The organism is Flavobacterium magnesitis, from assembly GCF_041729735.1.
GTDB lineage: Bacteria > Bacteroidota > Bacteroidia > Flavobacteriales > Flavobacteriaceae > Flavobacterium > Flavobacterium magnesitis.
In genome coordinates this window covers 230,687-288,357 of sequence record NZ_JBCFQK010000001.1, presented here as the reverse complement: position 1 = coordinate 288,357, position 57,671 = coordinate 230,687, and the positions used below count along the sequence as shown (strand labels likewise).

Genomic DNA, 57,671 nt, shown 5'->3' with positions numbered 1-57,671 from the left:
CCGCAAAGTTCGCAAAGTTTTATGCAAGGTTCACAAAGTTTGGACTTTTTATTTTTTGAGTTATTAGTGGTGAGTTTTGGCACGCAGATTTTAACGGGTTTGTAAACTAGCACAGAGAATGTAATGTTTTTAATAAGCTTGGCGAACTTTGCGTAAAACTTTGCTGCCTCTGCGGTAAAATGTTTATTCTAATTCTAATATTAAAGCCGATTTTCCTTCGATAAAAATGGTTTGCGATAAATCAAAAATCAAATCAGCTAAGACTTCTTTTCCTGTTTTATAATTCCCGATATTTTCTTTAAATCGTGCGGTATGGATTTCCTGATTTTCAGGATTGTTGTTAATCAAGATCATCACAGCTTGATTAGTATTGTATCTAAAATAAACGTAAACATTGTTTTCTGGAATATAATGTGTGGTTTTTCCAAAATGCACAGCTGCATTAGTTTTTCGCCAATGGAATAATTTTGAAGTAAAATCAAAATATACTTTTTGGCATTCAGAGCGAGTTTCGGGATTAAAAGCATTGTTTTCGTCGTCCTCCCAGCCGCCGGGAAAATCTTTTCTAATATCAGCATCGCCTAAATGTTGATCGCCAGCCATTCCAATTTCAGAACCATAATACAATTGAGGAATTCCACGTAAAGTGGCAAGCATACACATTGCCATTTTGTATTTTCGAATATCATTATTGTAAATATGATTGAGTCTTTTGGTATCGTGATTTTCGCCAAAAATCAATAGATTATTCACATTTGGAAATAAAAAATCTTTCGAAAGCAAGTCGTACACTTTTGTAATTCCCTGATCCCAGTTGTCATCGTCTTCGTTAAAAACAATTTGCAAGGCATCGGATAAAGCAAAATCCATTACGCTCGGTAAATTGGAATTAAAATCTTGGATTTTAGCAATTGGACTGTCTTTTTGCCAATACGAAAGTAGCCCTTGATTGCGCAAGGTAATTTCGCCAACGAGATTGAAATTTGGATATTCGTCTGTTATAGCTTTGGTCCATTTAGAAATGTATTCAGGTTCAGAATAGTTGTATGTGTCGACTCTAAAACCATCCAAATTAGCATATTCAATCCACCAAATGGCATTTTGACAAAGGTAGGTGAGAACTAAAGGATTGGCAATATTTAAGTCGGGCATCGTAGGTACAAACCAACCGTTAAGGCAAATGGTTCGATCAATTTTTGAAGCATTGATGTCGCTGATGGTACTTCTTTTATGATTGGTTTGGGTATAATTTTCAAATTGATGAATCCAGTCTTTTGTTGGTGAATCGTTAACCATCCAATGCGATAATCCCCAATGATTAGTGACATAATCCATGATTAATTTTAATTTACGGCGGTGTACTTCTTCTGATAATCGAACATAATCTTCATTTGTTCCAAAACGGGGATCAATTTTGTAAACATCGGATTGACCGTAACTATGATAAGAGAATTCGGCTTCGTTGTCTTCGCAAAGTGGTGTACTCCAAATAGCAGTAATTCCAAGCGATTGTATGTAATCCAGATTTTGGATAATGCCTTCAATATCGCCTCCGTGTCTTCCTCCAGGCAATTCCCGATTGTATTTTTCGGTGGTATTACTGTCGTTATCGTTGTTTTTATTTCCGTTGGCAAAACGATCCGGCATTAAAAGATAAATAGTGTCCGAGGAATCAAAACTTTTGCGAAGTGATGAATTTTTCCTTCGTTCTCTTAACTCATATTTTTGGATGAAAGTGGATTTGTCCTTGAGTCTGAATATAAAATCAATTTCGTTGGTACTTATCTTTTGGGTATTGATCGTTACAAAAATAAAATTGGGATTTTCGGTGCGTTTTACATTGGTAATAGCGCTACTATTGTTAATTGTAATTTGGCATTGACTAATGTTACTTCCGTAAAAAAGAATTTGAAGCTCGGGATTTTGCATTCCGGAAAACCAAAAAGGAGGTTCTATTCTTTGTATTAATGTATCAGTATTCATAAAATAGGAAATTAAAACAGTTGCATAAAAACAAAGCTTAGGGTTGAAAATTAATTTGCTATTTCATAATAAATTAAGCTATCGATAGTTGATTCTTAGTTGACGAATGTAGCAAAAATAAACTGATTTTAGGTCGAATTTGCCTTGAATGTTTCTTTTATAAAAAACGAAAAGCTGCTCTAATTATTGAGCAGCTTTGGGCTTTATAAAATTTTAAATAATTAAGTATTATATTTTACCATTTTTAATTTCTTCTACAATTTCTGGATTTAATAATGTACTGGTATCTCCAAAATTAGAATAATCTCCTTCGGCAATCTTGCGAAGAATGCGACGCATGATTTTTCCAGAACGGGTTTTTGGTAGCCCAGATACAAACTGAATCTTATCTAATTTAGCAATTGGGCCAATGTGTGCTGAAATGTGTTGGTTAATTTCTTTAGCTAGGTTTTCTTTATCTCGTTTTTCTCCTGCTTCTTTAAGGATTACAAAGCCATATAGCGCATTTCCTTTAATGTCATGAGGGAAGCCTACAATGGCACTTTCGGCAACTGCCAAATGCTCGTTGATCGCGTCTTCAATTGGCGCTGTTCCTAGATTGTGTCCCGATACAATAACCACATCATCCACACGACCCGTAATTCGGTAATAACCTACTTCGTCACGCAAAGCACCGTCTCCACTAAAGTATTTTCCTGGGAAAGCGGAGAAATAAGTGTCTTTATAACGTTGGTGATCACCCCAAATAGTTCTGGCAATTCCAGGCCAAGGATATTTGATACACAAACTTCCTACTACTTGATTGTCTTCAATTTCATTGCGTTTTTCATCCATCAAAACGGCTTGAATACCCGGAAGTGGTAAGGTCGCATACGTTGGTTTTGTTGGTGTGATAAAAGGAAGCGGTGAGATAAGAATTCCTCCTGTTTCGGTTTGCCACCAGGTATCTACAACTGGACAACGTTTTCCACCTACGTGATCGTTGTACCAGTGCCAAGCTTCTTCGTTAATAGGTTCTCCTACTGAACCAATTACTTTTAACGAGCTCAACGGATATTTTTGAACATAATCAATACTTTCTTTAGCCAAAGCTCTAATGGCTGTTGGAGCAGTATAGAATTGATTTACTTTATGTTTTTCTATAATTTCCCAAAAACGACTGAAATCAGGATAAGAAGGAACACCTTCAAAAATAACTGTGGTAGCACCATTCAATAACGGGCCGTATAAAATATAGGAATGTCCGGTAATCCAACCGATATCAGCAGTACACCAGAAAATATCATTTTCTTCGTAGTTAAAAACATTTTGGAAAGTGTAAGCCGTATAAACCATATAACCAGCTGTGGTGTGCACCATTCCTTTTGGCTTTCCTGTTGAACCCGAAGTGTAAAGGATAAACAAAGGATCTTCGGCATCCATAATTTCGGCAGCATTGTTATCTGAAGCTTTTTCTAAAAGCGGCGCTAACCATTGGTCACGACTTTCTTTCATTTGAACGTCAGTTTGGGTTCTTTGAACAACCAAAACGTTTTCAATGGATGGGCAGTTCACTAATGCTTCGTCAACAATTCCTTTGAGATCAATGGTTTTATTTCCACGATATCCGCCGTCAGAAGTAATGACCATTTTACATTCGCTATCGTTGATTCGGGTAGCTAGTGCTGATGCTGAAAATCCTGCAAAAACAACAGAGTGAATAGCTCCAATACGGGCGCAAGCAAGCGTTGTGATGGCTAGTTCCGGAATCATAGGCAAATAAATGCATACGCGATCTCCTTTTTGAATGCCCTGGCTCAATAAAACATTTGCCATTTTACTTACACGCTGGTGCAATTCATTGTAAGTAATGGATTGTGAAGCTTCATCAGGATTATTTGGTTCAAAAATAATGGCTGCTTTGTCTCCTTTTTTAGCAAGATGGCGATCAATACAGTTTTTAGTAATGTTCACTTTTGCATCTACAAACCATTTTATTTCAGCTTCTCCCATATTGAAATCCACCACTTTGTCCCATTCTTGGTACCAGGTAAAGTTTTCTGAGGCAATTTTGTCCCAAAATTTCTTTGGGTCTTTGATTGATTTTTTGTACTCTTTAAAGTATTCTTCGAAATTACTTATTTTATAACGACTCATGATTTTTGGTATATTTAGTTTTGTTAGTTTATTAATTCCTGTACTTTTTCAACTAGTTTTTTTACTGAAAAAGGTTTGGTTATGTACAAATTTGCACCTAGTGATAGTCCTTTTTCAATGTCAGTCTCTTTATTTTTTGCCGAAAGAAAAATGACTTTGCAATTCTCTAATCGGTCGTCTTTTTTTATTTGTTCCAATGTGCTGTAGCCGTCAACCATTGGCATCATGACATCGAGAATGATAATGTCAGGAAGTTGATTTTTTAAAATGTCCAAAGCTTCTTGTCCATCGCGCGCAATAAATACTTCAAAATTGTTTTTTTTGAAAGTGTATTCGAGCGACATTACAATATTAGGTTCGTCATCTACAATTAATATTCTTTTCATTTTTCGCTAGTATTGTAATTGGGCAATGTAAAAGTAATAGTTGTTCCATTACTATTTGAACTTTCTGCCCAGATTTTTCCTTTATGATGTTCAATTATTTTTTTACAAATGGCTAAACCTAAGCCACTTCCAATAGGTTTTTTAATATTTTGATTTCTAGATTGATAGAATTTGTCAAAGACAGCTTCTAAGTCTTCAGGTTTGATTTCTTTTCCGTTATTGTGAATGCTTATTGCAATAAATTCGCGGTCTTCGTTAATTTCTATACTAATTTTTCCATCAATGTCGGGACAAAATTTAATAGCATTCGAAAACAAATTATGAAGCACCTGAACAATTCGTTCTTCATCATAAAAAGCTTTGATTTCGCTTGATTTTTTTTCGAATTCAATACTTATATTTTTGTTTAGTATTAATTGTTGTAACGAATCCAATGTGTTGTTGATTGTCCTGGAAATGTTGTTTTTAGAAAGATAAATTTTTTGTTTTCCAGTTTCAAATTTTTCCAAATCTAATATTTTATCAATCAAACGGTTCAGTCTGTCTGATTCGGAAATGATATTTTGTAGAAATTTTTGACGTACTTCTGCAGGAATATCTTCGTCATCATGCAGGATTTCAGTTGCTGCTCTAATCGCTGTTATTGGCGTTCTTAATTCATGAGTTACGGTGTCTAGAAATTCATCTTTTTGAATGTCTTTATTTATGAGTTTCTGATTGGCAACTTGAAGTTGCTCGGATATTTTTTTTAATTCATTCGAACTTTCAGTCAGTTTTTTATTGATGACAATATTTTCTTTGGATTCTTCCAGAATACGTAATACTTCAGGCAGACTTATTTTGTCTTCTTTGGCCACACTTGCAATTACTATTTTGGCAGAAGCCGTACCAATATGCCCTGTTAATAAATTTTCTGCAAATTTTATAAAACGAGCATCGGCAATCTTGTTGTCTTTGTCAATATTGTATTTTAAATTAAAGATGGTCAGCGCACGTTTTGTTCTTTCGATACCAAGAAAACGTTCCAGAATTTTTTCGATATCCGAAATATTAGCAGTTCCTTTCCACACATACGCATTTTCATGATTGGTGATGTATTTGTCAATATCTACAAACATTTCGGCGTAATTTCGCTCTCTGTAATTTCCGCTAAAACTTACCGAAACCGCAAGATAACTGAGTAAATTAACTAATAAACTCCAAAAAACCGCTTGTGGAATAGGGTCTAAATAATCCAATCCAAATAGCTGAAAAGGTTTTAATAATGCTATTCCAAAAGGACCTTCTTGTACAAAGGTACTTGCTGAATTTGTTGTTCCAAGAGCATAAGGAATTAATAAGGTGTAAAAACAAATTAAAAATCCAAGAATAATTCCTGTTACAGCTCCTTTTTTAGAGCCTCTTCGCCAAAACATTCCGCCAAAAAAAGCAGGAGCTAATTGGGCTATAATAACAAAAGACACCAAACCGATAGAAACTAAAGTGTAATCTAAAACAAACACCCGATAGATAATATAAGCTAATATTATCAATGAAAAAATTCCTATTTTACGACTAAGAACAATTCTTTTAGTGTTTTTTTCTTGAGAAATATTTTCTAATGAACCTATAAAACCATAAGGAATTAAAAGGTTGTTACTGAGCATGGTTGCTAATGTTATTGAAGAAACAATAATCATAGAAATGGCTGCCGAAAACCCTCCCAGAAACACTAATACGGTTAAGAAATTATTGTTGAAATGCTGTGGAATTAGTAGTGAATAAGTATCAGAATTTAAACCTTGATTTCCAAAAAGAATGTTTCCTCCCCAGGCTATTGGAAAAACAAAAATATTGAAAAGCAATAAGTAGAGTGGGAGCAGCCAAATGGCGGTTCGGATGTGTTTTTCCTGATTGTTTTCGACAATAGCAGTGTGAAATTGCCTTGGCAGAATAAAAATGGCAAACATAGAAATTAGACATAGGAAAAACCAATTGAGTCCGTTAGTCAAATTACCAATCGTGTTTTTTTTATCGAAATTTTCTAAGACGGACGCTTTGTTGTAAATGTCATCAAAACCATCGAAAACAAAGTAGGTTACATAAACACCAATGATTAAAAAGAAGACTAATTTTAAGATGGATTCAATAGCAATGGCAGTTACAATTCCGCGTCTTTTTTCAGATGCATCTACATATTTATTTCCGTAGTAAGAAGCAAATAAGGCTAAGGCAATACAGATGTAAGTGGTATTGTCCATAAAAATATTAGAACTGGCTTCTGTTTTAGATACAATATGAAAAGTATCCGAAATGGCTTTTAGCTGTAAAGCAATGTAAGGCACAATCCCAAAAATAGAGATTAAGGTAACTAAGGCTCCTAATGAACGGCTGTTGCCGTAACGCAACGAAATAAAATCGGCAATGCTGGTTATTTTATTAACTCTCGAAATTCTAATGATTCTTTTAAGAATAATAATCCAAGTTGGAATGATAATTATTGGCCCTAAATAAATAGGCAAATAATCTAATCCAGAATTTGCGGCTAACCCAATACTGCCGTAATACGTCCATGCAGTACAGTAAACAGCAAGTGAAAAAGAATAGATGTATGGATTATTTGTCCATTTAGAATGGCTTCTTTTTTCGGACCAATGTGCAATGTAAAATAGCATTACTACATAAATGGCTAAAATCAATAAAAGCCCAAGACTACTCATAATATTTTTTGATAATTAAGTAAGTTGTGCCAATTGAAAATAACCAAGCCGAGAATATATAGATATAAGTAATGGGGAAACCCAATAAGGCTTTTGAGCTATCAAATAATAAAATAAGCGGAATGTTCAATGCTAAAATCATCAGCATTGAAAGGATAATTAATTTTTGTTCATGTCTTTTTTTCATTGAAATGAAAAGCACAATAGCTTTAATTTCCTAAAGCTATTGTGTGTTTTATGATTTTTATTTTTTACAAAGGCAACACTTGTTTGCCCAGTTTTTCATTAATTACAATTGCGGCAGCTTCATAAAAAGCAAAAAAGCCACATAAAATCCCTTCGTAACCCGCAATGGTGTGAATTTCTTTGCTTCCAGTAAAACTAGCTGCAGACAATAGCCCAAATAGAATTACAAGTGAGCCAAAAATAAGTTTTCCAACAGTGTTTCCGTTCAATGTTCCTATGAATAAAGCCAGCGTGAATAATCCCCATAATGCTAAATAACATCCCATGGAAGCGCCATCGGGTTTTTCAACTCCCATTAAAGGAAGAAGCCATAAAGCAACAAGTGTTAACCAAAAGAAACCATAAGAAGTAAATGCTGCCGTAGCAAAACCATTTCCTTTTTTCCATTCCATAATTCCAGCAATAACCTGCTGGATTCCTCCAAAAAAGATTCCCATTCCCATAATCATTGCATTCAGCTCGAAGAATCCAGCATTATGAATATTTAATAAAATAGTGGTCATTCCGAAGCCAAAAAGTCCTAGTGGTGCTGGGTTGGCAGTAGTGTCTTTTAATATTTGTTCCATTTTGGTTTAAAAAATTTAAGGTTAATTTAGGTTTAATAGACTAGCAAATTCAGATTTTTTGTTTGTAAAACAAAATAGGATATATATACTTGTAAAGAGTATAGTTATTTTTTAAATCGCTCCCATTTTATGACCATAAATTTATCGCCAAGTTCAGTAATAATCATTCCAGCTCCTGATAGGGTTTCTTTATTTTTTATATATTCTACTAATTCTAAGTGGTTTAGTATTTTGTAAGTAGGATGGTAGTTTGTGTTTGCTGGTTTTTTTATATTGAATGATTTTATCCAATTACTAATACTTACGTGTGAAACGCCTATGATTCGTTCAATTTCTCTATAGCTCAATCCTTCAAGATAGAGTTGCAATGCTTTGGTAACATAATAATCGTCAATTTTTTTTCCAATCTTATTTACGGTAAAAAAGTAATTACAACTTTTACATAAGTACCTTTGTTTATTATTAATAATTCCGCTTTTTACTGTTTTTTCGTTCTGGCATTTTGGGCAGCTAATTACCTCCATGTATATAAAATTTGCATAAATATATTAAATTAGCAATTATGTTTTTAATATAATTTTTTATTTAATTCAAATTCACTTGAATAATGTAAGAAAAACGGTTTAAGATGTGAGGTAAGTAGAATGCAATTAAGATATTTTTATTTAAAGTGAAAAAAAAATTATAATTTAATGAGTATATAATAAAAAAAGTGTCCTTTATGTGTAAAAGATCTTTCTTGTACATGTGATTTGGTTAGTCATATTAGTTAGTAGTTGGAAAAGAGTTGTTATTTTGATAGCAACTCTTCTTTTCTTCTTTCTAAATTAGTAAATACAATTAAGAGTACTTCAATGAATAATGAAAAATAATAAATTTTGAGTTTGAAAAATCAAATTTTAAATAAGACTCTTCTTGATGATAATGAGTTGTGGATCGAATTAAAAGCGGGAGATGAAAAAGCATTTTCTACGCTTTTTAAAAGATACTATAGTTATTTAATTCAGTATGGAAATTCATTTTCACCATTTTCTGAAAAAATTCAAGATTGTGTTCAGGATGTTTTTACTGATATCTGGGTGTATCGAAATAGTCTTAGTGATACGGTGGTGGTAAAGGCATATTTGTTATCAAGTGTACGCAAACGTATTGTGCGTTTACAAGAACGTGACAGGGTTTTTAATAAGTCAAAGTCAGTAGATGCGATTGCTTTTTTGTTTGATTTTTCGATAGAACAACAATTAATTTCTGATGAATTAACTGCTGGAAAAGTAACACAATTAAATAAGGTATTGAATGTTTTGCCTGCCAGACAAAAAGAAGCTTTGTATTTAAGATACCATCACGGTTTAAATGTAGATGAAATAGCAGCCATATTGAGTGTTAATTATCAATCGGCTAATAACTTATTGCATCGAGCATTAGTGAATATTCGCAAGGAAAGGAAAGGAACTTTTATATTACTCATACCATTATTGACAAATTGGGTGTAATTAGAATAAGAAAAGTTGCGAATTAATGAGTATGTAATCTGGTGGCTGTCCTTTATGATAGCAGAAACACTTTTTAAAATGAAAAAACGAAATCAATATAGAGAAATAGAGGATTTTTTGGCAGACGAATCATTTCGATTGTGGATGAAATCAAAAAATGATATAGCGGGTTGGGAAGAATGGACTCTGGAACATCCTAAAAGAGCCAAACTGGTTCAGGAAGCTCGCTTGTGGTTATTAGCCATGAAAGTTCCTGAAGACAATTTATCTCAAGAACAAGTCGATGCTGCTTTGCAAAATACCTGGATGAAAATCGAACAAAAAGAGCAAGACCGAAAAATGGAACAAAAAATAATTCAATTGTGGAACGCCACTTGGTTTAGAAAAGTAGCTGCGATCTTAGTTTTTGGTTTGCTTTCAGTTTATGCTTACAATAATTATTTTGTTGATGATAAGAATTCTTATTACGAACAAACAGTTGCTAATACTGGCGAAGATGGTTTATTGGAACAAATTAATAATTCTAACAAACCTCAAATTATAACCTTATCTGACGGCAGTTCTGTTTTATTACAACCTAAAAGTAAGTTGAGTTATCCAAAAGTTTTTACAGGTAATGAACGAAAAGTGTACTTATCAGGAGAAGCCTTTTTCGAAATTAGCAAAAATACTGAAAAACCGTTTTTTGTTCATGCCAATGAAGTAGTTACTAAAGTAGTAGGAACGAGTTTTCGCATTAAAGCTTACGCGGATCAATCAGATGTGGAAGTTTTAGTGCGTACAGGAAAAGTAAAAGTAAATTCAGAAAAATTAAATTCTAAATCAACTCAAAAAGAAATAGTGTTGTTGCCCAATCAGGCACTTCGCTTTATACGTAAAAATCAAACTTTTAATAAAATTACCGATATTACTTTGGATAAATCCATTAGTAGCTCAGTTAGAAGTATTGAACAATTGAGTTTTGAGTTTACAGATATTCCTGTGTCTCAAATTTTTAAAACTATTGAACAAGCTTATTCGGTAGAAATAGATTTTCCAAAACAAGAATTGCTAAAATGTCATTTAACAACTTCTCTAAATGATCAGCCTTTGCCAGAAAAATTGAAAATCATTTGTAAAAGTATTGGGAATAATTCGAGTTATACAATGAACGGAAATCAAATCACCATTTTGTCTAAAGGATGTAATTAAATCAATTTGCCTATGAAATAAAAAAAGCGTCGATATGCTGTAACATAATCGACGCCTAAAGCTTCATTCTCACTCTGTAAAGTGGGTTTGAAATGTTTCTTAAATACCCTCAAAATAGTATTAATCAAAACAAACCAAAATTATGAAAAAAACCGTAGTAAAACAACGATTACTAATCCGACTCATGAAGATGACATTGTACCAATTTATATTAGCACTAATTTTTTCAACGGTTACCATGGCAAATAGCCTCGGACAAGGAAAATTAGATACCAAAGTGACTGTTTCTATAACAGATGTGGATTTAAATGAGGCTTTGGCACAGCTTGGAAAATCAGCCGATGTAAAGTTTTCATACAACTCTAGAATGGTTGCTTTTGATCAAAAAATAAGTGTAAAGGCTAATAATGAGGTTTTGTCTAATGTACTTTCCAGAATATTACAGCCATTTAATATTAAATATACGTTAGTTAGTAATCAAATTGTATTACAAAAAGGGAGTACAAATAACAATTTTTCTAATAACGTTTCCTTTTTAACAACTGAGCAACAGCAAAAAACACTTAGTGGAGTAGTAGTTGATGCCAATGGACTTTCGCTTCCTGGAGCAAGTGTTCTTGTAAAAGGAACAAATAATAATGTTTCTACAGATTTAGACGGAAAATTTAATATTAGGGTGGATGATGGAGCCAAGGTACTAGTGATTTCTTATATTGGGTTTGATACCATGGAAATTGCAATTGGTAATAAAACCGATTTTAAAGTGACACTGGAAGAATCCTCTCAAAGCTTAGAAGAAGTAGTTGTTATTGGATACGGAACTCAAAAAAAATCAGATTTAACAGGAGCTATATCTTCTGTTTCAGGAGAGGAATTAGCAACAGTTCCTGCAATGACTGCAGCGCAAGCTTTACAAGGAAGAGCTGCTGGTTTAAATATTGTTACAACTAGTGGAGCGCCTGGAGCAGGAACTAATATCACGATTCGTGGTGGAACTTCCATTACTCAAAGTACTAAACCACTTTACATTGTTGATGGTTTTCAAATGGATGATGCACTTAATGTAATCAATCCAAATGATATTAAAAGTATTGAAATTTTGAAAGATGCTTCGTCAACAGCTATTTATGGAGCTCGTGGTTCAAACGGAATTATTGTAATTACAACTAAATCAGGAAAAAAAGGGAAAACTTCAGTTTCTTACAACTCTTTCATTTCATTTGATAAACTTTCTAAAAAATTAGACATGATGTCTAATCCTGAAGATTTTGTAAAATACCAATACGAAATGGCTGTGTTACAAGGTAAACCTGCTGCATGGAGTAATGTTTTTGATAATAGTTTAGCAACAGATACGCCTAATTTTTATACAGGTGCTTTTGATCGTATAAATAGTCGTTATGCATCAGATTATGCTATTGATTGGCAAAAAAGAATGCTTGGTGGATCAGGTTATACTCAAAATCAGAATGTATCTGTATCAACTGGAAATGAAAATACACAAGCTTTTTTAAGCTACAATTATAATAATCAAGAAGGAATTTTAGCAAATCATAATGATACAAGAAATGCATTTCGTGCTAAGATTAATTCAGAGTTATATAAAGGATTGCGTCTTGATGTAAATACCATGTTTACAAATACATCTACAGATGGTGGTGGTGCTTATGGAGGAATGAAAGATATCCTTTTACAACCAATTAATGGAGGAACTTTGTTTAATCAAGACCAAACAATTAATACTCAAACTTTTGGTGATTTATCAGGTTTAGATTCTGCTTATGATACTGAAAACCCATTAATAGAAAATGAAGCTTCACAATCTAATAGACGCTCTCGCGTGTTTATGGTAAATGCAGGTGTAGAATTTGATATTTTAAAGAGTTTAACATGGCGTACTTCAGGTCAATATTCCTGGTCCAGCGGTAAATCAGTTGCTTTCTCAGATGAAAATTCTAGAGCAGCGCTAACTGACCCTGTTAATACAGGAATTAATGGTAGTATTGGAAATTCTGAATCTTTTAGTTACCAAATTACAAATACATTAAACTATAAAGAAACATTTGCTGAGAAACATGATGTGTCTGTTTTATTGGGACAAGAGGTTACTTATAATGAATCTGAAAGTAACAATTTAATTCTTAGACAATTTCCATTGCCAAACTTTGGATTAGATGATATTTCAAATGCAACTGTTTCAGATAAGTCCGTAGGGCATTCTCGTAACGGACTTGCTTCTTTCTTTTCACGTTTAAGTTATACATTTGATGATCGATATCTTTTAACAGCAACAATACGTACTGATGGTTCGTCAAAATTTGCTGAGGGAAATAAATGGGGAGTATTTCCATCTCTTTCAGGTGCATGGAGAATTTCAGAAGAAGGTTTCTGGAAAAATAATAACATTGGAAACATCATCAATAATTTTAAACTGCGTGCTGGTTACGGTATCACTGGTAATAATGGAATTGGTAACAACTTATATCTTACTACGGTAAGTCAAACGGATTATCCAATTAATAATACTCCAGGAAATCCTGCTTATGTGCCAAGTTCAACATTGGGCAATCAGGGTTTACAATGGGAAACTTTACATGCTACAAACCTTGGTTTAGATATTTCTTTATTTAATAGAAGAATTGATATTACTGCTGAATGGTATAACAATCAAATCAGTGACATGTTATTAAAAAGTATAATTCCTTCTTCAACTGGTTATGCAAGCCAATTCCAAAATGTAGGGACAATGCGTAATCGTGGTTGGGAATTTACTGTTAGCACAGTAAATGTAAAAACTTCTAACTTCAGTTGGACAACTGATTTTAATTTAGCATTTAATAAGTCTAAAGTTCTTTCTCTAGAGAAGGATCAAACTCAAAGAACTTTTAATGTAGGTAATAACCGATCTGGTTCTGTAACCTATTATGCAACAGTAGGAGATCAATTAGGGGATATGTATGGTTATGTATATCAAGGGCTTTATACAACTGATGATTTTACACAAAATTCTGACGGAACTTACGTTTTAAATCCTGGTGTTGTAAAACCATTTAGTGGAACTGCAAGTCCTGGTGATGTTAAATTTGCTGCTGATAACGAAGCAGGGGATCAATTTACCCGACAATTAGTTAAAATAGGTAATGGAGCTCCGGATTGTTTGGGAGGGATAACGAATACTTTTCGTTATAAAGGTTTTGATCTAAATACGTTTATGAAATTCAGTATTGGAAATGAAATTTATAATGCAACTAAGCACAGTACAAGCCCTTATGCTCTTTTTCAAAATGTACCTACAGAGTTTGGGGATAATTACTATCGCTTAGTAGATCCATTAACTGGACAAAAAGCTACTTCGCTTAGTCGTTTACAAGAATTAAACCCAGATGAAGCCTCTCGCACATCTGCTTTGAATCTTTTGAACTCTAGCTACATTACTTATCCTTCTTCTTATTTTGTTGAAGATGGTTCTTATTTACGTCTTGCACAAATAACACTGGGTTATACACTACCAAAAGCGTGGTCTGAAAGAGCTAAAATCTCTAATGCCCGTTTTTACTTTACAGCTAATAATATATTAACTGTTGCAGGTTATTCAGGTTTCGATCCTGAAGTTTCTGCGGGTGACAATGATTTAGTAGCAGTAACTCCCGGATATGATAGTTCTACTTATCCTCGTTCAAGAAGCTTTGTGCTTGGTTTAAACTTAACATTTTAATGCAAAATACATCATGAAAAAAATAACAATTAAATTTTTTGAGAAAAAAAAGGCATTAATAATGTCTGTTCTTATAGCGTCTCTAAGTATGACTTCATGTCAAGATTATTTAGATATGCCATCATACAATGCTGTGGATACTGAAACAGTATTTGCAAGTGAACTTACAGCCGATATGTTTGTACAAGGTTGTTATCGTGGTATAATTCATTCTGAATTGTTCTATCAATTAGGTGCAGGTGAAACGGTAACTCATTCTTGTGAAGACGGAACAACAAATAATTCAAAATACAATATTTGTAATTATTTTTACGATGCAACAACACCGTATACAGTTACAACAATTTTTAAAGAGCAATATCGTATTATTGAATCGACTAATATTGCAATTAGTCGATTGAATCAAATGCTTGAAACAGACAAGCGAAATGCATTAATAGGAGAAGCAAAAGCTATTCGTGCTTTTTGTTACTATAATTTAATTCGTGTGTATGGTGATGTTCCTGCTGTATGGACACCGTTGGAAGAACTTAATCCAGATGATGAAAATACATTTTACCCAAAACGTTCTTCGCGTGATGAAATTTATGACCGTATTATTGCTGATCTCCAGTCGGCTGTACAAGATATTCCTTGGAACTCTCAAAGCGGTTACCCTACTTATGAGCGTTTAACAAAACAAGGAACTTATGCGCTATTAGCTCGTGTGGCACTGCATGCTGGTGGATATTCATTGCGTTGGAATCTAGAAACAAATGCAGCTTCTTCATTAATGATGTCGCAGCGAAGTGACAACGCTCGTGTCCAGGAATTATATCAAATAGCAGATAATGCTTGTCAGGCAGTCATTTCTCAAAATGAAAATAGTTTAGTTCAGGCTCAAGGAAATAAAAGTGGTTTTGAATATTTATGGTATAATTTCTGCCAGCGTAATTTTTCAGCAACTAAACCTGAAATGCTTTGGGAAGTAGCTAATTTAGGCCCAAATACGAATTCTCCTTTCGGTGTTTATGCACATCCAGGAACTAGAGGAGGTGTATTTGGTTCAAGAAAAGCATTACAATTTATGTTACCAACTTATTATTTGTCTTTTAATGCAAATGATACTCGACGTGATGTTTCTTGCACGTCCTATAGTATTTATTTCCTCAACAATGGTTCAGCATCTGATAAATGGGTTGATGTAGGTACTACTTTCTCTTGTATTATGCCAGGTAAATTTCGTATGTCTTGGGGGATAGAACCACAAGGTGCAGCTCAGCGTAATATTAATATTCCTGTTTTGCGTTATGCTGATGTATTGTTGATGTATGCAGAAACTCAAAATTACCTTAATAATGGCCCAACAGCAGCAGCAAAAAATGCTTTACAAGAAGTAAGAGATCGTGCAGGAATTGGTTCTATAACTATGCCGTCTGATAGACAAGGGTTTGAAGATGCGATTGTTCAAGAACGTAAATGGGAATTTGCAGGTGAATTCAATCTTCGCACTGATTTGATTAGAATGAATCGTTTAGCAACTGAACTAGCTGCAACAAAACAAGATATGAAAGACCTTTCAGATAAAAAGAATGCTTACGCTAACACAGCTGTTTATCGTTTGTATAAATTCCATTTTGATGCTCAAGCATACGGAGATCCATTCTTAGGAGTAGAATACATTGATCTAACTGATCCTGTTGAAATTGCTTCAATTCAAACAATACCTACTACTTCTTCTCAGTATACTACTTTCCTAGAAACAACAGCTAGTGTTGCTCAAGCTCATGGTTATACTGTAGCAAGTGGAGACAAATGGTATCCAGTAAATATGTTTGAAGCTTATACAAGTTCGTATAATGGAAATTCACGTAAAGCAGTTGGATTTACAGGAGGTTTTAATACACTTCAAATTGGAAATATTATTTACACAAAGCCAACTGGTTCTGCCGAAAATGGTGGCCAGTATCCAAACTGGATTCAGGCACCAGATGGAAGTGATGGATTATATTATGGTTTTCAGGAAAACCGTTCAGAATTGCTTCCTTTTGCGAACAAATCTGCTGGGCATCCCATTATTGATAACCCAAATTTAACTCAACATCCTGGTTACCTACAATAATATAAGTAGATAATTATACCAATAAAAGAAAGATTCTCAGAGTAATGTTCCAGTTGCTTTGAGAATCTTTCTTTTTGTTTTTATAAATTATAATTCGAATTAATAAATGTTTTATTTACATTTGTTAATTCGGACTTCTTATTTTAAAAATAAGAGTTAATTAATTTTATAATTCCATTTTGGAAAGTAAATAGGGAGAATTCATTTTTCAAAATAAAATAAGAAAACAAGAAATTATGGTATTAAAAAATCTTAAGAACAATCTTTGGGCAGTTACTTTACTTACATTAACAGCGGCTGTTTATGGGCAGTCGGGACAATTGAAAAGTTTTCCTTTGTCGTCCGTTCGTTTGTTAGAAAGTCCTTTTTTAGAGGCACAACAAACGGATATGAAATATATTTTAGAACTCGATGCTGATAGATTACTGGCTCCTTATTTAAAAGAGGCTGGGATAACGCCTTTAAAAGACAATTATGGCAATTGGGAAAACACAGGATTGGATGGTCATATTGGCGGACATTATCTTTCGGCTTTGTCGGAGATGTATGCTGCAACTGGAAACCAACAAATAAAAGAACGTCTGGATTATATGTTAGATAATTTAGAAAAATGCCAGTTGAAAAATGGAGATGGATATATAGGTGGTGTTCCTGGAAGCAAGGCATTATGGGCTGATATCGCTAAAGGTAAGATTGACGCAGGTGGTTTTTCGTTAAACGGAAAATGGGTGCCTTGGTACAATGTTCATAAGGTTTACGCAGGTTTAGTTGATGCTTACACATTAACTGGGAATAAAAAAGCTAAAAAAATGCTAATCCAATTATCCGATTGGTGTTTAAAATTAGTTTCAAATCTTTCAGATGACCAAATCCAATTCATGCTAAAAAGTGAGCATGGCGGAATGAACGAAGTTTTTGCTGATGTAGCTGCAATTACGGGTGACAAAAAATATTTGGTCTTGGCTGAGAAATTTTCGCATAAGACTATTTTAGATCCTTTGTTAAAAGATGAAGATAAATTAAATGGACATCATGCTAATACGCAAATCCCTAAAATAATTGGCTTTATGCGTGTTGCCGAAGTAGGTGGCGATGCAAAATGGGCTGATGCAGCTAACTTTTTTTGGAATACAGTAGTCGAAAACAGAACCATTTCCATCGGAGGAAATAGCGTGAGAGAACATTTTAATCCTTCGAATGATTTTTCGTCCATGTTAGAATCCAGAGAAGGTCCGGAAACATGTAATAGTTACAATATGCTTAAATTGAGTAAGCATTTGTTTCTGGCGCATCCAGAGTCAAAATACATGGATTATTACGAACGTACCACTTACAATCATATTTTGTCATCGCAGCATCCTGATGGAGGATTTGTGTATTTTACACCTATTCGTCCACGTCATTACCGTGTGTATTCGGAGTCGCAGGAATCTTTTTGGTGTTGTGTGGGTTCTGGTTTAGAAAATCACGGAAAATATGGCGAAATGATTTACGCTCATGATAATGCTAATTTGTACGTGAATCTTTTTATTCCTTCTACTTTAGAATGGAAAGAAAAAGGATTGAAGCTAACGCAAAATACAAAGTTTCCTTTCGAAGAACAATCAGCTTTTACATTGGATTTGAAAAAAGCACAAAAGTTTGCTATCAAGTTTAGATATCCTTCTTGGATAACCGATGGAGAAATGAAAATTAAGGTAAATGGTAAAGAAGTAGCGATTGAAAAAGATGCAAATTCTTATGTTATAATTAATCGAAAATGGAAATCGGGAGATGTGATTTCTGTGATTCTGCCAATGCACAGTACCGCAGAACAACTTCCAGATAAATCAGCCTGGGTTTCTTTTTTACATGGACCAATAGTTTTGGCTGCGGTTACTGGCAAGACTGATTTAACAGGTTTAAGAGCCGATGGAAGTAGAATGGGGCATATTGCAAGCGGACCAATCTATCCTATTGAAGAAGCACCAATGTTGGTTTCAAATGCAACTAATTTAGCGCAGTCAATAACGGAAGTAAAAAACAAACCTTTTACGTATTCGATTTCGGATATTACCTATCAGGAGCAATTTAAGAATTTACAATTGGTGCCTTTTTTCCAAATTCACGATGCACGTTATATGCTGTATTGGCCTTATACCACAAAAGAAAAATTACCTGAATTGCAAGCGGCAATGAAAGAAAGAGAAGAGGCTAAAATGAAATTGGAAGTGGAAACAGTAGATTTAGTCACTGCTGGAGAACAACAACCAGAAAATGATCATAATTTTAAAGGAGAACAAACCGATACAGGAATTCATAAAGAACGTCATTACAGAAACGGAAAAGGCTTTTTTAGCTACGAATTGAAAAACCCAAAACTGGAAGCGCGTAAATTAAGATTTACTTATTTTGGTTCGGATAAAAACAAAAATTTTGATATTTATATGAATTCGGTTTTGATTGCTTCGATAGCCATGGATGGAAAAGAAGGCAATCAGTTTATTGATAAAATAATTGAAATTCCAGATGAGGTTTTAAAAGCGAATGCAAAATTACTGGAAGTGAAATTTCAGGCAAAACAGAATTCGTCTATCACAGGTATTTACGAAGTGCGCTTGATGAAATAGTTAAGAATAATAATTTGTAGAATAAACCTCTTGGAAACAGGAGGTTTTTTTGTTTTTGGGAAGTTTGGTTTTTTCAAAAAGGTATAAAAACAAAAAACCCGAATATTGCTATTCGGGTTTTGTGGTACCTCCAGGGATCGAACCAGGGACACATGGATTTTCAGTCCATTGCTCTACCATCTGAGCTAAGGTACCGTGCTTGTTGCGGGTGCAAATATAGAACCATTTTTAATATATCCAAAACATTTTTATGAAAAAATCTATTCGTACCTTCGCAACACCAAAAGTCAAAATATGATATTAACTGTTGATGTGGGGAATACCCGAATTAAAGCGGCTGTTTTTGAGGGTGATACCCATTTGGAAAGTTTTGTTTTTGATAAAATCGAGCTTGAAAAAAAGATTAAAAAAATTTTAGAAAAATTTGAAACAATAACTTATTTAGTCATTTCATCGGTTGGAGATGTCGAGAAGCAATCTTTTTTAGCATTCGAAAATCAGGTTAAAGTTCATTTTGTTTCTCATGAAGATGCTTTTCCATTTGTCAATAATTATGGAACTCCAAAAACTTTAGGAATCGATCGCATGGTGCTGGCGGCGGGAGCTACTTTGTTATATCCCAATCAAAACCGATTGGTAATTGATGCAGGCACTTGTATTACCTATGATTTTATTGATGAAAACAATGTGTATCAGGGTGGTGCTATTGCGCCAGGTTTCCGATTACGTTATGAATCCTTGCATCAGTTTACAGCAAAACTGCCGTTGTTGACTTTGCAAAGTCCGGAAAGCTATGTAGGAAAATCAACTTCAGAATCCATACATTCGGGTGTGGTAAACGGATTGGTCTATGAGATTGAGGGTTTTATAGATGAATATAAGGCAGGCTGTTCAAAAATTATCATAATTTTAACTGGTGGAGATGCAGATTTTTTGGCTAAACGATTAAAAAATACCATATTTGCCAATTCAAATTTCCTTTTGGAAAGTTTGAACCAAACATTTCAATATAAAATCAAAAATGATTAGAAAAATTATATCAAGCCTTTGCTTGCTTTTGTCTTTAGCGTCTTTTGCTCAAGAAGGGACTTCGTCACCTTATTCTTTTTACGGAATTGGAGATGTAAGGTTTAAAGGTACAATAGAAAGCCGTTCTATGGGTGGAGTTCAGGTGGAACAAGATAGTATTCATTTGAATTTAGATAATCCAGCTAGTTATTCTAATCTTAAATTAACCACATTTACTGTTGGTGGAACGTATAATTCAACCACTTTAAAAAACAGTTCAGCTTCTGAAAAAGCTACAAGAACTACTTTTGATTATTTGGCTGTAGGATTGCCTATGGGGAAATTAGGTGTTGGTTTTGGTTTGATTCCATATTCTTCTGTGGGGTATAAAGTTGAGGTTGTATCGAATGAAGTGGGAGGTCAAAATAGCCGTGACAATGCGACTGGTGGGATGAACAAAGCTTTTTTTGGTGCGTCTTATAAAATTCTTCCAAATTTTATTGTGGGAGCTAATGTAGATTATAATTTTGGTCGAATTGAAACCACTAATTTGCAATATGTAACTGGAGTAATAACAGGAAGTCGCGAAATCAATAGAGCTGATTTATCTGGTGCAAGTTTTAATTTTGGGGCTATGTACCAGACTAAATTGAATAAAAAACTAAGCTTATATAGCAGTTTGAGTTATAGATTAGAAGGGCAATTAGCATCTGAGAATACTAGAAATCTTGCAGCAGGAAATTTTAATTCAGATTTCCAATTTTCTTTAGTACAAAATTCCGATCAGGAAATGGATGAGAAAAACTTGACTTTACCAAGCGAATTGAAACTGGGTTTCGGAATTGGAGAGTCTAAAAAATGGTTAGTAGGAGCGCAAATTACTTCGGCTAGCCAAGGAGATTTAGCGAATACTTACAATACCGCTTCGAATGTTTCTTATGAAAAAGCAATGAAATACGGTCTTGGAGGTTATTTTATACCTGATTACAATTCGTTTACCAGTTATGCTAAAAGAATTGTTTACAGAGCTGGACTTAGATATGAGCAAACGGGATTAATAGTAAATTCTGAATCTATCAAAGACAGAGGAGTAAGTATTGGATTAGGATTGCCAGTTACTGGAAGTTTTTCTAATATTAATTTTGGTTTCGAATTTGGAAAAAGAGGAACTACTTCTGCAGGTTTAGTTGAAGAAAATTATGCTAAACTTAGTGTAGGTCTTTCATTAAACGACAGATGGTTTGTTAAGAGAAAATTCGATTAATAATCGCTCAGGAGTAATAATTCGTATATAGTACCATTTTGTCTATGTTTTTATTAAAAAAAGATAAACTATTTCTAGTAGTCATGGCTTGTGCCGTGACTCTGTTTTTTGGGTGCGAAAGTAATTTTAAAAAAGTTCAGCAGAATAATTTTACCGAATTTACTCCTTCAGGAGATGCTGATAATGTGAATTTAAAATATACCGATTCAGGATTTATAACGGCCGTATTGATTAGTTCTAAAATGCTGGATTACGCCGTAGTAGATTTTCCGTTTACGGAATTCCCAAAAGGGATTGATGTTACCTTGTATGACAAAAAAGCTAAGGAAACGCATGTGACTTCAAATTATGCCATTTCTTATAAGCAAACCAATATTATCGATTTACAAGGCAAAGTAAAAATTGTTTCGCAAGACGGACAAATGTTAGAAACCGAGCAATTGTATTACGATCAGAAAAACGACTGGTTTTTTACCGAGAAAAAGTTTAAATTTACTGACCTAAAAGGAGTTTCAAACGGTCAGGGAATCGATTTTAGCAAAGATTTTAAAGTAATTAATTCCCAAAGAATAACCGGCGAAGTATTAACAGCCGAATAATTTCAATTTTTATATTATGAGTTTTTTAAAATATACACCTTACGTTTATCTTATTTTAGCCGCTTTTTTTATTTACGATGCTATCGAAAAATGGAATGTTGAAAATGCAACTCCTATCTTAAGCCTTTTAATGGCGGGATTGGGAATTTTTATGTTTTTCTTTAGAAAAAGATTTGCAAAAAAAATGCAGGAACGTAACCGTAAATCCTAATTTATGGAAATTAGTATTATCATACTATGTCTAATACTATCTGCTTTTTTTTCAGGAATGGAAATAGCATTCGTTTCTTCAAATAAAATTTATCTTGAAATTGAAAAGAAACAAGATAGTTTTATTTCTGAAATTCTAACTAGACTTACCGAAAAACCGTCCAAATTTATTGCAGCCATGCTTATTGGTAACAATATAACCTTGGTTGTTTATGGTTTTTTTATGGGCGACCTTTTAATGGATTGGATACAATCATTTGGTTATTCTTTTTCTGATTTTTTGAATTTGTTTATCCAAACCGTTCTTTCTACTTTGATTGTTTTAATAACCGCAGAGTTTTTTCCAAAAGTATTTTTCCAAATTTATTCCAATGTTTTAATCAAGTTTTTTGCCGTTCCGGCTTATTGCTTTTACCTGCTTTTTTATTTTATTTCCACATTTATCATTTGGATTTCCGATTTTATTTTGAAGAAATTTTTTAGAACCGAAGGCGACCAGATTCAATTGTATTTTTCTAAAATAGAACTAGGAAATTACATAACTGAGCAAATGAGTACGGTTGAAGACAATGAAGAAGTCGATTCGGAAATCCAAATTTTTCAAAATGCACTGGAGTTTTCAGGAGTAAAAGCCAGAGATATTATGAGTCCTCGCACTGAAATTGTAGCAGTCGATTTGTATGATTCAGTAACCGAACTTAAAGAAATGTTTGTAGAAACAGGCTATTCTAAAATTATGGTTTACGAGAATTCATTGGACGAAATTATTGGTTATGTACATTCTTTTGATTTGTTTAAGAAACCAAAAAATATCAAATCAGTAGTTATTTCCGCCGAATTTGTTCCAGAAACTATTTACATCAAAGAAGTTATGGATTTGCTGATTAAAAAGCGAAAAAGCGTTGCGGTAGTTCTGGATGAATATGGAGGGACTTCGGGAATGATTACTATTGAAGATATTGTGGAGGAACTTTTTGGGGAAATTGAAGATGAACACGATTCAGATGAAGAATTAATTGAAAAAGAATTAGAAGAAGACGTGTATCTTTTTTCGGCTCGTTTTGATGTGGAGTATTTAAATGAAACTTATAAGTTAGAAATTCCAGAGAGCGATTCTTACGGAACTTTGGGTGGTTTTATTGTTGATTTTACAAAAGAAATCCCATTAAAAGGGGATGTAATTACCATTGGGAACTATCATTTTGTGATAGAAGAAGCAACAAATAAAAAAATTGAATTAGTGAAAATGACCGTAAAAGAGTGATTTTTTTAGAAAAGCAAAAAATCTTTTAAAATAAAACGTTACTTGTATTATTATTAACTAGATAATTGTATTTTCGCAAACTGAATATAAAATTAACAACAATAAAAATGGCAGTTTTATCAAAAATTAGACAGCGTTCCGCTTTAATGATTGCAGTTATAGCATTAGCTTTATTTGCATTTATCATTGGTGATTTATTTAAAAGTGGTGGCTTTAGTAGTACCTCACAAGATGTAGGAAGCATCAATGGAAAAGATATTTCATTTGAGAGTTTTAGACTAAAAGTAAGTGATGTTGAAAAAAGTGGTCAGGGAATCACTTCTACAGCAGCAGCAAATAGAGTTTGGGAACAAGAAGTTTCAGTAGCTTTATTATCTGATGAATTTGATAAATTAGGATTAAGAGTTGGCGAAAAGCACATTATAGAAATCTTAAAAGCAGATCAAAATATTGGTCAAAATCCAATGTTTTTAAATGCTGCCGGAATGTTTGATTTGGCTAAATTCAAAGCATACTTTAAAACAAATCCAGCGCAAGCTGAATATTTGAAACAAAGAGAAAAAGACGCTGAATTAAATGCAAAATACCAAATTTACAGTACTTTGATAAAATCAGCTTCTTATACTACTCAGGCTGAAGGTAAATTGAAATATGAAATGGAAGCCAATAAAGCTAACTTTTCATACGTTGGAGCTTTGTATTCTTCAATCAAAGACAGTGATGTAAAAGTGACTGATGCTGAGATTTTAGAGTATATGAAGAAAGACGAAAAGACATTCAAAGCTGAAGAATCTCGTGCTGTTGAATATGTTTTAATTGAAGACAAAGCATCAGCAGCTGATGTAGCTGAAGTTAAAACAAGAATCAATTCATTATTGTCAGGAAGTGTAGTTTACAATCAGGCAACTGGTAAAAATGATACTTTAGCAGGATTTAAAAACACAAATAATGTTGTTGAATTTGTTAACTCAAATTCAGATGTTCCTTATGATTCTACTTATGTAGCTAAGAAAGATTTGCCTGCTGTAGATGCAGATCAATTATTTAGCTTAGCTCCAGGTGAAGTGTACGGTCCTTATGTTTTTGGAGATTACTACTGTATTTCAAAATCTTTAGGTAAAAAATTAGGTGTAAATGCTAAGGCAAGTCACATTTTAATTAGTTATGAAGGAGCTCAGGTTCCAAATCAAAAAGAAAAAAGAACAAAAGAAGAAGCTAAGATTAAAGCAGAAGAAGTATTAGCTCAGGTTACTGCTAGTCCTGATAGTTTTATGATGTTGGCTTTCCAATATTCTGATGATTCATCTTCTCAACAAGGTGGTGATTTAGGTTACTTTGGTCCAAACCAAATGGTGAAGCCTTTTAATGATTTTGTATTCAATAACGGTATTGGAAAAATTGGTTTAGTAGAAACTCCTTTTGGATTCCATATTATTAAAATTACAGATAAGCAAGACGGAATCCGTTTGGCTACAGTGGCTCAAAAATTAGAAGCATCAGAAGTAACTTCAGATAAAATTTTTACTCAGGCAACTCAATTCGAAATGAAAGCGGCTGACGGTGATTTTAATAAAGTAGCTAAAGAAATGAAATTGACTGTTACTCCTGCAGTTTCAGTAAAAGCAATGGATGAGAATTTTGGTGCTTTAGGAAACCAAAGAGCTATTGTAAGATGGGCATTTGAAGGTGATACAAAAGTAGGATCAGTAAAACGTTTTGAAGTGGCTAATTTAGGTCACGTAATTGCAAAAGTTAAAGATGTTGACGATTCTGGATTTGCTCCATTAGATCAAGTAAGACCATATATTGAAACGAAATTGAAAAAAACTAAAAAAGCAGAAATGCTTAAAGCTAAAATGACAGCTGGTTCTCTAGAAGCGATTGCTAAAGCTACAGGAACTAAAGTAGAACAAGCAGCTAATGTCACTTTAGACAATCCAGTTTTAAACGGTGGAGTAGGTCAAGAGCCAAGAGTGGTAGGAACTGCATTCGCTTTAGCAGCTAATAAAACTTCAGCTCCTATTGAAGGAAATACAGGAGTTTATGTAGTTAAAACAACAAGTGTTGTTAAAGCTCCAGCAGTAAAAGATGTAAGTCCATATATCGCTAAATTAAAAGCACAATCAGCAGGAGATGTAAACAGAGTGTTGCCAGCTCTTAAAGATATCGCTGATATTAAAGACAATAGAAAACAATTCAATTACTAGTTTTATAGTATAAGATTAATTTTAATTTCATAAAAAAACCGTCTCGTTATTATTTTTAACGAGACGGTTTTTTTATGTCTTGTTTGAAAAATCCAATACTTTAGCTCCCTCTCCTTTGGAGAGAGTTGGGTGAGGTAAAATAAACGTTGTTCTATCTTTCCAATTGTTATTATTCCAATATCATATCCTTATAAGGAATGATTGTCTTATAACCTTTGGAAGAAAAATAAGTAACAGGACTTACTTCGGAAACTACCATAATAAAATCGCCGCCCCAAGCGCCTAGACTTTTTATTTCACCAATAAAATCAAAAAACAAATTTTCTTTTACGGTAGCAGTTTCTAAAATAGAACTCATAATCGCTTCATGCTTGCCTATTGCAACAGCCATTGTATTGCTGCTTTTGGCATGAATGATTTCCTGAGTTAATTTGTCTATTTTCGAAATGTTCTTTTCAGTATCGGTGGTTTTGTTTTTTTTGTAATTAGCTATCGCAGTTTTACTGCTCTGTTTTTTATTCAAATACACAAAGTAAATGCTATCGGTAAAATTTGGAGCGAAGAGTACAGCATCTATTTTTGGTTTTCCTTGTTTCAATTGGTAGGTGATAGGAGTGTTATTTTGTGCACAAGCAATGTCGTAACCGCTGCCACCAAAACTATTGTTCAATAATATATAAGCGTCAATTTCTAGCCATTGCGCAATATTATTAATAAGTGTAGAAGAAGTGCCCAATCCCCATTTTTTAGGGAAAGTCAGTTCTGTGGTGATGTTGTAACCTTTTGTCTGTTCAATAAAATCAGGATTTAAAAGATAAGCTTCGTGCAAAATCTTTACTAAGGTTTTCTTAGTAGATTCTTCTTCTGTTTCTATTGGGTTTTTAATTTCTGAAAAAGAGAGCGTATCTTCAAACCAAATACTTCCGTCAGCATCAAAGCTTTTCCAGATGATTTCAGGATGATTTGTTTCTTCTATAATTAAATTTTGACCAAATTTTGTTGGCAATGCAAAAGCCTTAGCGCCGTCTAAAACCAAATATTCAGCAGTGATTAATAATTTTCCGTTGCTGTAAAATGTTTGTTTTGTGTCCATTTCCAAATTGAATTAGAATTCGTTCTACTATAATTATTTCCTCAGACTTTCAATAAAGTTTACTACGCCACTGTGTGATACTACATTGTTTTTAAAGTGTTTTTGTATGGCATCACGTTCTTCGTTTGTAGCTTCATATTGGTTTAAAATATTATTCAAATGCATTTTCATATGTCCGTCCTGAATTCCTGTTGTGGTTAAGGAACGCAGGGCAGCAAAATTTTGTGCTAATCCTGCAACGGCAACAATTTCCATCAATTGGCTAGCGGATGGATTTTCGAGCATTTCTAACGAAAGTTTTACCAAAGGATGCAAACTTGTTAATCCGCCGACAGTTCCTAAAGCTAATGGAACTTCGAGCCAAAAACTAAAAATTCCGTTTTCTATTTTGGCATGAGACAAACTGCTGTATTGTCCATTTTTAGCCGCATAAGCATGGACTCCCGCTTCTACAGCTCTAAAATCATTTCCTGTAGCTAATATTACTGCGTCAATGCCGTTCATGATTCCTTTGTTGTGTGTTACAGCGCGAAAAGGTTCTACTTCGGCAATTTGTACCGCCTGAACAAAACGCTCTGCAAAAACCTGAGGATTCGGAATGTGTTTTTCTGCCAAATCTTCTATTGGACAGGAAACTTCGGCTCTCACGATACAATTTGGAACATAGTTCGAAAGAATACTCATAATCACTTCAATGTTTTTTTCTTCTTCTGTAAAAAGTAGTTCGCAAGCCTGAGCTTCCGTTTTTAAGATATTGGCAAATTGCTCTAAGCAAGAGTTGATAAAATTAGCACCCATGCTGTCTTTTGTTTCAAAAGTTGCATGAAGCTGAAAATAATTGGGCAATAAATGGGTTTTGTTTTCTAGTGTAATGTCTAGAATTCCGCCACCGCGTTGTTGCATATTTTTAGTAATATTTTCGGTTTCTGAGAAAAATTTAGCTTTGGTTTGAACAAAGAATAATTCCAGTTTAGAAATATCGCCTTTGAACAGAAAATGAACCTGACCAATTTTTTCAGTATTGATTACCGTAGTTTTAAAACCGCCACGACTTGCCCAAAATTTAGCCGATTTAGAAGCTGCAGCAACTACTGAGCTTTCCTCAATAGCCATTGGAATGGTGTGATACTTATCATTAATTAAAAAATTAGGAGCAACACCCAGTGGAATATAGAAATTACTAATGGTGTTTTCTATAAATTCGTCATGTAGTTTTTGAAGTTTTTCGTCACTATTCCAGTATTTTTTTAATAATTGAATGGCATTTTCCGGACTTGAAAAGTAAGTTGTGGCAATCCAGTTTATTTTTTCTTCTTTTGATAGTTTAGAGAATCCTGCTACGGCTTTATTCATTTTCAATTGATTATAAAGTAATGAGGCGCAAAGATACGTTTTAGGAGTTTTATTTTTCATTAAATTAGCATCAATAAATAAGATTATTGTTTTTTATTGGCTGAATTTTAATCAATAAAATAGCTGATATGTATCTTTTTTTTACTAAAATTGGGGCTTTCTATACAGATAATTTAAAATATGAATCACAAGTTGCTTTCCTTCGTTTTGTTTTTGTTGAATATTGTTGTTTTTGGACAACAAAAAATAACCGTCGAATCTATTTATAGCGGGATGTATCAAACTCAGGATATGGACGAATTGCATTCGTTAAAAAAGTCCAATCAATATACAGTCTTAAATTATAATCGTTCAGCTCTGACCACGCAGGTTGATTTGTTTGATTTTGCTACTTTGCAAAAAACATCCACAATTATCGATACTAAAGATCATATAGGTATGCCGATGATTGATAGTTATGCTTTTGATTCGAATGAAAAAATGTTGTTGCTGGCTTGTAATTCAAGCCAGATTTACCGTCATTCCTTTACTGCCAATTATTATTTGTATGATATTTCGAAAAAGGAATTGACTGAATTGTTCAACTTCCAAATTCAGGAACCTACTTTTTCTCCTGATGGAAACAAAATTGCTTTTGCCAGAGAAAACAATTTATATGTTTACGATATAGCATCAAAAATAACCATTCAAGTTACTACTGATGGAAAGAAAAATGCAATTATCAACGGAATTTGCGACTGGGTTTATGAAGAAGAATTTGCTTTTGTTCGTGCTTTTGATTGGTCAAGTGATAGCAAAAAAATAGCTTTTATCCGATTTGATGAGTCGGAAGTACCTGAGTTTTCAATGACGGTTTTCAATCAACAATTGTATCCTGAAGTAGAAACTTTTAAATACCCGAAAGCAGGCGAGAAAAATTCGCAGGTTTCATTACATATTTTTGATTTAGCGTCGAAAGATTCAAAAATGGTGGATTTGAGTAACTATTCTGATTTTTATATTGCCAGAATCAAATGGACCAATGATGCGAATGTGTTATCGGCTCAGGTCTTAAATCGCCATCAAAATAACTTAGACTTGCTTTTTATTGATGGAAGTTCAGCAGCTAAAAAAGTAGTTTTGAACGAAAAAGACAAAGCTTACATTGATGTTACCGATAATCTCACTTTTCTAAAAGACAATAGTTTTGTCTGGACAAGCGAAAAAGATGGGTTTAATCATATTTACTATTATGATAAAACGGGAAAACTAAAGAATCAGGTAACCAAAGGAAATTGGGAAATCACAAAGTTTTATGGACTCGACGAGAAAACCAATACGGCGTTTTATCAGTCAACCGAAAACGGTTCGATTAACAGAGGTGTTTATAAAACAGGATTGAATGGAAAAAATAAAGTGGTTTTGTCTAATGAAACAGGAACTAACGAAGCTACTTTTAGCCCTAATTTCGATTACTATATTCGTGCTTTTTCGAATGTGAATCAACCAACCACTTATACTTTGAATGAAGTAAAATCAGGTAAGGAATTGAAAGTTATTGAAGATAATGCTGCTTTGGCAAACCGATTAAAAGAATATAATTTGCCAACAAAAGAATTTTTTGTTTTAAAAACAGAGAAAGGAAACGAATTGAATATCTGGATTATCAAACCAAAAGATTTTGATTCGGCTAAAAAGTATCCTGTTTTTATGACGCAATATTCTGGGCCAGGTTCGCAACAAGTAGCTAATCAATGGAGTTCTCTGGATGATTACTGGTGTTTAATGCTTTCGCAACAAGGCTACATTGTGGTTTGTGTTGATGGGAGAGGAACGGGTTTTAAAGGTGCCGAATTTAAGAAAGTAACGCAATTGCAATTAGGAAAATATGAAGTAGAAGATCAAATTGATGCGGCAAAAGTAATCGGGAATTATCCGTATGTTGATAAATCCAGAATAGGAATTTTTGGTTGGTCTTATGGTGGATTTATGGCTTCGAATTGTATTTTGAAAGGAAATGACATTTTTAAAATGGCTATTGCAGTAGCTCCAGTTATTAATTGGCGATTTTATGATTCGGTTTATACGGAAAGATACATGCAAACACCGCAGGAAAATCCAAGCGGTTATGATGACAATTCCCCAATTAATTTTGCCAGTAAATTAAAAGGAAAATACCTTTTGATTCATGGTACTGCTGATGATAATGTACATGTTCAAAATTCGATGGAAATGATGAATGCATTGATTAAAGCGAACAAGCAGTTTGATTCCCAAATTTATCCTGACTGCAACCATGGCATTTACGGTGGAATGACCCGAATTCAATTGTTTAATAAGATGACTAATTTTATAAAAGAAAATTTATAATTCAAATTAAGAAGTTAGATTTTAGAACTATATTTGGAATAGATTTTTTAATATCCCCAAAGAAACACAGACTTACCAATAATTAATACTCCATTTATGAATCAAGATGCTCAAGATAATTTTTTTAAAAGCCCTGTTTTAGGGCATCCAGCAGGATTGTTTGTGCTGTTTTTTACTGAAATGTGGGAACGTTTTTCATTCTACGGAATGAGAGTATTATTGATTTTGTTTTTGACTGCTCCAATTACAGGAATAAATCCGGGTTGGGGATGGAATGCTGAAAATGCAGGAGCTCTATATGGAACTTATGCTTTGTTATTGTATATCACACCCATTTTTGGTGGAATTATAGCCGATAGATACATTGGATACAGCTGGGCCGTTGTTGTGGGTTCGATTATTATGACGCTCGGCCATATTGCTATGTTTCTGGATACTCCTTTTATGTTGTATTTAGGTTTGGGATTATTGGTAATTGGGACAGGCTTTTTTAAGCCCAATATGACTTCGATATTATCTGAAATGTACAAAGGTTTTCCAGAGAAAAAAGATAGTGCTTATACCATTTTTTATATGGGAGTAAATGCAGGAGCTTTTTTCGGAATGATGCTTTGCGGTTATCTGGCTTCTAATCTAGGCTGGCGCTGGGGATTTGGTTTAGCGGGTGTTTTTATGTTGTTAGGTACCTTACAGTTTTGGATGGCAAAACCCTTATTTGGCACTGCTGGCGATGTTCCTTCAAAAGAAAAAAGAGAGGCAGCTATCGCAAAATCGAGACTCTCAAATGATCCTGAAGACAAACCGAATCCTTTTACAGTTGTTGATTATGCTTTAATAGTAATTTCAACTACAATAGGCTTGTTGTATGCTTTTAATGACCCACTTTCTAAAATTGGTGGCATCAATTTATTTGATTTTAAAGTAAATGGACTTGACGGTTCTATTTTTATGATATTGCTTGGATTAGTACTCTTCTTATATTTGGTTATTTCCCGTTTACTGCGTTATACTACTATAGTGAGAGATAGAATGATTGCTGTTATTGTTTTTGCGTTTTTTACTATTTTCTTCTGGATGTCTTTTGAACAAGGAGCTTCATCGTTAATTCTTTTTGCAAGAGACAATGTGGACAGAAGTTTAGAAGGAACTTCTTTGAAAATTTTTAATACTATTAATACTTTATTGACCGTAGTTCCTTTGATTATCATTTCGTGGGTTTTGTTTTTGTTAGCTAAACAAACCTGGAAAAAAATAACCGTATCTAATATTGTACTAGCAATTACTTTTTTAATGGTATGGGGAATTTCGATATGGATGTTAAATAATGAATTTAGTAAAAAAGCTTCAGAAATTGATCCAAGTTGGTTCTCCATTTTGAATTCCTTTTTTATTATTGCTTTGGCATCCAGCGTTTCAAAAATCTGGGATAGTAAATACAATCCGCCTGCTGCAGCCAAATATGGTTTAGGATTAATTATCATGGCAATTGGTTTTGGTTTATTGGCTTACGGTTCTTATGGAGTAACTGAAGGATTTAAAGTTTCGATGGTTTGGTTGGTTTTAGCTTATTTGTTTCATACACTCGGAGAATTGTTTTTATCACCAGTGGGACTTTCTTATGTGTCCAAATTGGTTCCAGCGCGAATGATTGCTTTCATGTTTGGAATGTGGTATTTGGCTATTGCAATTGGTAGTAAATTAGCGGCTGTACTTGGTGGTCAAATCGAGAATATTACCAATACATATTCGTTATCGACTTTCTTTTTAATTTTTACTGTTGTTCCTGCTGCTGCTGGTGTAATAGTAATTATTTTAAATCCTCTTATGAAAAAGTTAATGCACGGGGTAAAATAAAATTTAGGTATTATATTTGTGCTTATTCGTAAAAAAAATAAAATGAAAAAAATATATTTAATTGCTGTTTTCTGTATCGGTATTGTTTCTGCTCAGGCTCAAAAAGAAGAATTAAAATGGCATACTGATGTTAAGGAAGCTATGGCAATTGGAACTAAAGAAAACAAACCTTTGATGCTTTTTTTTACAGGAAGTGACTGGTGCGGATGGTGTATTCGTTTACAAAAAGAAGTGTTTCTAACACCAGAATTTACTAAATGGGCACAAGAAAAAGTAATATTAGTTGAATTAGATTTCCCTAGAAGCGTTCCGCAATCAGATGAATTGAGAATGCAAAATAAAGGATTGGAACAAGCATTTCAAGTACCAGGATACCCAACAGTTTGGTTTGCTACTGCTCAATTGAAAGAAGGAAAACCAGCTTTTGGCGGTTTAGGAAAAACAGGATATGTTCCAGGTGGTTCAGTTGCTTGGTTAGAAGTGGCTAATGGAATTTTAGAGCAAAAATAAGATTTAGTTTAATTTATAGAATCCCTTTTCGGCAGTAGCGTGAAAAGGGATTTTTTGTTTTTTACAACTCGTTTCCCATTGTTTTAAAATGTATTTGTAATTGGAGCCATCCGCAATTACTATTTTTGGTTTTAAGTCCAAAAGCATTCGGTCTATATTTATTCTAGGCGATTGGGTTAGCAGTATAATATCTGGTTTTATGTTTTTTGGAAAAATACCTAGACTGTCCAAAATAAGGATTTTATTTCCTTTAAAATATGCCGTGTGCTGTAATGGTTTTTGATTTCTTGTTTTGCTGAAATTTCCAAGTAAATAAGAGTTAAGCATTTTACTTTTTGTAGCAACACTATCATTCGAGTATAGAGAAACTTTACCTCCCTGACGCTGTACAATCAATGTGGTTCTTTTTACATTAAAAACAATCCATTCTTCTTGATTTTGAGTTTGCCAATGGATTGTCAATAACGTTAATTGGAATGTAATAATCGCAATCAAAGCAATTAATAGTCTGTTGAAATAGGGTTTTTTGAACCAAACAATTAGTGCAATAATTAAAATATAACTAGAAGCCAGTAAGCTAAAATTGAACGGAATGTCTTTGATGATGAATTGTTCAAAAGAAGCAATGGTATTGATGATTTTGTTGAGTAAAATAATGCTCCATTCTAAAGGTTTGTTTAACCAAAGTGCTGTGAATCCAAAAGCAGCAAATCCCATAACTACAATTCCGATAAACATGATGATACTAACCAGCGGAATTACCGCTAAATTAGTAATGAAAAACAATCCCGGAAATTGATGGAAATAATACAAACTTAAAGGCAAAGTGCCTATTTGTGCTGCGAATGAAACCGTGAGAATGTCCCAACTGTATTTTAGTATTTTGTTTTTTGGTGTCCAAAGTTTGGATAAAATAGGTTGAAACCAAACAATAAAAAATACTGCCAAATAACTGAGTTGAAAACCAACATCAAATAAAAAGTAAGCCTGAAAAAGCAATATTAATAACATGGATACTACCAAAGTGTGGTAAATATTAACGCTTCTTCGGATATAATATCCAATTGTAACAAAAGAAAACATGGTGACCGAACGAACAATAGAAGGAGACAATCCGGCGATTAAAGCAAATAGGAATAAGCTAATTAGTATGATGCTTAGTTTGATGAAAGCTCCTTTTCTGGTATTCGAAATGGGTTTTAAAATAAAATTTAGGAATAGGAAAATAAATCCAACATGCAAACCTGAAACTGACAAAATGTGTACGGCGCCAGCATATTGATAATCTTGAACGATTTCAGGGGCAATGTCTTGTCGTTGACCTAAAATTAAAGCGGTTGCAACGGCAAGTGCTGTTTTATTAAATTCTGACTTTTCTAAATTATGGGTAATTCTTGTGGTGATTTTAGCACTGTAGTACCAAATGTCTTTATGAGGTTCAAGACTTCGTTCAATATTTCCCGAATTAGCATAAAGCTGAGCATAAATTTGTTTTTGCTTGAGATAGTTGCCATAATCAAATTGGTTAGGATTGTCTGGCTTTTTGTTTTTAATTAAAGCGCCTTGAATGCGTAAAATTGTTCCCACTTCAAATGGAGTGGTGATACTTTTTTTAGGAATGTTGAGTAAAACTCTTCCGCTGTAGTTTTTGTTATTTATCGTTTGGACTAAAGCAATGTAGCGCTTATTGTAGCTGGTATTTTTTAATTTTTCCCGAATGATTAATGTAATCGAAATTTCTTTTTCAAAAATACTATTGTCATTACTGTAGTTGTTTTTTTCTAAGGAATTGGTTTGGACAATTAAACTACTGATTCCAATTAAAAAAGAAATGGAGTAGGTAAGTATTCCAAAATAAAATGGAGTGTTCTTCGTTCTTTTCGTTCCAAAAAACAAAAGAATTAGTAATGCTAACAAAACAAAAAGAAATCCAAACACTAGATTTGGATTCGGATGAAAATAGAAAGCGGTTAGGATTCCCAGTAGGAAACCTATAGTGATTCTTGCCAAAGGAAATTGTAGTACTTTCATGATTCTAAAGTACGAATTTTCGACAATGTTTTATTTTTTTAAGGCAAAATTCTATTGATTTGCGTAAAAGTTCTTTCGTAGTAAGCTTCTTTAGTAGAGGAAATTATCACTCCTCTAGAAGTAGAGGAATGAATAAATTCAATTTCGTCGTTTTTGGCTTTGGTGACAATCCCAACGTGATTAATTTTACTGCGATTATTGGTTTTAAAAAAGATTAAGTCTCCTCTTTGCGCTTTCGAAATGTTTTTACCTAAATCAATCCCTACTTTAGCTTGATCAGCTGAACTTCTAGGAAGTTTGATGTCAAATTGATTAAAGGTCGAAAAAACCAATCCCGAACAATCAAAACCAGATTTGGTTGTTCCAGCATATTTGTATGGAGCACCAAGATTTTCGGATGCCGAATGGATTATTTTTTCAACAAGAATATTGTTGTTCTTTTTGTCTGATTTGCTGGTGGCAACGGCTGTAGATTTACAAGAAGTAAAAATAATGGCAATCAGGATTAGGAAAAATAACGGTTTTAAAAGACTTATTCTACGCATTCAAATCGGCAATAATTAATTGAGCTGTTTTTTCGCTAGCACCTGTTCCGCCTAACTTTTGTTCTAAAGTATCGTATTGAACCAAAAGATTTTTTCGGTATTCAGAATCTAGTATTTTATTTAACTCCTTTTTTATATTTTTAGTATTGCAATCTTCCTGAATTAATTCGGTTACCACTTCTTCATCCATAATTAGATTGACTAATGAAATGTATTTCAGGGTAATAATGCGTTTTGCAATTTGGTAAGAAATCCAGCTTCCTTTGTAGCAAACAACTTCTGGAACTTTAAAAAGTGCCGTTTCTAAGGTGGCTGTTCCCGAAGTAACTAAGGCTGCGTGAGCAATTTTCAATAAATCGTAAGTTTTATTAGAAATGAATTTGATATTCTTTTTGGTAATGAAATTTTCGTAAAAAGAAAATTCCTGACTTGGAGCACCTGCAATTACAAATTGGTAATCTGGAAAATCATCCACTACGCTAAGCATTACCGAAAGCATTTTGGTAATTTCTTGTTTTCTACTTCCAGGAAGTAACGCAATAATCGGTTTTTCGTTTAAATTATTTTCAGCTCTAAAAGTAGCGGCTTCAATTTGTTTTTGATTCTGAATCGCATCAATAAGCGGATGTCCCACAAATTCAACTGGATAATGATGTTTATCTTCGTAGAAGTTTTTTTCGAAAGGCAAAATCACATACATTTTGTCTACGTCTCTTTTAATCGCGTTTATTCTGTTTTCTTTCCAAGCCCAAATTTGTGGCGAAATGTAATAATGGGTTTTGATTCCAATTTCTTTAGCCCACTTGGCAATACGCATGTTAAAACCCGGATAATCAATAAAAATGATTACATCAGGTTGGAACTGAATAATATCTTCTTTGCAAATTTTAATATTGTTTAAAATGGTTTTTAAGTTAAACAGCACTTCTACAAAACCCATAAATGCTAATTCGCGGTAATGTTTGACCAAATTCCCACCAACAGCCTGCATTAAATCGCCGCCCCAAAAACGGATATCAGCATTAGAATCTTGCTCCAAAAGCGATTTCATTAAATTAGAACCATGTAAGTCACCTGATGCCTCTCCGGCTATAATGTAGTATTTCATTGTATGCTGCTTAATTTAAAATCAAACCAAAATTAACCATTCCATCATCAGGAATCAAATAAAGCTAATTTTTAAATGTAATTATTCATTCCAATTCCAAGTATTGAGTTGTTGGGTGGCATGATAAGCAGTCAAATCGAATTGAACCGGAACTATGGAAATGTAGCCGTGATTCAAAGCCCATTCGTCAGTATCTTCGCCCTGATCCTGATTTATAAATTCGCCAGACAACCAGTAATAATCACGTCCTTGAGGAGTTTTTCTTTTATGAAATTTTTCTTGCCAGAATGCTTTTGCCTGACGGCAGATTTTAATTCCTTTGATTTCTTCTTGTTTTAATTTTGGGAAGTTAACATTCAGAATAACATCTTTAGGTAGTTTGTTTTCTAATGCTTCTAAAGTTATTTTTTTTATGAAAGGTTTGATTTCTTCAAAATTGGCATTCCATTCAAAGTCTAAAAGTGAAAAACCTATAGCAGGAATTCCTTCAATTCCAGCTTCAATAGCAGCACTCATCGTTCCTGAATAAATAACGTTTATAGAAGAATTCGAACCGTGGTTAACACCCGAAACACACAAATCGGGTTTTCTTTTCAGGACTTCGTTAACCGCTATTTTTACACAATCGGAAGGTGTTCCTGAACAGCTATAAATGGTAATAGGATCATTTTCTAATGAAATTTTATTCAAATATAAAGTTTCATTAGTAGTAATAGCGTGTCCCATTCCGCTTTGTGGTTTGTCTGGAGCGACGACTACAATTTCTCCGATTTTAGACATCACGTCAATTAAAGCATTGATTCCCGGAGCTGTAACGCCGTCGTCATTTGTGATTAAAATAAGGGGTTTATTAGTGTTCATGAGTAGCTTATAATGAGTAAGAAATGTTTTTTTTAACAAAGTAAGTAATTTTTATTTAGTTGCATGATTATTGCTATTGTAAAAAAAACAATTTTATATCTTTAACAAAAAATTATGGAGACCTTATCATTGTTGACTTGGTTTTTCACTTAACTTAGTTTAAAAATTTGGATGAATACTATTATTAGTCTTATGAGGAGAAATTATAAATTACTTATTGCGGTTGCCGTTTTGTCGGTGACATTGTTTGCTTTTAAAATAAAATCGGCGTCTGAAGCTGATCCTGATAAAGATAAATTACTTTTAGAATTATTGACTTTTGTTATTGAAAAAGGACATTATGAACCAGCAACTATTGATGATGCTTTTTCTAAAGGAGTTTACAAGGATTACATTCAGGCACTAGATCCGTCTAAGCGATTTTTTTTACAATCGGATATTGATGAATTTTCAAAGTACGAACTAGAGTTAGATGATGAGTTGAGAAATAAAGATTTGACGTTCTTTACCTTAACTTACGATCGTTTGATGACAAGAATGAAGGAAAGTCAGGCTTTTTACAAAGAAATTTTAAAAACTCCTTTTGATTATACTGTTGACGAAAGTTTTAATACAGATTATGAGAAAGCACCTTATTCTAAAACGGATGCAGAATTAAAAGAAAGATGGAGAAAACAATTGAAATTAACCACACTTTCTTCTTTAACGGATCGTTTGAAAATGCAAGAAAATAAAGGGAAACCTTCTAAAGATGAAGCGGCTTTGCTTGCTAATCCTTTAGAAAATCCTGATGATCATACTGGAGCTGAAAAGCCTAAAAAAGAAGTTTCGGCTGAGGACAGTAAACCTAAATCTTTTGAAGAATTAGAAAAAGAAACTCGTGAGAGTACTTCAAAATCTTTGGATGAGTATTTTGGTTTTATGAAAGATTTAGATCGTAACGACTGGTTTTCGGTTTATATCAATTCTATTACCGCTCGTTTTGATCCGCATACAAACTATTTTGCACCAGAAGAAAAAGAACGTTTTGATGTAAGCATCAGTGGAACATTAGAAGGGATTGGTGCTCGTTTACAAAAGAAAAACGATTACACTGAGATTTCAGAATTGATTTCTGGTGGACCAGCTTGGAGAGGAAAACAATTAGAAGCTGGAGATATTGTAATGAAAGTGGCTCAAGGAGACGGTCAGCCAGTAGATGTAGTAGGAATGCGTCTGGATGATGTGGTTAAGAAAATTAAAGGACCAAAAGGTACCGAAGTACGTTTGACTATTAAAAAAGTAGACGGAACCATTAAAGTAATTTCAATCATTAGAGACATTGTTGAAATTGAAGAAACTTATGCTAAATCAAGTATCGTTAACAAAAACGGATTGAAATACGGAGTAATATATTTGCCTAAATTCTATATCAATTTCGAAAATAAAGATGGTAGAGATGCAGGAAAAGATATTGCTCAGGAAGTAGCACGATTAAAAGAAGCTCAGGTTGACGGAATTGTTTTGGATGTTCGTGATGATGGTGGAGGATCTTTGTCTACGGTTGTTGATATTGCTGGATTGTTTATTGAACAAGGTCCAATTGTCCAAATTAAATCGGCAGGCAGAAAGAAAGAAGTGTTGTATGACCGAGATAAGAAAATAGAATGGGATGGACCGTTAGTAATTATGGTCAACAGTTTTTCGGCTTCGGCTTCAGAAATTTTGGCGGCAGCTATTCAAGATTACAAACGTGGAGTTATCATTGGTAGTAAACAAACCTATGGAAAGGGAACGGTTCAAAATGTAATCGATTTGAATCAATTTGTACGTAGTAGTGAATTAGGCGATTTAGGTGCGCTTAAAACAACTACTCAGAAATTTTATAGAATCAATGGTGGTTCTACACAATTAGAAGGAGTGAGAAGTGATGTGGTAATGCCAGACCGTTATGCTTACTTAAAAATGGGAGAACGCGATGTAGAAAATGCAATGCCTTGGGACAAGATTGATCCAGCAGATTATACCGTTTGGGACAATAATGCTAATTTTGGTAAAGCAGTTTTGCATAGTAAAGAACGTATTGCAAACAATCCACAATTTAAATTGATTGAGGAAAATGCAAAATGGATTGATACCAGAAGCGAAGAAAATGAATATAGCTTAAATATTGATAAATTCAGAAAAGCGCAAAATGCGATTGAAGAAAAAGCTAAGAAATTCAAACCTATTTTTGATTATAAAAACGATTTAAAATTTACTTCACTGCCTTATGAAATAGAGCAAATGAGTAAAGACAATATTTTGAAAGAAAAGCGGGATCGTTGGCACGAAAGTTTAGCCAAAGACATTTATGTTGAAGAAGCATTGAATGTTTTGGATGACTTACAAACTAAATTAAATTTGAAAAAAGCGCCGGTTTCAGTTAATAAATCTAAAAAAGAGAAGTTAGCTAAAACAAATTAATAAAAAAAAGTAATAAAGAATCCGCTCTGGAAATTAGTTTAATTTTCAGAGCGTTTTTGTTTAAAACAGATAATATGAATTTTAGGTTTTTTTTGGGGATTATGGTTATTGGTTTTTCTTTTTTGGCTTATAATCAATTTGATGAGCCAATAGTAGAGAAAGTAAATTCAAATGAATTGAATTCCACAACATCAACTCAAACGAATCGGGATTTGAATTTTTATTTGCCTACTTCGACTACTTCACAAATTGTAAAACACAATTATTATACTTTGTCTTATAATGAAAAAGCAGAACAAGCAGAATGGGTAGCTTATGAATTAAAGAAAAATTATGTAAAGAATAGTAACTTTAAACGGCCGTATTTTATTGAGGATCCTAAGGTAACAACTCAATCGGCTCATTGGAAAAATTATAAAAAGTCAGGATATGATAAAGGGCATTTGTGTCCAGCTGCCGACATGGAATTTGATATCAATGCGTATAACGATACTTTTTTTACTTCGAACATAAGTCCGCAAAATCATGAGTTTAATAGCGGTATCTGGAATCGATTGGAACAAAAGATTCGCTTTTGGGCAGTTAAAAACGATGGATTAATTGTGGTTACAGGTGGTGTTTTAAAAGGAAATTTAAAAACGATTGGAACAGAAAAGGTAATGGTGCCAAAATATTTTTATAAAATTGCCTTCGCTCATTCCAAAGAAAATTATAAAATGATTGCTTTTTTAATTCCGAATGAAAAAAGCAGTAAACCTATTTTTGATTATGTAGTTTCGGTAGATAAAATAGAATCAATTACGGGAATTGATTTTTTTCCTAAATTAGAAAACAGCATCGAAAATAGTTTAGAAAAAAATGTAGATTTGAGTTCCTGGCTTGCGAAATAATCTTTCTAAAACCAAGAATATTACCATTCATTTACTTTATTGGCATCCATTTTAAGGAATATAAAAAGTAAAATGGTAAATCCCCACAAGCCCGATCCTCCATAAGAGAAGAAAGGCAATGGTACTCCAATGGTAGGAAAAACACCAATAACCATAGCAATGTTTACAAAGAAATGGATGAATAATATGGATGCGGTGCAATAGCCATACACTCTACTAAATTTGGTTTTTTGTCTTTCGGCTAAGTAAACAATTCTTAGTAATAAGGTTACAAATAATGCTACAACTACTAATGAACCCACAAATCCCCATTCTTCGCCTACAGTGGTAAAAATGTAATCAGTATGTTGCTCAGGAACAAAACCGCCTTTGGTTTGTGTGCCTTCGAGAAAACCTTTTCCGAATAATCCGCCAGAACCAATGGCAATTTCAGATTGATTGGTATTATAGCCAATTCCCTTTAAATCTACTGTCTTACCTAATAAAATATTGAAACGGTCTCTGTGGTGTTGTTTGAATACATTGTCAAAAACATAATCTACAGATAACACAAAGCCTGATATTAAAACTAATATTATGCTGCTTGCTACAATGTTTCTATCGGCTAAACGGGATTTGAAATAAACAATAATTATAGCTAATAAAGAAAGTAAAATAACATATTGAGGCTCTAAAATTAGTGTCAATACAAATAATAAAATGGCTATAAATCCTGTCCAAATGTACCAAGCGGGTAATCCTTCTCGATACAAAACGATTATAAGAAAGCAGTAGATTAAGGCACTTCCTGGGTCATGAAAAACAATCAGTAAAATAGGAAGTCCTAATATGCTAAGTACTTGTAATTGTCTATTAGTATCTTTTAAATTTATTTGGGTATCACTTAAATATTTAGCCAATGCTAAAGCGGTGGCTGATTTAACAAACTCAGAGGGTTGAATACCAAAAGAACCGAAAGAATACCAATTGGCTTGTCCTTTAATTGTTTTTCCCAATACAAATAAACCGGCTAATGATATTAGACCTATGATATAGATTACGCTAGCGTATTTTTCGTAAAACTTACCATCAACAAAGAGTAAAATAAAAATCAAAGGAATTGTTAGAATGATAAACATCAATTGTTTATTTGATGTCTCTTCCATAGAAGCCAATGATGATGAATAGATGTTTAACCATCCCATTATCACTAAAAGGCTATATATGATAATACATATCCAGTCAATATTTTTCTTTACACTTTGATTTTTCATTCGTAAAAGAATCTCTTAATTAGTTTTTTTTGTGGTATCTATTACCGAATTTGTCTTAACCTCGTTGTATTTACGTATCGTGTCTTTAGGAGTACTTTCAATTGCACTAGCTTCTTTCATTCCACCGAGTTTTGCATATTGATCTCTTAGACTAATTCCGAGAACGCGTTTTTCTAAATCTACTCTAGTGATTTTTTTCCTAAGGTATTTTTCAATCATCAAACTGGCTATTGGTCCTGCAATTCTAGATCCAAATCCCCCATTTTCAACCATAATAGCAATAGCAATTTTCGGGTTGTCTTTTGGAGCAAACGCAACAAAGATCGAGTGATCCTGTAACTGAACTCTTTTGCCTCCAATTTTAGCAAAGTTCTCAGCAGTTCCTGTTTTGCCACAGATATCAATTCCATCTACTCTCAACGAACTTGCCGTTCCAAAATTATATACATCAAACAAACCACTTATTATAGGTTTGAAATATTTTTTGTCAATAGAAGTAGTGTGTTTTTCCTTGAATTTTGCGTCAATTTTATCACCTTTGATTTTTTTAATAATGTGAGGAGTATAATAATGTCCTTCATTGGCAACAGCAGCCATCATATTCGCTAATTGTATTGGTGTCATTAACACTTCGCCTTGCCCAATAGAATTAGATATAATTGTTTTACCACTCCAACCCCAATTTGGATATATACTTTTGTAAGTTTTTGAAGTAGGAACCTTTCCTCTTTTCCCAGTTGGTAAATCGTAACCCATGAACTGTCCGAGTCCAAAACTTTTAACATGATCGCTCCAAACATCTACTGCATAAGGAGCACTAGAATATTTACCAATTATCCTCAAATATACATTTGCAAAATAAGTGTTACATGAATTGTAAATTCCATTGTGCAATTGATGAGGGCCTGAACCGTGACACTTCATAAATCGTCCTGGTGCATAACTAAAACCATGATGGCAGATGTAGGTAGTTTGTTCATTGATTACGTCTTCCTGAAGGCCAACTAATCCAGTTAATATTTTGAATGGAGAACCGGGAGGATATTCGGCTAATAATCCTCGGTCGTATAATGGTTTTGCAATGGAATCATGATACAATAAAGTATAGTTTTTAGAACGTTGTCTGCCCACTAAAATACCTGGATCGTAAGATGGAGCCGTAACTAAAGCAAGAATTTCTCCGGTTTTAGGTTCGATAGCAACAATTCCTCCTCTTTTGTTAATCATCAATTGTTCGCCATAACGTTGAATTTCAGCATCAATAGTTAAATTAATGTCTTCTCCTTGTACGGCAATAGTATCGTATTTCCCTTCTTTATAAGAGCCTATTAGTCGATTGTATTTGTCTTTTTGAAAATACTTAACTCCTTTTACTCCTCGTAAAATTTCTTCGTAATATTCTTCAACACCTTGTTTTCCTATTAAATCGCCACTTTTATAATAGGGTTGCTTTTCAATTATTCTTTCATTTACTTGGGTGATAAAACCAAATATATTGGCACCAAAATCTACTTCGTAATCACGAAGCGAACGTTTTTGAAAATAGAAACCTTCAAATTTTCTAATTTTTTCCTGAAAAGCAGCAAATTCGCTTTTGTTTAATTGTGGTAAAAAAACTGAAGGTAGGCGTGGACTGTAGATTTTAGCTTTGGCTATTTTTTCTAAAAAATCTTCTTTGGTAACATCTAATAATTGGCAAAATTCTAAGGTGTCTAAGTTTTTAATTTCCCTTGGAATAACCATAATATCATAAGAAGCCTGATTAGCCACTAAGAGTTTTCCATTTCGATCATAAATGTAGCCTCGTTCTGGATATTCGTATTGTATTTTAATAGCATTGTTTTCCGACTTTAATTTGAAAGTATCATTGATGACTTGCAAATAAAAAATCCGAATTAGTAGCAAAATTGCTGCAATGATAATGATAGATGGCAGCAGAAGTTTTCTCATCGTTTGTTTGGCTTAATAAGGTATATTATTATAATACAACTAATGATTGTGAATATGGTACTTAATAAAGTTCTAATTAAAATATCTAAAATAAAACTAACTTGAAAAGCTTCTAATATAAATATCGAAAAATGATGTATTACTACTGCAAGAAGGATAAATGAAAATCGTTCAGGAGTTAGTGCTTCGTTTAATTTAATGGTCTGATATTCGTAACTTACACCAAATGCAAACTTAAAAAGATAGGGTCTGTAATAAGCTAGAATTACACAAGCTGTGGCGTGAGTCCCGCCAGAATTTGAGAATAAATCCATTGTTAATCCAAGTAAAAAACTACTAACCAATAATGCAGATTTGTTAGAATTTACTGGATATAAAATAATAAAAAGGATGTAAGGTAAAGGCATTATAAAGCCTAAAAAAGTCATGTTGTTGAATATGACAATTTGAACGGCTAATAATAAAATGAACCTTAAAATATTGACTAACAAAGTGCTATTCATCTTTCTTACTCGTTTTTTCTAAATTATTAACTTCATCTCTGTCTTTGCTTTTAATAATGTATACATGGCCTAAATTAGTCATGTCATTAAATAGTTTAACAGTTATTGTATAATAATGTGTTTGATCATCAAATTCAAGTTTGTGAATTGTTCCAATGTTGATATTTTCAGGAAAAATAACCGATTGTCCTCCAGTTACAATTGTGTCTCCTTTTCTAATAGATGCTAGTCTAGGAACATCGGTTAATTGAACAAAGCCAGTACTTTTTCCATTCCAACTTAATGAACCAAAATGATTGGATTTTTTGACCTTAGCATTTATTCGAGATTTAGTATTTAAGATACTAACCACCGTTGAGTAATTAGGCGAAGTTTTGTCTATAATCCCTATAATTCCTAAACTATTGATTACACCCATATCTGACTTAACCCCTTCTTTAGAACCTGAATTCAATGTTAGGAAGTTTTCATGAGTGTTATAAGAGTTGTGAATTACTTTTGATACTACAATATCTTCAGGAGTTACACCTATAAGGTTTTCAGGTTTTTTTATATTTGTACTATCTTTAGTATTGAAGATAATGCTTTTAAGTCTGGCGTTTTCAAGTGCCAAAGCATCATTTTCAGTTTTAAGATTCAAATATTCAGTTACGTTGTTTATTTTTTCATAGACGCCACCAGTTACAAAATTAGCCGAACTGATGACTCTGCTTTTATGGTAAGAATGAGACTGTATCGTAAGCAAAAGCGAAACGCATAATAACAGCAAAAACAGTAATCGACTACTGTTTTTGAATAAAAAGTTAAATATTTGCTGCATTCTCTATTTGATTATTAATTTCAGGAAATGCTAATGTATTTGTAATTTTACTTATAAAAACACTTTCCAGAAAACAGTTTATTTTATTAAGATGCTCTTAAATTTCCCAATGTTTTTCAGTGCCATTCCAGTTCCTCTAACTACAGCTCTTAACGGATCTTCTGCAATGTAAACAGGTAAATCTGTTTTTTGAGAAATACGTTTGTCTAAACCTCTAAGCATAGATCCTCCACCTGCAAGGTAGATTCCTGTGTTGTAAATATCGGCAGCTAATTCTGGAGGAGTTTGAGACAAAGTTTCCATTACAGCATCTTCAATTCGTTGGATTGATTTGTCTAAAGCTTTGGCAATTTCTCTATAAGAAACGTCCACTTGCTTTGGTTTTCCAGTTAATAAATCTCGACCTTGTACAGACATGTCTTCTGGAGGAGTTTCTAGATCTTCAATGGCGGCACCAATTTGGATTTTTATTTTCTCAGCAGTACTTTCTCCAACAAACAAGTTGTGTTGAGTACGCATATAATATACAATATCATTTGTGAAAACGTCACCGGCAATTTTTACTGATTTATCACATACAATTCCGCCTAATGCAATTACAGCAATTTCAGTTGTACCACCTCCAATATCAACAATCATGTTTCCTTTAGGTTGCATGATGTCAATTCCAATACCAATTGCAGCTGCCATTGGCTCATGAATCAAGTATACTTCTTTTCCGTTTACTCTTTCACAAGATTCTTTTACGGCTCTCATCTCTACTTCAGTAATTCCAGAAGGAATACAAACCACCATTCTTAAAGCAGGTGTAAACATTCTCTTTTTTAATGCAGGAATACTGTTGATAAACATTTTTATCATTTGTTCTGATGCATCAAAATCAGCAATTACACCGTCTTTTAAAGGCCTTATGGTTTTAATGTTTTCATGCGTTTTACCTTGCATTAGGTTAGCTTCTTTACCTACAGCGATAATTTTTCCTGTTATGCGGTTTCTGGCAACTATTGAAGGACTATCAATGACAACTTTATCATTATGTATGATTAGTGTATTAGCGGTACCAAGGTCTATCGCAATATCCTCGGTCATGAAATCAAAAAATCCCATACGATTTTTAGGGGTTTAAAAGTTAAAAATTAGGAGCAAACAAAGTTAGTCAAATTAATGTTTAAAATGACGTGTCCCTGTAAATACCATTGCCAAATTATTTTCGTTACAGTAGTCGATACTTAATTGATCCTTAATTGATCCTCCTGGTTGAATTACGGCTGTAATTCCAGCTTCTTTTGCAAGAGCTACACAGTCAGGGAAAGGGAAAAAAGCGTCGCTAGCCATAGACGCTCCAGTTAAATCAAATCCAAAGTGTTTTGCTTTTTCAACAGCTTGTTGTAGTGCATCTACTCTTGATGTTTGACCTGTTCCAGATGAAATCAAGGTTCCGTTTTTAGCGAAAACAATCGTATTTGATTTGGTGTTTTTACAAATTTTAGAAGCAAAAATTAAATCTTCAATTTCCTGTTCTGTTGGACTTGTAGTTGTAACGGTAGTTAAATCTTTTTTATTGTCTGTAATGTTGTTTCTTTCTTGAATTAACAATCCGTTTAGACAAGTACGAACTTGTTTTTGCGGTAACTCAACATTATTTTGAACTAAAATAATTCTGTTCTTTTTTTCTTGTAAAATAGTGGCAGCTTCGGTATCATATTCTGGAGCAATTACTACTTCGCAGAATAATTTGTTGATTTCTGTTGCTGTAGCTACATCAATTTTAGTATTCGAAATTAATACTCCTCCAAAAGCTGATGTTGGATCGCAAGCTAATGCAGCTAAATAAGCTTCGCTAATTGTTTTTCTAGAAGCTAATCCGCAAGCGTTGTTGTGTTTTAATATCGCAAATGTTGGTCCGTCAGTTTTGAATTCGTTGATCAAATTCACCGCAGCATCAACATCTAATAAATTGTTGTATGATAATTCTTTTCCGTGTAATTTTTTGAACATGGCGTCAAAATCTCCAAAGAAAAATCCTTTTTGGTGTGGATTTTCTCCGTAACGCAATATTTGACCATCGGCGATACTTGTTTTGAAGATAGTCTCGTCAGTATTAAAATAACCAAAAATAGCTCCGTCGTAATGAGATGATACGTGGAATGCTTTTGTAGCTAATAATTTTCTGTCTTCAAGAGTGGTTGCTCCATTTTGTTTTGTAATCATATCTAAGAACAAGCTGTACTCGTTCATGGAAGCTACAATTACAGTGTCTTTGAAGTTTTTTGCAGCAGCACGAATTAATGAAATTCCACCAATATCAATTTTTTCAATAATATCAGCTTCACTAGCTCCTGAAGCAACTGTTTTTTCGAATGGATATAAATCAACTATAACTAAATCAATTTGTGGAATGTTGAATTCCTCCATTTGTTGCACATCACTTGCATTGTCTTGACGGTTTAAAATTCCTCCAAAAACTTTTGGGTGTAATGTTTTTACTCTTCCTCCAAGGATGGATGGGTAAGAAGTAACTTCTTCAACTGGTACTACAGGAATGCCTAAATTTTTTATAAAGTCTTCTGTTCCTCCTGTTGAATAAAGAGTAACATTTTGACTGTGTAATAATTTAACAATAGGCTCAAGACCTTCTTTCGAAAAAACCGAAATTAATGCAGATTGAATTGTTTTAGATGTGCTCATGTATAGTTTTAATTATAAAATGCAAAAATAGTTTTTTAATGTGAAAATTAGCTATCTAGAAATGAGATAATTTAGAATTAATTAACTTTTTTTTTATCTGAATAAAATAGCTGTATTTTATTGTGTTAAAAGAGGTTTATATTAGGATTTTGAATAATATTTGTAGAATTTTACCTTGTTAAAAATAGTTTTTATGTTGTTATATCTTCGATTGTTGAAAGAAAGTTTTGCTTTTGCCATCAATGCACTACGAAATAATAAATTAAGGACCTTGCTTTCTCTGCTTGGTGTAACAATTGGAATTTTTTCCATCATTGCTGTATTGGCAGCAGTGGATTCATTAGACAGAAAAATTACTAATGATTTAAGCGGTTTAGATAAGAATACGATTTATTTGATGAAGTTTTCTTTTGGACCCTCGGATATTCCAAAATGGAAAAGAGAACAGTTTCCTAATGTTAAATATGATGAATATGTTTATTTGAAAGGAACGATGAATAATACTGCTCAGTTAGGATATCAGATTTTTACCAAATCAGAGAATATTAAATACGATTCTAAGGCGGTGAGCGATGTAAATATTGTTCCTGTTTCGGCTGAGTTTTCTGATATTGAAGCACTGGATTTTGAAAGAGGACGATTTTATAATGAATCGGAAGCAAATTCGGGAGCAAAAGTTATTGTAATTGGAAATGAAATTGCGACTTCTTTATTTGATGGAGCTGATCCTGTAGGGAAAGATGTGAGATTGTATGGACAGCGTTTTACTGTAATAGGTGTGCTTACTAAAAAAGGTGCAGGGCTTTTTGGAGATAGCAATGATTCATCAGTTTATATTCCAGTTAATTTTATCCGACAAAAATTTGGAGATAATAATACTTCGTTAACCAATGTTATTGTTTTTAAACCGGTAGAAGGTGTGGATATGGAAGCCTATAAAGCAGAGATTTCGCAAAAATTACGAGCCTATCGCGGAATTAAAGCGGGAGAAATTGACAATTTTTTTATTAATGTGTTTTCTGGATTTACTGATTTGATTGACGGAATTATAGGGAGTATGAAGTTAGGAGGCTGGGTAATCAGTGGTTTTTCTCTTTTGGTTGGAGGTTTCGGAATTGCAAATATTATGTTTGTTTCGGTAAAAGAACGAACGCATTTAATTGGAATTCAAAAATCATTAGGAGCTAAAAATAGATTTATCTTGTTTCAGTTTTTGTTTGAAGCCATTATTTTATCGGTTATTGGTGGACTAATAGGTTTGTTATTGGTTTGGGGAATTGCAGTTGGTTTAACCAAAGCCTTAGATTTTGAATTTGTTCTAGAATTGGATAATGTTCTTTTAGGAACTGGATTAGCTGGAATAATAGGATTGATTTCGGGAATTTTGCCTGCCATTTCAGCTTCTAAATTAGATCCTGTGGAAGCGATTAGAACGGGAATGTAGTTTTAGATTGCAGAATTTAGAATTTTTCGTAAAGTCATTGCGAGGAACGAAGCAATCTCATGATTTAATTTCGTCCTGTTTCGAGAAATTTGTAAGTTGGCATGGAGTGTTTTTTATTTATAAAATTTGATTTTAGTTTTATCCCATTTGATGCTATCTGAAAAATAATATTCATTGTTTTTCTTATATTTTAGAACAGTATCTTCTTCTTGTGTTGTTCTCCTTATTTTAAAAGCGTCTATTTTACTTGATAGGGAATTGTTTAAAAATGTTAATATTTTATTGAAATTCTTATTGTTAATAGTGTCTTTTTCAGATGCAATAATGATTTGTCTTTGACGTTCCGTCTTGTTGGAAATGTTTAGTTTAATAAAGTCTATGCAGCTATTATTAGGTATTTTAATGATTTCAATGGGTTTAAGATTAATGAAGTCAGGAATTGTGTCTGTTTCTGATTCGATACAGTGCCATGGAACAGCTTCCTTTTGATAAAAATAGAAATCACCATTTTTATCTATAATTATCTGATTGTGAAAATAAAATTCAGGCGGCGGTGGAGGTATGTTTTGTTTTTTTAAATGAGTTAAAATTTTTTTGTCTTTTTGAGAAATTATATAAGGAGAGTGTGCTTTTTTGTTTTCTTCTTTTTTAGCACAATTCCCAAAAAGCAAACAAATCATAAAGCCTAAAATTATTCTTTTCATAATCTAACATTTGAAATAAAGATATAAAAAAATCCCATTTGCAATTTATTTAGCAAATGGGATTTTGTATTTATAGTGAATCAGAAATTATCTAATTTCATTATTCTGAATCAAATCAATATACAAGTTAATCTTGTCTTTTAATTCTTTTCTGGCGGTTATAAAGTCTAAGAAACCGTGCTCTAAAAGAAATTCAGCTGTTTGAAAGCCTTCAGGTAAATCTTTACCAGTAGTGTCTTTTACAACACGTGGTCCGGCAAATCCAATTAAGGCTCCAGGCTCAGCAATGTTGATGTCTCCTAGCATAGCGTAAGATGCAGTTGTTCCTCCAGTTGTTGGATCGGTACACAATGAAATGTAAGGCAATTTTGCTTCTGAAAGTTGGGCTAATTTTACTGATGTTTTGGCTAATTGCATTAAAGAATAAGCGGCTTCCATCATTCTGGCTCCTCCTGATTTAGAAATCATTACAAAAGGCAATTGGTTTTTGATAGCATGATCAATTCCTCTGGCAATTTTTTCACCTACAACAGCTCCCATAGAACCTCCGATGAATGCAAAATCCATACAACAGATTACTACGTCTTTACCTTTAGATTTTCCAACTCCAGTACGCACAGCGTCTTTTAGTTTGGTTTTTTCCATAACGTCTTTCAAACGATCTGCATATTTCTTTGTATCCACAAAGTTCAAAGGATCTTTTGAAGTGATGTTAGGATCTAATTCGGTAAATTTATTGTTATCGAATAAGATCTCAAAATAAGTAGCACTACCTATTCTTACGTGGAAACCATCTTCAGGGCTTACAAATAAGTTGCGTTCTAGTTCATCGGCATCAATAATTTTTCCAGTAGGAGATTTGTACCAAAGTCCTTTTGGAACGTCCATTTTCTGTTCGGTAGGAGTTGTGATCCCTTTTTCTTGTCTTTTAAACCAAGCCATAATTAAGTTAGAAGTTAGAAGTTAGAAGTTGGAAGTAAAATCCGTTTCTAACTTCTTATTAATATTTTTATTTTACTTCGTACTTCGTATATTGTATTTCGTACTTTATAGAGTATTTACGTTATTCAAGTCAGCAAAAGCTTGTTCCAGTCTTGTGTTGAAAGTAACTTCTCCTTCACGCAACCATTTTCTTGGATCGTAGTATTTTTTGTTTGGAGCATCAGCACCAGTTGGGTTACCAATTTGAGTTTTCAAATAATCGATGTTGTCTACCATGAAATCACGAATTCCTTCAGTGAAAGCAAATTGTAAATCAGTATCAATATTCATTTTGATAACTCCGTAGCTAATTCCTTCTCTAATTTCTTCAAGTGTAGAACCTGATCCACCGTGGAAAACAAAATCAACTGGATTGTGTCCTGTGTTGAATTTAGTTTGAACGAAATCCTGAGAGTTTTTCAAGATTTTTGGAGTTAATTTTACGTTTCCTGGCTTGTAAACACCGTGAACGTTTCCAAAAGCAGCAGCAATAGTAAATTTTGGACTTACTTTAGAAAGTTCTTCGTAAGCATAAGCTACTTCTTCTGGTTGTGTGTATAATTTTGAACTATCAACATCAGAATTGTCAACACCATCTTCTTCACCACCTGTAATTCCAAGTTCGATTTCTAATGTCATTCCTATTTTGCTCATTCTTTCTAGGTAAGTTTTGCAAATTTCGATGTTTTCTTCAATAGGTTCTTCAGATAAGTCAATCATGTGAGAACTGAATAATGATTTTCCAGTAGCTGCAAAATGCTCTTCTGAAGCGTCTAATAAACCGTCAATCCAAGGCAATAATTTTTTAGCGCAGTGATCAGTATGCAAAATTACAGTTGCTCCGTAAGCTTCTGCTAAAGCGTGAATGCTTTTTGCTCCTGCAATTGCTCCTGCAATTGCCGCTTTTTCTCCCGCATTAGAAAGTCCTTTTCCCGCATTAAATTGTGCTCCTCCATTTGAGAATTGGATAATAACTGGAGCGTTTAATTTTGCAGCTGTTTCAAGAACACCATTAATAGTATTCGATCCTGTAACGTTTACAGCAGGAAGTGCAAAACCTTTTTCTTTAGCGTAGTTAAAGATTTCTTGTACTTGATCTCCCGTTGCTACACCTGCTTTTATGTTGTGTGCCATCTTGTTTTTTGTTTTTAGTGTTAGATTTTTGTTTTTAGTTTAAGTTCGCAAAAATAAGAATTTATTAGCATTAGAACGGATAATTTATACCAAAATTTAAAACACTGTGTCCAAAATTATAATCTCTAAACCATTTTTTACCCGATTCATCAGCAGGATTATAGGTTTTGAAACCAAAATCAAATCGGACAACAAAGAAGTTTAAATCGTATCTAAGACCAAATCCTGAACCTAAAGCGGTATCTTCTAAGCTTGCTAAATTGTTAAAAGTTGCTTTTTCGTCGATTACGTTGTCAAAAACATTCCAGATATTTCCAGCATCAGCAAATATAGCTCCTTTTAAATCACCCAAAATTTTAAATCTAAATTCGGCACTTGCAGCAATTTTCATATTGGCTTCATTAAAATCATTTGTAGCACCGCTACGTCCTGGTCCAAGACTATAAGGTTGCCAGGCACGGTTGTCATTTGAACCTCCTGAGAAATAACTTCGAGAAAACGGAATGTAATTAGAATTTCCAAAAGGAATAGCAATACCAAAAAAGGTGCGAACTGCCAGTACTTTTTCATGGCTTAGATCCCAATGTTTAATGAAATCAAATTCGGTTTTGATGTATTCTGAATATTCTAAATTAAATATTTCGCGATTTCCATTTTGATTTGTTTTTAGGTTTGTAGCATTTCCAAATAATGATAATAAAGAACCTGCTGATTCTATTTTGGTTTTAAAAAGATAGAAATCATTATCAGCTAAATCCGTTTTTGTTGTTTTGCTAAACGAAAAATTGGTAGCAAGAATAAAATCGTTTTCAGTTAATCGGACTCTTCTTTCTTCAATGCTTCTTACTTCTCTTAAATCATTGTTAGAAGGTGTGAAATCTTGGTTTCCTTCCAGAACATCTCTGGTAAAACCTCTTGTTCCTGATTCAATTTTTAAATTGCCATCTTCAAAATATTCTGTGTTTACAGGATAATTTTTTGCAATTTCGTTTAACGCATTGTAAGAGGAACCGTAAACATTAAAGTAATTTGGAGCATTTAAGTTACGTACAAATTGAATGTTTAAAAGGTCAAAACGAGCAGTGTTGTATCTTTTAGGATTCCAATTGTAAGTAAAAGTTCCCGTGAAATTTTCTTTGTCTAATCCAATGTTCTTTTGCGTAGCATAACCTACACCAATTAGAGTTGATGGAATCATACTTTTTGGGATGATTTTTTCAGTAGAAAACGGCATGAATATTCTAGGGAAATTCAGTTTGAAATCGATTCCGTATTCAGAAACATTAAAAAATTGGTTGTTAGGATTGGCTAAATCTCTGGAAGAACCAATATTTGCTCTGGTAGAGATTTCTAGTGTTTCGGCTCCATTAAAAATATTTCTAATGCTTAGCGATGGACTAAACGAAATTCCAATATCCTGAATATTAGAATGGGTAAGGTCAAATGAAGCTTGAAGACTATACTTTTTTCTTGGTGTTAAATAAATTTTTGCAATAAGCGAATTATGAAGCGTATCTTTTTTATCTACTTCATATTGAATACTTGGTGGATTAAATATTTTAAGATTCGTTAAATACCTGGACGTTAATACAGTTTTGTAATCGGCAAATTCATTTCCCTTAGTAATAAAAATAGCATCAGTTATAGCATAGGGTTTGTACTTTAATTTTTCACGACTGTACAAGTTGAAATTTTGATAAGAAATACTGTCTGTAATATTCTGTTTGCTTGTATTGGGCAAATAATCAGTGTAGATGTTTACGCTGCTAATTTTGTATAATTTAAAATCTTCTGTTTTTGTAGAATCATTGTCTTGATAGCTGTAATCACTAATGTTTATATTAACATTGGCTTTGTTTTTTTTACCAATTGTATCAATGTCGAAAACAATTGAAGTAGGCTGAAAATAATAAGCACCGTGATTTCTAAAATAAGTAGTGAGACGGTTTTTTTCTTCTGAAAAATCAACGGTTTTGTATTGTTTTCCTGATTCAATTAAGGTGTTTTCCTTTGTAATTGTGTACAAAGAATCTAATTCAGGAGAGCTAATGTTTGTTCTTATAGAATCTAAAACATAGGCGTTGTTAGTTGTAATTTCGTATTTAACTCTTCCTCTTTTTAGACTCAGCGTATCTTGTTCTGAGCTGACTTTAACATCAAAATGACCATTGTTAAAGTAATAATATCTTAGTCTCGAAAGTGATTTTCGAGTTCTTGATGAGTCAATAATAACAGGTGGTTCTCCTGTTTTCTTTAAAAATTCATGAATTCCATTGTATAAAAAAGATTTTCCCAATCGATCAACTTGTTTTGCCGATAACCATTTTGCTTTACGCTCGTATTTTCCAGGATTATTGGTAAATTTTGCTTGATAAGTAGAATCTGGATTTAAATTGGCTAAATTATATAAATTCAATCGCAAACGATAGCCTAATAAGGTACTATTTGGTTTTTGGTACAATTGATTATGAACGTCTTCGTCATTGACTTTTTTGCCATTTACTAAAATTTGATTCTTTACAAGGAGTTGTTTTCCTTCCGGAACTCTTTTTTCGGCGTTACAGGCAGATATAATTATTCCTATTAGAATAAATAGTGATATTTTTGTTGAAATTTTTTTCAAGAGGTTTAAAATAATTTAATTCAAAAGTACATATTTTTATGGTTAGTAGAAACCAAATAAAACTTATAACTAGTTTACAGCAAAAAAAGTATAGAATAATTAATCAATTATTTTTTGCTGAAGGAGTAAAAGTCATTCAGGAGCTTTTACGGTCTAATTTTGAATTAGAACATTTGTACACTACGCAGTATGATTTTGAAGCAGTTTTAGAAAATAAAAAATCATTAATCCATGAGAATGATTTAAAAAAAATCAGTGCTTTAACAACTCCTAATAGTTGTTTGGCCGTTTTTAAAATCCCAGAAGAAAAACCAATTTTAGAGTCAGGATTAATCATAGCATTAGATGATGTAAGAGATCCAGGGAATATAGGAACCATTTTGAGATTGTGCGATTGGTTTGGAATCAAACAAGTAATTTGTTCTAAAGAAACAGTTGATATTTACAATCCTAAAGTAGTTCAGGCCACCATGGGTTCTATTACCAGAGTGAATGTTAGTTATGTTGATTTGATCGAATATATTTCTCAAACTAAATTGCCTGTTTTTGGTACTTTTATGGATGGCGATAATATTTACAAAAAGACTTTACCTCAAGAAGCAATTATTGTTATGGGGAACGAAGCTAATGGTATTTCAGAAGGCATTGAAGAAATAATTCAAAGCCGACTTTCAATTCCTCGTTTTGGAGATTTACAACAAGCAGAAAGTCTCAACGTAGCTACTGCAACAGGAATTATTCTGAGTGAATTTAAACGAAATTTAGCCTGATTTTAATGAAACGTAAAGTTAATTAGAATTGCTCTATTTTTTAGAGACTCTATGTTTCCTGTCCAGGGACTGTTAGGATCATTGTCTCTAATAAGTTCGTCTTTAAGACCAAAACAGCCTCGGATAGACGGAGAAAATATAAAATATTCAGAGAAAAAATCGATTCCAAAGCCTATTTCATAATTAGAAGTCCATGATTTTACTCTGAATCTTTGTTGCACATTATCATCAATTGATTTTGCATTTGAGGATAAATTTAATGTAGATGAAACACCTCCCAAAAGATAAGGACGAATGTTCCCTGTACGCACTGATGAAAATTTTAACAGCAGCGGAAAATGAATATAGGTACTATTTACATCTCGGATTGCATCTACTTCACGAGTTAAATCAGGATAATGTAGTGTTCTTTTAGTGTAATACAAACCGGGTTCAAAACGAAGATTAATGTATTCTTGTAATTTTAAATCAGTAACAACGCCTACATTAAAACCCGTTGTTTTTTCTACCTGTATGTCTTGTCCTACGGTTTTATAATCAATTTTAAAATCAAAAGAGTTAAAGCCTAAGTAATATCCAAAATACACTCGTTGTTTATGGAAATTTTCTAAATGGATAATTGGGTCTTTACTAAACATACCTTTAGACTGTGAATGTCCCATGAAAGAAAGTAAGAATAAGATAAAGACAATAATGTTTTTCATTTTAAGGAGAACTTTGGTTATTTTTTAGATGCTACATAAATAGTGGCTACGCCAAAAGTTTGTGGCATTGCTTTTACATCTATAAACCCAGTTTTTCTCAAAATATTGTTCAGCGCTTCGCCATAAGGGAATGCAGCAGCAGATTCGGATAAGTACCCATAAGCAACGTTGTCTTTTGAGAATAATTTTCCAATAATAGGAAGGATGTTTTTACTGTAAAAGTTATAACCTTGTTTGTAAGGTGTTTTTTCAGGAACCGAAGTTTCTAAAATTACAAAAGTGCCATTAGGTTTTAGAACGCGTAATATTTCGCTTAAACCTTTTTCTAAATTTTCAAAATTTCGAACTCCAAAAGCAACTGTAATGGCATCAAAATAATTCTCTGCAAAAGGAATGTTTTCCGAATCGCCTAAAATCATTTCGATAGTGTTAGATAAATTTTTATCAGCAATTTTTTTCACGCCTACTTCCAACATTCCTGCCGAGATGTCTAAACCAGTTATTTTTTTAGCTTTGGTTTCTGCCATCAAAATAGCAAGATCTCCAGTTCCTGTAGCAATATCTAATATGGTTTCTGGATTAGTATCGGCAACAATTTTCAAGACTTTTTTTCTCCATTTTACGTCTATTCCAAAAGAAATAACACGATTCAAATTGTCATAATTTCCTGAAATAGTATCAAACATTTTAGCAACCTGTTCTTTTTTGCCTAATTCAGAGTTTTTATATGGGGTGATGTTTTTAGCCATTTTTTAAATTTTGACAAATATACTATAATGCCTTTTAAGTTGGTATTCAAATTGACTTTCAATTCAACGATAAATACTTTTTATTTGTTTTTTTAAATTTTTTGAAATATCACTAAAAGTGGGTATTGTATGACAGATTAAGAATCTCGAAATTTACCAAATGAATTTATTTGCAATAACTAATAAAGAATTAGTAGTTCAACTCAAATGGTTATTTTTTGCGTTGATGATTTCATTTGTTCCTGTAATTTATTTTGACGGTGCTGCTTTAGTTCGAAGCCGTGCTTTAATAGAAACGCAAAATACGTTCTTAGGATTGAATTTATTTTTGGAAATTTTAATTTTCTTTGCCTTTACTACCTTCGTGGTATTTGGTATTAAAGGTTTTTTTGAGATGTTTTCTCAAAAAATGTCAAATAGTATTATTTTCGTTTCGGGAATGGGTTTACTATTTGTAAATTTAGTATTGTTGGGTCAAATTATTTTACAAGGTTAGAACCTTTTTCTAAATTATTATTGCGCAATTTGAGTTTTAGAGAAAACACCTCTTTTATTGAGGTGTTTTTTGTTTTCTAATATAAGTTTTAAAACTATAATCATAAAGATGTTTTTCATCTTTAGTTTGAAAATCG

44 protein-coding genes and 1 tRNA gene (1 of these 45 cut by a window edge) are annotated in these 57,671 nt (G+C 33.1%); 19 read left to right on the top strand and 26 right to left on the bottom strand.

Annotated elements, in window-relative coordinates:
- Window positions 1–183: 183 nt before the first annotated feature.
- From AAGV33_RS01290 to AAGV33_RS01265, 6 genes are all read right to left on the bottom strand, one after another.
- Window positions 184–1,983 carry a glycoside hydrolase family 13 protein gene (locus AAGV33_RS01290; protein ID WP_373390092.1) on the bottom strand — a complete coding sequence of 600 codons (1,800 nt, stop codon included), beginning with the start codon at window positions 1,981–1,983 and terminating at the stop codon, window positions 184–186.
- Between the two features lie 228 nt (window positions 1,984–2,211).
- Window positions 2,212–4,122, bottom strand: coding sequence for an acetate--CoA ligase (acs, locus tag AAGV33_RS01285; protein WP_373390219.1), 1,911 nt, complete (start codon window positions 4,120–4,122; stop codon window positions 2,212–2,214).
- A 20-nt stretch (window positions 4,123–4,142) separates the two neighbouring features.
- Window positions 4,143–4,505, bottom strand: coding sequence for a response regulator transcription factor (locus AAGV33_RS01280; RefSeq protein ID WP_373390091.1), 363 nt, complete (start codon window positions 4,503–4,505; stop codon window positions 4,143–4,145).
- Entirely contained in the window at window positions 4,502–7,204 is a 2,703-nt protein-coding gene (locus AAGV33_RS01275) for an ATP-binding protein (protein ID WP_373390090.1), read from the bottom strand. Before AAGV33_RS01275 ends, AAGV33_RS01280 begins: the two co-directional genes overlap by 4 nt.
- Window positions 7,205–7,455: 251 nt before the next feature.
- Window positions 7,456–8,016 (bottom strand): acetate uptake transporter, encoded by a 561-nt coding sequence (locus AAGV33_RS01270; RefSeq protein ID WP_373390089.1) that lies wholly within the window; start codon window positions 8,014–8,016, stop codon window positions 7,456–7,458.
- Between the two features lie 104 nt (window positions 8,017–8,120).
- Window positions 8,121–8,540, bottom strand: coding sequence for a transposase-like zinc-binding domain-containing protein (locus tag AAGV33_RS01265; RefSeq protein WP_373390088.1), 420 nt, complete (start codon window positions 8,538–8,540; stop codon window positions 8,121–8,123).
- A gap of 360 nt (window positions 8,541–8,900) precedes the next feature.
- Here AAGV33_RS01265 and AAGV33_RS01260 point away from each other — a divergent pair, with 360 nt between their 5' ends.
- From AAGV33_RS01260 to AAGV33_RS01240, 5 genes are all read left to right on the top strand, one after another.
- Window positions 8,901–9,509, top strand: a complete 609-nt coding sequence (locus tag AAGV33_RS01260) for an RNA polymerase sigma factor (RefSeq protein ID WP_373390087.1) — start codon at window positions 8,901–8,903, stop codon at window positions 9,507–9,509.
- Window positions 9,510–9,587: 78 nt separating this feature from the next.
- A complete protein-coding gene (locus AAGV33_RS01255) occupies window positions 9,588–10,700 on the top strand; it encodes a FecR family protein (RefSeq protein WP_373390086.1) in 1,113 nt (370 codons plus the stop codon).
- Window positions 10,701–10,842: 142 nt separating this feature from the next.
- Window positions 10,843–14,415 carry a TonB-dependent receptor gene (locus AAGV33_RS01250; RefSeq protein ID WP_373390085.1) on the top strand — a complete coding sequence of 1,191 codons (3,573 nt, stop codon included), beginning with the start codon at window positions 10,843–10,845 and terminating at the stop codon, window positions 14,413–14,415.
- 88 nt (window positions 14,416–14,503) lie between these two features.
- The gene (locus AAGV33_RS01245; protein ID WP_373390084.1) at window positions 14,504–16,516 is read left to right on the top strand and encodes a RagB/SusD family nutrient uptake outer membrane protein; all 2,013 of its coding nucleotides are present in this window, start codon (window positions 14,504–14,506) and stop codon (window positions 16,514–16,516) included.
- Window positions 16,517–16,752: 236 nt separating this feature from the next.
- A complete protein-coding gene (locus AAGV33_RS01240) occupies window positions 16,753–19,125 on the top strand; it encodes a beta-L-arabinofuranosidase domain-containing protein (protein ID WP_373390083.1) in 2,373 nt (790 codons plus the stop codon).
- A 122-nt stretch (window positions 19,126–19,247) separates the two neighbouring features.
- On the opposite strand, the gene AAGV33_RS01235 is transcribed toward AAGV33_RS01240, so the two are convergent.
- A tRNA-Phe gene (locus tag AAGV33_RS01235) sits at window positions 19,248–19,320 on the bottom strand.
- A 99-nt stretch (window positions 19,321–19,419) separates the two neighbouring features.
- Between AAGV33_RS01235 and AAGV33_RS01230 the strand changes: the two genes are divergently transcribed.
- The 6 genes from AAGV33_RS01230 to AAGV33_RS01205 all read left to right on the top strand — a co-directional run bounded on the left by AAGV33_RS01230 (window position 19,420) and on the right by AAGV33_RS01205 (window position 25,677).
- Window positions 19,420–20,154, top strand: coding sequence for a type III pantothenate kinase (locus AAGV33_RS01230; RefSeq protein WP_373390082.1), 735 nt, complete (start codon window positions 19,420–19,422; stop codon window positions 20,152–20,154).
- Window positions 20,147–21,397: a hypothetical protein gene (locus AAGV33_RS01225; protein WP_373390081.1), complete on the top strand. Its 1,251-nt coding sequence runs from the start codon at window positions 20,147–20,149 to the stop codon at window positions 21,395–21,397. The genes AAGV33_RS01230 and AAGV33_RS01225 overlap by 8 nt, the downstream gene beginning before the upstream one ends.
- A 44-nt stretch (window positions 21,398–21,441) precedes the next feature.
- Window positions 21,442–21,996 carry an LPS export ABC transporter periplasmic protein LptC gene (gene lptC / locus AAGV33_RS01220; protein ID WP_373390080.1) on the top strand — a complete coding sequence of 185 codons (555 nt, stop codon included), beginning with the start codon at window positions 21,442–21,444 and terminating at the stop codon, window positions 21,994–21,996.
- A gap of 16 nt (window positions 21,997–22,012) precedes the next feature.
- The gene (locus AAGV33_RS01215) at window positions 22,013–22,207 is read left to right on the top strand and encodes a hypothetical protein (RefSeq protein ID WP_373390079.1); all 195 of its coding nucleotides are present in this window, start codon (window positions 22,013–22,015) and stop codon (window positions 22,205–22,207) included.
- Between the two features lie 3 nt (window positions 22,208–22,210).
- A complete protein-coding gene (locus AAGV33_RS01210) occupies window positions 22,211–23,470 on the top strand; it encodes a hemolysin family protein (protein ID WP_373390078.1) in 1,260 nt (419 codons plus the stop codon).
- A gap of 107 nt (window positions 23,471–23,577) precedes the next feature.
- Window positions 23,578–25,677 (top strand): peptidylprolyl isomerase, encoded by a 2,100-nt coding sequence (locus AAGV33_RS01205; protein WP_373390077.1) that lies wholly within the window; start codon window positions 23,578–23,580, stop codon window positions 25,675–25,677.
- Window positions 25,678–25,846: 169 nt separating this feature from the next.
- Here the strand turns inward: AAGV33_RS01205 and AAGV33_RS01200 are convergent, their stop codons facing one another.
- A complete protein-coding gene (locus AAGV33_RS01200) occupies window positions 25,847–26,770 on the bottom strand; it encodes a GYDIA family GHMP kinase (protein WP_373390076.1) in 924 nt (307 codons plus the stop codon).
- Between the two features lie 33 nt (window positions 26,771–26,803).
- Window positions 26,804–28,123, bottom strand: a complete 1,320-nt coding sequence (locus AAGV33_RS01195; RefSeq protein ID WP_373390075.1) for a hydroxymethylglutaryl-CoA reductase, degradative — start codon at window positions 28,121–28,123, stop codon at window positions 26,804–26,806.
- 180 nt (window positions 28,124–28,303) lie between these two features.
- Here AAGV33_RS01195 and AAGV33_RS01190 point away from each other — a divergent pair, with 180 nt between their 5' ends.
- The 3 genes from AAGV33_RS01190 (at window position 28,304) to AAGV33_RS01180 (ending at window position 32,836) form a co-directional block, all read left to right on the top strand.
- Window positions 28,304–30,472 (top strand): S9 family peptidase, encoded by a 2,169-nt coding sequence (locus AAGV33_RS01190; RefSeq protein ID WP_373390074.1) that lies wholly within the window; start codon window positions 28,304–28,306, stop codon window positions 30,470–30,472.
- Between the two features lie 96 nt (window positions 30,473–30,568).
- Window positions 30,569–32,326: a peptide MFS transporter gene (locus AAGV33_RS01185; RefSeq protein WP_373390073.1), complete on the top strand. Its 1,758-nt coding sequence runs from the start codon at window positions 30,569–30,571 to the stop codon at window positions 32,324–32,326.
- 42 nt (window positions 32,327–32,368) lie between these two features.
- Entirely contained in the window at window positions 32,369–32,836 is a 468-nt protein-coding gene (locus tag AAGV33_RS01180) for a thioredoxin family protein (RefSeq protein WP_373390072.1), read from the top strand.
- A 3-nt stretch (window positions 32,837–32,839) separates the two neighbouring features.
- Here AAGV33_RS01180 and AAGV33_RS01175 read toward each other — a convergent pair whose 3' ends face one another.
- The 4 genes from AAGV33_RS01175 to surE all read right to left on the bottom strand — a co-directional run bounded on the left by AAGV33_RS01175 (window position 32,840) and on the right by surE (window position 37,381).
- Entirely contained in the window at window positions 32,840–34,867 is a 2,028-nt protein-coding gene (locus tag AAGV33_RS01175; RefSeq protein ID WP_373390071.1) for a ComEC/Rec2 family competence protein, read from the bottom strand.
- Between the two features lie 38 nt (window positions 34,868–34,905).
- Window positions 34,906–35,412, bottom strand: coding sequence for a C40 family peptidase (locus tag AAGV33_RS01170; RefSeq protein WP_373390070.1), 507 nt, complete (start codon window positions 35,410–35,412; stop codon window positions 34,906–34,908).
- A complete protein-coding gene (lpxB, locus tag AAGV33_RS01165; protein ID WP_373390069.1) occupies window positions 35,405–36,520 on the bottom strand; it encodes a lipid-A-disaccharide synthase in 1,116 nt (371 codons plus the stop codon). The genes AAGV33_RS01170 and lpxB overlap by 8 nt, the downstream gene beginning before the upstream one ends.
- Before the next feature lie 81 nt (window positions 36,521–36,601).
- On the bottom strand, window positions 36,602–37,381 hold the full coding sequence (gene surE / locus AAGV33_RS01160; RefSeq protein ID WP_373390068.1) for a 5'/3'-nucleotidase SurE: 780 nt from the start codon (window positions 37,379–37,381) through the stop codon (window positions 36,602–36,604).
- Window positions 37,382–37,552: 171 nt separating this feature from the next.
- Here surE and AAGV33_RS01155 point away from each other — a divergent pair, with 171 nt between their 5' ends.
- Together AAGV33_RS01155 and AAGV33_RS01150 are read left to right on the top strand one after the other, a co-directional pair.
- Window positions 37,553–39,826, top strand: coding sequence for a carboxy terminal-processing peptidase (locus tag AAGV33_RS01155; protein ID WP_373390067.1), 2,274 nt, complete (start codon window positions 37,553–37,555; stop codon window positions 39,824–39,826).
- A gap of 74 nt (window positions 39,827–39,900) precedes the next feature.
- Complete coding sequence (locus AAGV33_RS01150) at window positions 39,901–40,716, top strand: DNA/RNA non-specific endonuclease (protein ID WP_373390066.1); 816 nt, start codon at window positions 39,901–39,903, stop codon at window positions 40,714–40,716.
- A 20-nt stretch (window positions 40,717–40,736) separates the two neighbouring features.
- On the opposite strand, the gene rodA is transcribed toward AAGV33_RS01150, so the two are convergent.
- The 6 genes from rodA to purH all read right to left on the bottom strand — a co-directional run bounded on the left by rodA (window position 40,737) and on the right by purH (window position 47,930).
- On the bottom strand, window positions 40,737–41,969 hold the full coding sequence (gene rodA, locus AAGV33_RS01145; RefSeq protein WP_373390065.1) for a rod shape-determining protein RodA: 1,233 nt from the start codon (window positions 41,967–41,969) through the stop codon (window positions 40,737–40,739).
- Window positions 41,970–41,984: 15 nt separating this feature from the next.
- Window positions 41,985–43,919 carry a penicillin-binding protein 2 gene (gene mrdA / locus AAGV33_RS01140; RefSeq protein WP_373390064.1) on the bottom strand — a complete coding sequence of 645 codons (1,935 nt, stop codon included), beginning with the start codon at window positions 43,917–43,919 and terminating at the stop codon, window positions 41,985–41,987.
- On the bottom strand, window positions 43,916–44,422 hold the full coding sequence (locus tag AAGV33_RS01135; RefSeq protein ID WP_373390063.1) for a rod shape-determining protein MreD: 507 nt from the start codon (window positions 44,420–44,422) through the stop codon (window positions 43,916–43,918). The genes mrdA and AAGV33_RS01135 overlap by 4 nt, the downstream gene beginning before the upstream one ends.
- A complete protein-coding gene (gene mreC / locus AAGV33_RS01130; protein WP_373390062.1) occupies window positions 44,415–45,242 on the bottom strand; it encodes a rod shape-determining protein MreC in 828 nt (275 codons plus the stop codon). The genes AAGV33_RS01135 and mreC overlap by 8 nt, the downstream gene beginning before the upstream one ends.
- Window positions 45,243–45,320: 78 nt before the next feature.
- Window positions 45,321–46,349: a rod shape-determining protein gene (locus AAGV33_RS01125; RefSeq protein WP_026712801.1), complete on the bottom strand. Its 1,029-nt coding sequence runs from the start codon at window positions 46,347–46,349 to the stop codon at window positions 45,321–45,323.
- Window positions 46,350–46,403: 54 nt separating this feature from the next.
- Window positions 46,404–47,930: a bifunctional phosphoribosylaminoimidazolecarboxamide formyltransferase/IMP cyclohydrolase gene (gene purH / locus AAGV33_RS01120; RefSeq protein WP_373390061.1), complete on the bottom strand. Its 1,527-nt coding sequence runs from the start codon at window positions 47,928–47,930 to the stop codon at window positions 46,404–46,406.
- Window positions 47,931–48,123: 193 nt separating this feature from the next.
- On the opposite strand from purH, the gene AAGV33_RS01115 reads away from it, so the two are divergent.
- Window positions 48,124–49,374 (top strand): ABC transporter permease, encoded by a 1,251-nt coding sequence (locus AAGV33_RS01115; RefSeq protein WP_373390060.1) that lies wholly within the window; start codon window positions 48,124–48,126, stop codon window positions 49,372–49,374.
- A 113-nt stretch (window positions 49,375–49,487) separates the two neighbouring features.
- On the opposite strand, the gene AAGV33_RS01110 is transcribed toward AAGV33_RS01115, so the two are convergent.
- The 4 genes from AAGV33_RS01110 to tamL all read right to left on the bottom strand — a co-directional run bounded on the left by AAGV33_RS01110 (window position 49,488) and on the right by tamL (window position 54,816).
- Entirely contained in the window at window positions 49,488–50,078 is a 591-nt protein-coding gene (locus tag AAGV33_RS01110; protein ID WP_373390059.1) for a hypothetical protein, read from the bottom strand.
- 87 nt (window positions 50,079–50,165) lie between these two features.
- Complete coding sequence (gene accD, locus AAGV33_RS01105) at window positions 50,166–51,020, bottom strand: acetyl-CoA carboxylase, carboxyltransferase subunit beta (protein ID WP_373390058.1); 855 nt, start codon at window positions 51,018–51,020, stop codon at window positions 50,166–50,168.
- Window positions 51,021–51,125: 105 nt separating this feature from the next.
- Window positions 51,126–52,193, bottom strand: coding sequence for a class II fructose-bisphosphate aldolase (fbaA, locus tag AAGV33_RS01100; RefSeq protein WP_373390057.1), 1,068 nt, complete (start codon window positions 52,191–52,193; stop codon window positions 51,126–51,128).
- 70 nt (window positions 52,194–52,263) lie between these two features.
- Entirely contained in the window at window positions 52,264–54,816 is a 2,553-nt protein-coding gene (tamL, locus tag AAGV33_RS01095; RefSeq protein ID WP_373390056.1) for a translocation and assembly module lipoprotein TamL, read from the bottom strand.
- A gap of 38 nt (window positions 54,817–54,854) precedes the next feature.
- Between tamL and AAGV33_RS01090 the strand changes: the two genes are divergently transcribed.
- On the top strand, window positions 54,855–55,586 hold the full coding sequence (locus tag AAGV33_RS01090) for a TrmH family RNA methyltransferase (protein WP_373390055.1): 732 nt from the start codon (window positions 54,855–54,857) through the stop codon (window positions 55,584–55,586).
- A 2-nt stretch (window positions 55,587–55,588) separates the two neighbouring features.
- Here the strand turns inward: AAGV33_RS01090 and porT are convergent, their stop codons facing one another.
- Both porT and ubiE read right to left on the bottom strand, forming a co-directional pair.
- Window positions 55,589–56,290 (bottom strand): type IX secretion/gliding motility protein PorT/SprT, encoded by a 702-nt coding sequence (porT, locus tag AAGV33_RS01085; protein ID WP_461782326.1) that lies wholly within the window; start codon window positions 56,288–56,290, stop codon window positions 55,589–55,591.
- Window positions 56,291–56,307: 17 nt separating this feature from the next.
- Window positions 56,308–57,039 (bottom strand): bifunctional demethylmenaquinone methyltransferase/2-methoxy-6-polyprenyl-1,4-benzoquinol methylase UbiE, encoded by a 732-nt coding sequence (ubiE, locus tag AAGV33_RS01080; RefSeq protein ID WP_373390054.1) that lies wholly within the window; start codon window positions 57,037–57,039, stop codon window positions 56,308–56,310.
- Window positions 57,040–57,199: 160 nt separating this feature from the next.
- Here ubiE and AAGV33_RS01075 point away from each other — a divergent pair, with 160 nt between their 5' ends.
- Window positions 57,200–57,535, top strand: a complete 336-nt coding sequence (locus tag AAGV33_RS01075; RefSeq protein ID WP_373390053.1) for a hypothetical protein — start codon at window positions 57,200–57,202, stop codon at window positions 57,533–57,535.
- A 54-nt stretch (window positions 57,536–57,589) separates the two neighbouring features.
- On the opposite strand, the gene AAGV33_RS01070 is transcribed toward AAGV33_RS01075, so the two are convergent.
- Window positions 57,590–57,671 carry the 3' portion of a dihydrofolate reductase gene (locus tag AAGV33_RS01070; protein ID WP_373390052.1) on the bottom strand. 416 nt of this gene lie beyond the right edge of the window, so 82 of the gene's 498 nt are visible here — the last part of the coding sequence; its start codon lies beyond the right edge, outside the window — the gene reads right to left on this strand; the stop codon is at window positions 57,590–57,592.

Excerpts from the sequence above, each read along its gene's own strand:
- AAGV33_RS01290 (WP_373390092.1), bottom strand. The coding sequence starts at position 1,983 with ATGAATACTGATACATTAATACAAAGAATAGAACCTCCTTTTTGGTTT.
- AAGV33_RS01280 (WP_373390091.1), bottom strand. The coding sequence starts at position 4,505 with ATGAAAAGAATATTAATTGTAGATGACGAACCTAATATTGTAATGTCG.
- AAGV33_RS01275 (WP_373390090.1), bottom strand. The coding sequence starts at position 7,204 with ATGAGTAGTCTTGGGCTTTTATTGATTTTAGCCATTTATGTAGTAATG.
- AAGV33_RS01270 (WP_373390089.1), bottom strand. The coding sequence starts at position 8,016 with ATGGAACAAATATTAAAAGACACTACTGCCAACCCAGCACCACTAGGA.
- AAGV33_RS01265 (WP_373390088.1), bottom strand. The coding sequence starts at position 8,540 with ATGGAGGTAATTAGCTGCCCAAAATGCCAGAACGAAAAAACAGTAAAA.
- AAGV33_RS01255 (WP_373390086.1), top strand. The coding sequence starts at position 9,588 with ATGAAAAAACGAAATCAATATAGAGAAATAGAGGATTTTTTGGCAGAC.
- AAGV33_RS01250 (WP_373390085.1), top strand. The coding sequence starts at position 10,843 with ATGAAAAAAACCGTAGTAAAACAACGATTACTAATCCGACTCATGAAG.
- AAGV33_RS01245 (WP_373390084.1), top strand. The coding sequence starts at position 14,504 with ATGACTTCATGTCAAGATTATTTAGATATGCCATCATACAATGCTGTG.
- AAGV33_RS01240 (WP_373390083.1), top strand. The coding sequence starts at position 16,753 with ATGGTATTAAAAAATCTTAAGAACAATCTTTGGGCAGTTACTTTACTT.
- AAGV33_RS01230 (WP_373390082.1), top strand. The coding sequence starts at position 19,420 with ATGATATTAACTGTTGATGTGGGGAATACCCGAATTAAAGCGGCTGTT.
- AAGV33_RS01225 (WP_373390081.1), top strand. The coding sequence starts at position 20,147 with ATGATTAGAAAAATTATATCAAGCCTTTGCTTGCTTTTGTCTTTAGCG.
- lptC (WP_373390080.1), top strand. The coding sequence starts at position 21,442 with ATGTTTTTATTAAAAAAAGATAAACTATTTCTAGTAGTCATGGCTTGT.
- AAGV33_RS01215 (WP_373390079.1), top strand. The coding sequence starts at position 22,013 with ATGAGTTTTTTAAAATATACACCTTACGTTTATCTTATTTTAGCCGCT.
- AAGV33_RS01210 (WP_373390078.1), top strand. The coding sequence starts at position 22,211 with ATGGAAATTAGTATTATCATACTATGTCTAATACTATCTGCTTTTTTT.
- AAGV33_RS01205 (WP_373390077.1), top strand. The coding sequence starts at position 23,578 with ATGGCAGTTTTATCAAAAATTAGACAGCGTTCCGCTTTAATGATTGCA.
- AAGV33_RS01200 (WP_373390076.1), bottom strand. The coding sequence starts at position 26,770 with ATGGACACAAAACAAACATTTTACAGCAACGGAAAATTATTAATCACT.
- AAGV33_RS01195 (WP_373390075.1), bottom strand. The coding sequence starts at position 28,123 with ATGAATAAAGCCGTAGCAGGATTCTCTAAACTATCAAAAGAAGAAAAA.
- AAGV33_RS01190 (WP_373390074.1), top strand. The coding sequence starts at position 28,304 with ATGAATCACAAGTTGCTTTCCTTCGTTTTGTTTTTGTTGAATATTGTT.
- AAGV33_RS01185 (WP_373390073.1), top strand. The coding sequence starts at position 30,569 with ATGAATCAAGATGCTCAAGATAATTTTTTTAAAAGCCCTGTTTTAGGG.
- AAGV33_RS01180 (WP_373390072.1), top strand. The coding sequence starts at position 32,369 with ATGAAAAAAATATATTTAATTGCTGTTTTCTGTATCGGTATTGTTTCT.
- AAGV33_RS01175 (WP_373390071.1), bottom strand. The coding sequence starts at position 34,867 with ATGAAAGTACTACAATTTCCTTTGGCAAGAATCACTATAGGTTTCCTA.
- AAGV33_RS01170 (WP_373390070.1), bottom strand. The coding sequence starts at position 35,412 with ATGCGTAGAATAAGTCTTTTAAAACCGTTATTTTTCCTAATCCTGATT.
- lpxB (WP_373390069.1), bottom strand. The coding sequence starts at position 36,520 with ATGAAATACTACATTATAGCCGGAGAGGCATCAGGTGACTTACATGGT.
- surE (WP_373390068.1), bottom strand. The coding sequence starts at position 37,381 with ATGAACACTAATAAACCCCTTATTTTAATCACAAATGACGACGGCGTT.
- AAGV33_RS01155 (WP_373390067.1), top strand. The coding sequence starts at position 37,553 with ATGAATACTATTATTAGTCTTATGAGGAGAAATTATAAATTACTTATT.
- AAGV33_RS01150 (WP_373390066.1), top strand. The coding sequence starts at position 39,901 with ATGAATTTTAGGTTTTTTTTGGGGATTATGGTTATTGGTTTTTCTTTT.
- rodA (WP_373390065.1), bottom strand. The coding sequence starts at position 41,969 with ATGAAAAATCAAAGTGTAAAGAAAAATATTGACTGGATATGTATTATC.
- mrdA (WP_373390064.1), bottom strand. The coding sequence starts at position 43,919 with ATGAGAAAACTTCTGCTGCCATCTATCATTATCATTGCAGCAATTTTG.
- AAGV33_RS01135 (WP_373390063.1), bottom strand. The coding sequence starts at position 44,422 with ATGAATAGCACTTTGTTAGTCAATATTTTAAGGTTCATTTTATTATTA.
- mreC (WP_373390062.1), bottom strand. The coding sequence starts at position 45,242 with ATGCAGCAAATATTTAACTTTTTATTCAAAAACAGTAGTCGATTACTG.
- AAGV33_RS01125 (WP_026712801.1), bottom strand. The coding sequence starts at position 46,349 with ATGGGATTTTTTGATTTCATGACCGAGGATATTGCGATAGACCTTGGT.
- purH (WP_373390061.1), bottom strand. The coding sequence starts at position 47,930 with ATGAGCACATCTAAAACAATTCAATCTGCATTAATTTCGGTTTTTTCG.
- AAGV33_RS01115 (WP_373390060.1), top strand. The coding sequence starts at position 48,124 with ATGTTGTTATATCTTCGATTGTTGAAAGAAAGTTTTGCTTTTGCCATC.
- AAGV33_RS01110 (WP_373390059.1), bottom strand. The coding sequence starts at position 50,078 with ATGAAAAGAATAATTTTAGGCTTTATGATTTGTTTGCTTTTTGGGAAT.
- accD (WP_373390058.1), bottom strand. The coding sequence starts at position 51,020 with ATGGCTTGGTTTAAAAGACAAGAAAAAGGGATCACAACTCCTACCGAA.
- fbaA (WP_373390057.1), bottom strand. The coding sequence starts at position 52,193 with ATGGCACACAACATAAAAGCAGGTGTAGCAACGGGAGATCAAGTACAA.
- AAGV33_RS01090 (WP_373390055.1), top strand. The coding sequence starts at position 54,855 with ATGGTTAGTAGAAACCAAATAAAACTTATAACTAGTTTACAGCAAAAA.
- porT (WP_461782326.1), bottom strand. The coding sequence starts at position 56,290 with ATGAAAAACATTATTGTCTTTATCTTATTCTTACTTTCTTTCATGGGA.
- ubiE (WP_373390054.1), bottom strand. The coding sequence starts at position 57,039 with ATGGCTAAAAACATCACCCCATATAAAAACTCTGAATTAGGCAAAAAA.
- AAGV33_RS01075 (WP_373390053.1), top strand. The coding sequence starts at position 57,200 with ATGAATTTATTTGCAATAACTAATAAAGAATTAGTAGTTCAACTCAAA.